Genomic DNA, 57671 nt, shown 5'->3' on the forward strand with positions numbered 1-57671 from the left:
TTTGAAGCATTTTACAGTCAGGATGAAATTGACTTGAGTCAGGCCACCAATAAACATGAGCGCATTATGACGCAAAAATACATTTCCATGTTCTTTAGAGCAGAGCCTTGGTTTGATTGGCGAAGAACAGGTTATCCGGATTTTGTACCTCCGGTAGATGCAGCTCAACCTGCCATTCCTATCAGGTATCACTATGATACACCTACTCCTCCGGATCCACAAAATGTTGAAAAATACAATGAGGCTGTGGAGAGATTAGAGAAATCTGAATTTGTACAGGTGCCTTCAAATGATGATAGCCGCTCAAAAATGTGGTTACTCCAAGGGACCAATATACCTTATTAAAATAATAAAATAGGAAGCCGTTTTATAAGTATTAATTCTTTTCTGAAGGTTTACTGAAAGCAATTTCGGTAAACCTTCTTTTATTTGGCCAGGTTGAAAAATCAATTCTTGCAAGGATGAAGGAACATAATTATTGCATTATTAAGTAATATTTGCCCCTTACCCACCCTCAATTAACCGATTTCAATGCCTTTAATCTATGCTTAGCAGATAATATTTGTCCTTTTGGTTCTGGTTATTACATCAAAATCTTCTCCAATTGCTCCTTCATTTAATATAAATATGATTTACTTCAACTACCCTAATTGCATTGTAAATTGGATTATTCTAATCCCCTGCTTAGCTAAGGCCAAATAATAAAATATTTCGAATTTCATCATTTAATATGTCCTACATTTGTATTTTGTTTAAATTTGCATAATATTTAAAACTGTTTTGTGCCCATAGCTTGAGCATGAACCAGATTTACAGACAATAAACCAACTATTTTTAGGTAGGCAATCAACCTACAAAATTACTATATCCACCTGACATCCAATAATTATTGAGATGCCGGGTGGTTAGGCAATACTATTTTGAATTGCCCTACTAAGAAAATATTTTCTACTTATTTGTTAACTAAACTACTGTTACCACTTATCTTGTTTTAGCCTACATTATCACCCAATAATGCCCGCTAATAGAAAGAAGAAGTGAAGAATAACCTGGACTATAATTCAAAGAATCAACCCCTATTTAATATTATTAGTAAAATATTACTTAATCAATTTTAACCCCATACCCAATGCCTATGAAATAAACTAAAACAAACGATCAAAAAGTAATGGCAACCGAGAATTACTAAAAACAAGCTCGGTTCAATTAAATCTTATTTAAAATCGAAAAAAAATGAAAGAAAATTTATTTAAAGGAGATTTTGTGAATCTCCCACGTAAAACAATGCAGATTTTGCAGTTAGGTCTGTTTTTGTTAGTCTTAAGTACTGCAACGCTCTTTAGTACAATTACATATTCCCAAAATACAGGCATTGGTCAATCTCAAGGTAATACAATTACCGGAGTGGTAACAGATTCGGAAGGTTTTCCACTAGTTGGAGTGGCAGTTTTAGCCAAAGGGACTACTAACGGTACCGTAACCAAGCTCGATGGAGACTTTTCCATTAATGTCCCATCGAATTCTGAAGTATTACAGTTTTCTTATATAGGCTACCAGACCCAAGAAGTGACCATAGGGTCTAGATCTATAATTAATGTTACTTTGGAAGAAGACCTTGTTGGCCTGAATGAAGTAGTCATCACAGCCTTGGGTATTTCTCGTGAAAAAGAATCCTTGGGGTATTCCGTTGGAACAGTGGATGGGGAGGAATTGAATAAAACGCCACAGGCTAGTGTACTTAGCTCCATGCAAGGAAAAATTGCCGGTGTACAGATTTCTCAAACTTACGGGGTTAAAGGTTCTTCTATGAATATGGTGATTAGAGGTGCATCCTCTTTAAACTCAGACAATCAACCATTATTCGTCATTGATGGTGTGCCCGTTTACAATACCACGGACAACTTATTTAACCAGGCTGACCTTGGCAATGCTATTTCAGACATTAACCCGGAGGATATAGAATCAATGTCCGTATTAAAAGGACCGAGTGCTGCGGCTCTTTATGGATCCCGTGCAGCCAATGGCGTAGTATTGATTACCACCAAATCAGGTGGTGGCGAGAAAAAAGGTCTAGGAGTAGATTTTAATTCTTCCTTTATTATGGATACTCCATATGCCTATCTTCCTGTTCAAAATGAATATGCTTCAGGTCAAGAAGGTGCATTTGTATTTGAAAACGATGCTTATGAATTTTGGGGACCTAAGCTAGACAATGGTTTTATTGCCCAACAAAGAAATCAGGATAGCCCGGCTGAATTGGTTTCTCATCAAAACAATATAAACCGTCAGCAGAATTTTTATCAAAACGGCTGGACACAGGTAAACAATGTGGGTGTTAGCGGAAACTACGAGAAGGCCAATTTCCGTGTTTCTTTGGGTAACTACCTTAATAAAGGTATTATGCCAAATGTAGATTTGAAAAAGAACAACATCAGTATCAATGGTACCATGAACCTGACTGATGACTTAGAGGTGACAGTAATGACCTCTTTGAATGAGTCAAGTTCAGGAAATAGGCCAAATACCAATGATGGTTTTCTTACGCCTACAAGAGCCATTTTAACTGTTGGACCACAGGTTGACATGTCTCTATATAGCAATCCGGAAACATGGTGGATGCCCAACCAAGAGGGTATTGTGCAAACCCGCTGGAAAGNGCAGAAATCTGAATTTGTTCAGGTGCCTTCAAATGATGATAGCCGCTCAAAAATGTGGTTACTCCAAGGGACCAATATACCTTATTAAAATTCTATTTTTCCACTAACAATGATATAGGGTTTACCGAAATAGCTTTCGGTAAACCCTTTTTTATTCACATATTTATTGAACAGAACGTTTTGAAATCAAATAAAAACACCCCGAAAAGAATTCCTCCCGGGGTGTTTTACGGTGATATTGTATTTTGTTATTTTATTATCGACAAAACATTAAATAAGCTTTCTCAAATGTGAGGAACCATTTATAATTCTAACACCCTTTGGGGCAATCCCCATTGATCAAAGGCTATTTATTTAATCCAGACTTATTCAATCAAATCTTCATTTCTATTACCGGGATTATCTTTGTACCAATCTTCATAAACAGCACCTCCTGATTCAGCCCAAGCACCAAAGAAATTATAGGCAGAAGTAATATCTACCTTCTCTTTTGGCACTTTAAAATCATGAATAATACTAATTGCCCAGGGATATCCGTTTTCAGATATGAAATTTCCATCAATGTCTTTGTTATCACCGGTAAAAACATAGCTTTGATTTCCTAAACTGGTTATGCTTCTATATGGTAAGTGTACTTCTTTTTCTCGCTCCTTGTTGATAATAATAAAGGGGTTGAAAGGAGCTACACCCAACTCGGAGGTACTAATCGGCTCATTAAAACTAACTGTAATAGTAGTTTCGTTTAATATATTATCAACATCATCAGCTAAAATAATTACGGCATTCTCTTGGTCTGCCTCTGTTCCATTATCATTGGTGGTAATATAGCCTTGATTAAGAGATGTTCCTGTTACACTTGCAATTTTAGAGGGATCCAAACCTTCTATTTCAAAGCCGATTCCATTGGTATACCCTGCCCCGTTGGCTTTAATATTACAAATAAATTCCAATCTAACAGCTAAATTGTCTGAATTCAAAATAGCAATGGCTTGATAACTTAATGCAGCATCATTAAAATCGTAATCACCGGAAGAAGGCCATAAATCTTCAAAAGCTATGGTTCCTTTTCCATACTTACTTGGAGTAAAGGACTCGAAGGCTGCATCTGCATCATCCGGATAGGCATCATCAGAATCTTTAATACCGTCACCATCAGAATCCGTTTCATCAACTACATCGGAATATACCCTAAATGTGGTCAGGTCATTTAACTTTCTTCCATAATCGGTACCGTTATTGGCCCTTGCTCCATATCGATATTCCCAACCACCTGTTTCAGTATCCATAATGATTAGGTCTGCACTGGATGAGGCTTCAGCCAACCATAATTCTTTGTTGGAATCAAAAGTCATTGATGTAGGGGTAAATGGTAGATTATCCGCACTGATTCTAGTACTTTCATAATCCCCGTCATCGTTTAATTCCAACTCATATAAACCGGAAAATGTACAAATAAAAAGTGTACCATCCTCTGCAAAAGCCAAATCACCTCCTGTGGTGTTGTGCAATCCTAAAATATTTTTATTATCTAAATTTTCTCCGGTGGCAGGGTCAAAAATAAATAGCTTTGCTTTGTTATCAGAGAAATACAACAAGCCATCCTCATCATTAAAATCCAACCTAGGGCCTCCCATTCCAAGGTTAGCCACCGTTTCCCAACTATTATCCACAATGGAGTATTTCATTAATGGATAGGGTTTGGATTTACCAATAGAATAAAGAACTTTATTTTCTTGGTCGATCGCACAGGTATAACTACCCATGGGCATATTTGAAAGGTCTGTTAATTTACCTGTCAAAGGATCAACTTGAAACAGCTGTCCACTCCCATTTACACAATATAAATAATCTGTAACATCACCTTCTACTAATGTTCTCTCATTGGAACCGGCATTAGAATATTTGAAGTCAACCCTTTGGTCTATGATCTCTTCAATGGAGGATGTAAAGGCTAAGTTTTCATTTCTACGAATGTAGACTTTATCATAAAACTTGGGTAAATTGATGGTTTGGATCAACACTCCTTCTTTGGGAACACCGCTAAAAATCAATTTATCCATCACATCAGATTTATAGACCGTTTCTGTCACTGTTTCACCAAATTCATCTTCGTAGGTTTCAGTTCCGGCATCGTATAAATCCTCTGTATAGGCAAAAATTTCATATTTCGCATAATTGCCATCATCTTCTATATTGATAGTAACATCATGGTATGTACTGAAATCAAATCCTGATGGAATGGATAAAGATAAGGCGTCGTTATCTGTATCTACCTTATCTTCGGGCGAGAATAGATTACATCCATTCAATAGCAATACAATCGATATTGCAAATAAATATATTTTACTTTTTTCCATAATATTAGGGCCGTTATAAATAAATAATATAAAAAATATAAATCTAAAATTCTGTATTTTTATTAATTGTTCATTATATATCAGGTAGTATAATTCAACATTAATTTCAAATAAGATATACGAAAAACAATTTCCTTTAATTGAGAAAAAAATTAATCGATTTACCTGTTTAAAAAACAGTACCTGTAGGATTTTATCACTTTAAAAAACCATTTACCTATTTATTTTACCATTCAAATGTGACCTGAAATTTCAATGAAATCCTTATTCTTTTAGGAAAATCTTCACCTTATGACTACGCAAAATTAACAAATTTGCTATATATAAAATATAAACACTGCTGATTTTTAACACTTTATTTGAGCAAATTGTTTAAAAAGCAAAAAATAATATCCAAAACGCAAAAAAGAAGTTTCCGTTTTTACAATAATAATTTTAAAATTTCACAGAACTCAAACTTTCTGGTTATTTTCACCTTTTATTACAAGATTCTTAGAAGAATAACCTTAGTAATCGCACTGTGTGAGATCCAATAAGGAAGCTATTTGAAAGTGAAAAAATCATTGTAAGTCTACCTTAATATTCTTCTTTTTCTGATTCCGTACAATGGTTAAATTTAAATAACCACGCCATAAGTTTTCCTGATATTTTATGAGAAAACTTGCGATATCTTTTATTTCTTCACCACCTACTTCCACAATTACATCTGACTCTTCTATGCCTGCCATTGCCAATTTACTTTCATTGGCCACACTTAAAACAATAACTCCAGCCAAATTATGTAAACCTGAGGCAGATTGTTCGGCAAGGGTTTCAACATTCTTTAGTTTAGCCCCCAACCAAATTTTTGAATTAATAGTGTCATTTTGGGCATATAAAGCATTCAATTCAGGAATATTGGGCTGTTTAGCTATTGCTTTTAAATTTGACTTTTGAACTCCAAAATTATCCATTGGAAAATTTTCAAAGCCTAAGGGAAGTGCCGGTGAGTTTTTTATAACCCTAAAATCACCTGATTCAGGCGAAATAAATTGTGGATTTCCATAGGTACTATGGGAATCTGTTCCATTTTCTTTAGCTAAAGCCAAGGATATTGAATCAGGAAACAGGTTATAATCTACTTCATCCCCCCATCCTTCAAGACGAATTGGGAAATGTTTGGTCATGGAAATATTCTTTTTATAAATATCCTTACTATTTTCAAACCAAACATGAGGATGAAAACCATTGTTTACCATGATATTGTTTTCCACCCGTCTATCAAACCCTTCTCGTAATTTAATCCCACCATTTAAGCACAAATTATTGTAAATATGGTAATTGGAAGAGCCATCATCCAAATCAATGTCCCAGCCATGGTCACAGCGAAAACGGTTGTTTCTAATTATGGTAGTGTGAATGGCATCCCAATAGGGCATTTGGGGATTTTCACTTACAAGACTATCCATTACCTTTCTTTGGGGATGCCAGAATCGGTCCCTGCCCCATGAGTTGAAAGCCCCATGATCCCCGGTTTCCAATACTGTATTGAACACATCATTATTTTCAATCAAGTGGCCACCCCAAGTTCCTTCACTTACATTAATTCCTGCTCTTGGTACCTCATAAATACTATTGTTTTGAATGTGAATATTCATCGCCATAGACAACTGAACCCCTGCCACTTGCTTTTCAACACGTCCTATTCTATAGATTAAATTGTTTGCAACTTTGGCTGTTGCAGGGTACAGTTCATTGGCCGGACCGGGAATAGTATCCATGTCTTCTATTGGAACAAACTCCTCATATTGAAAAGCTCCTGAACGAACAGCTGTAGGATCACCAACAAAAGCAATGGCCGTTGCGCCACAATCATAAATGTGATTGCCCACAATTTCTGTATTACGGTTGTAACCATTTACAAAAATCACATTCCCACCTAAATTGGTAAATTCACAATCCAGAATTGATACGGAATTAGTTCCGTTTAATAAAATGGCCCCGCCTCTATAAATTGTCCAGTCACTTCGCAGCAACTTATCATAATCTTCCATAAAGGTAGTTTTGGTATGGGTAAAGCGAATGCCTTCAATTTTGACATTATTAACCGGTTCTTCACTATTTCCGGTAATTTCTATCAGGTGTTTGAGCAATGAAACTTCCGTGATTGAATTGGATAAATCCGTTCCTTCTTCCACCCATAAGTATAGCCTGTTTGTTTGCTTATCAAAATACCATTCCCCTTCACTATCTAGCTCCTCAAATATATTTTCTACCATTCTGAGTTCCGGGTGCATACTTGAAGGTCGATTATTTTGGTGTCCACCGCTAAGAATCAGTTCACCTTCTGTATCAACTCCGGTAATCAAATAATGAAAACCTCCCCACCTACCACGGTGCATGGCATGGACAAATCCTCCTACAGGATTTGTCCATGTGCCAACCCTTTTCGTGGAGATGGCATCTGCAGCATGGCCCTGCCAAGCGCCACCATTTTCATTATAATTGGGATACCTTGCAAGAATTTGCTTTTGGCCATTGATAAATAATTGGTTAAAATCAATAGCTTCACTAAGCTCAGTAAAGAAAATATGCTTATCAAAAGCCTTCCAATTCGTTTGAAGCACTTTTGACCCTTTTACGCTAACTTTTTCTGTCCCTTCACCAATAATTGCTAAATCACTTAAGACATTTGGAATAACCAAAGGGGCGGATAAATGGTACTCACCTTCTTTCAAGTAAATGCTTATTTTTCCTTTTTTATCCGCTCTAATTTCCATTGCCATTTCTAAAGCTCTGTCAAGGGTCTGCAGAGGGAATTCCTCGGTACCTTCCTGCGTGTTGATGCCATTTGGACTTACATAAATCGTATGATTACTCTCTCCACAACTTAATAAGGAAAATATAACAAGCATTAAAAACAGTCTGGATCTAATTAATTTCATCTTGGGTCAGGTCTCTTTATAACAAAAAAATAAATATAAGTGATACTATCCTTTATTTGTTAAATCAGATTTAAAAATTCAAAGAACAGGAAAGTAGGTTGGCATCTATGGGGTAAAAAACACAGTCTGAAGTACTATATTGGAATAAGCTCTACCGGATTGTCCCAAATGATAAATCTTAAAATATTTTCGAAATAAGTTTTCAATTTGCTGACTTCGGTTCCGTTTAGTCGCCTATGCAAAGAAATGAAGTAGCAAATAGTCAAACCACATCCTTAATTCAAATCATAAGTTAACAAATTTCCTACCCCAATCATCCTAACAATGGTTCACCCGATCACAAAATCATCAGATCACCCAATCACTAGATCAAACAATTGCTCATCTCCCAATTTTGTATTGTTCTTTAATTTGAAAGGTGACATAATCTATAGACATGATCAATATTTTTCATATTTTGCATCGATAATGCCCCATCCACAAAATTAAAATCCGCTAGAATATGGACATAGATCACTATTTTTCAAAACACAAACTCATCGTCATTTTTTACCTGTTTATAAATCTAAGTGCCTGCACACAAAGCCAAGAGGATGGTGCCGGGGATGACTGGGCAACTTATCTTGGTCACCCTAGCAGCAATCAATACTCCAAGCTGGATCAAATAAATAAAGAAAATGTGGCTCAATTGGAATTGGCATGGACTTATCAGACAGGTGACAGCGCCAATTACCAAACAAATAACCTTATTGTAGATGGTTGGCTATACACAGCTACTCCACACAGTAGAGTTGTTGCTCTGGATGGCGCTACAGGGAAAGAACAGTGGAGATTTGATCCTTCCGAGATTCATGAATCCCTTGCAGATGGGGATCAACGGGGCTTGATGTACTGGAATGATGGCGAAGATGGTCGCATTCTTACTTCGAAAGGAAATCGGCTTTATGCCTTGAATGCAAAAGATGGAGGACTTATCACTTCTTTCGGAGAAAATGGGTCGATCCACCTTGGTGAAGGAATGGACGTTGAGGGTAAACCAAATGTATCACTTAATACGCCTGGGCAGATATATAAGGACATGCTTATCATTGGTGCTAATGTTGGGGAAGATGTACCTGGAGCTGTGCGTGCTTTGGACATCCGTACCGGAAAGCGAAAGTGGATTTTTCATACCTTGCCCCGACCCGGTGAATTTGGATCAGAAACCTGGCCTGAAAACTATTTGGAAAAAACAGGTGGAGCATCTGACTGGTCGGGCCAAGCAATTGATATAGCGCGAGGAATTGTCTATTTAACCACCGAAACGGCAGGCCCCGATTTTTTTGGAGGCAACCGCTACGGAGAAAACTTATTTGCCAATTCGCTTATTGCGCTCGATGCGAATACAGGAAACCGACTTTGGCACCACCAACTCGTGCATCACGATCTTTGGGATTTGGATATCCCTCAACCTCCTACTTTATTAACGGTAAATCATAAAGGAGAAAATGTTGATATAGTAGCAGTAGGTACTAAAATGGGCCTGCTGTTTGTGTATAATAGGGTGACAGGAGAACCATTGTGGCCGATCGAAGAACGCCAACAAGCAGTTTCCAAAGTTGATGAAATTCAAACCTGGCCCACCCAACCTTTTCCAACCGCCCCACCACCATTGATGCGTCAAAAATATACTGAAGATGACTTTTCGACTATTTCTTCCAGAGCGAAGCAAATGAGCAAAGAGGTATTCAGTCAATCTGGAAATTATGGTGCCTACCCTCCCCCCAGTACAGACCAAAGGATCATGTTTCCCGGATTTGATGGAGGCATGGAATGGGGAGGCGCTGCAGCAGATCCCGAAGGAATATTGTATGTGAATGTAAATGAGATCCCCTGGTTTTATCAACTGGTACCAACAAAAAAGTCTGATGGCAGTACATTGCCTTTTGGTGAAAAACAATACTTGATCAATTGTGCCTCCTGTCACGGGACAGATCGTAAAGGAAATCCTGCCGGCGGCTTTCCATCACTTGAAAATATTTCCAGCCGACTAAACAAGGATGTGGTGATGCAGATAATGAAAAAGGGAGGAGGCCGAATGCCAGCCTTTGACCAGGTCTCAGAAGCTCGTCGAGAAGCCATCATTAAATTTCTCTTTAATGAAGAACCGGCTGTTAATACTAAGAACGAGCGAGGTGACAATGCGCCACCTTATGTCTTCCGAGGTTTCCAACGCTGGCAGGATGATGAAGGCTATCCTGCCATAAAACCGCCCTGGGGAACACTAAATGCAGTTGATCTTAATACCGGCACCATCAAATGGAAGGTGCCGCTGGGAGAATATGAAGAGCTGACGAAACGTGGAATCCCGATTACCGGCACAGAAAATTACGGGGGACCGGTCGTAACAGCCGGAGGACTGCTGTTTATTGCAGCTACCGCTGATTCCAAAATTCGGGCTTTTGACAAAGACAACGGACAAGTACTCTGGGAGTATCAGTTGCCTGCTGAAGGTCATGCTACCCCAAGTGTATACGCCGTAAACGGCAAGCAATACCTTGCCATCTCTGTAGGCGGTTCAAAACTAAAACCCCACCCAGGAGGTTCTGTGTTTGTATTTAGTCTTCCTGATTGACGTAATTTTGATGGCATATATAGGGAAAGCAGCTAAGGCTGACCTACTTAGCACATGGAATAAAACCTAAAAAAGTTTCACAACATTCAATTGGTTCGGTCCTATTTATAAATTGGGCTTAACCTAGAGAGTGGCAGAGGGTTATATTATGAACCTATTGGATCAGTTTAATGAGGCTAGGAAAATGGTCCTGAAACTTGGTTTTTGACAGCTTTTGGTGCTATAAATTGCATAAATTCCGTGTTTAAAGGCTTTACAACTTGACATTTGTATTTTTAATAGATGACTCAAATAATAAATAGATCAGCAAAGTCCACTTCTTTTTAGAGGTTTACTTAGGTTTTGAATAGTCGATTAATTCCTCTATATATTTAAAATTATCTTGAGTTTGAGTAAGTTTAATGAAATTTTTAATTGCAGGTGCATACAACCAAACCTCTTCATCATTTGCATTATATCCTCTGGAATTCGTGGTTCTACCTGTGTATTTAATAGTGTAGGCCATGAAATTTCCAGCTTCTACCCTTTCTTCCCGGTAAGATAATATCTCAGCTTCTAGACTTTGTTTACCTGTTGTTCCATCTTGACTTGTCCAATTGCTTTCATATTTCCATTGTTTACCCACTTCCAGAGGCCAGTGGTACCTGGGTGTAGTGCTTTCTTCCGGCTTTACAATGTCAAAAACAGGAATGGTATCATTTCCTATGGTCATGCCTAAAACTCCATCAATACTGACTATTTCTCTGGTATCTTCTCCTTCTGAGCGTATTTCTCCTTCAGATGATACCCCTTTGTATTTCCAAACCCATTTTTCGCCAACTTGATAATCAGCTAAAATTGGTTGTTGGGTGATACCCGATTTCCTTGGGCTGTAGCAAGCACAAAGCATTACTAGCGCAAAAAATATTATCGTTTGACTTTTCATATTAAATCTATTTTAGATGTACTAACTTATCTTTAATGGATTTTTTAGCTGTTCCGGACATTTACACTGCAGTTATGACAATTAATGGTTTGAACTTACTAATTTAAACTACTTCAAAAACTAAGATTTATTTATAACCTGAATTCGACCCATAATCTTGAGAAAATCGTCATTCCGAGACCTAACATTTTCGAAATACAGAAATCGAAATGACGATGTTTGTTTTCAAATTACTGGACATCAATTACTTAAATAAACACGTCATTGGTAGACTTTACCGAGGCTTTTCGTAGAGGAGTTCGAAGGAATCTCAATAAATATTGAACTGCCGCACCCTTCCCCAACAGAGACCCACAAATAGAGTAGTGACGAGATAGTAATTTTTAACAGAATTGTAAACATTGGGGCGCGGTGGCCATGCCAAAACTACGAGGCGGCGTTGGGCCTTGTAATTGAAGATTTCTTTTGGCTAGATTTTTCTTTGGTTCGTTTCTTTTCATCAATGGAAAAGAAATGAACGTTTAATTGTAAGTTAAATGCAGCCTGATTAAGCAAAGTTAACCATATGCTTTTCCATTTGTGTCCCATTTGGCATTGTTGGTTGATTCATGATTTTACAATTCCCTTTTTCGATACAATATCATTTACCTTGACTATTGTTACTTTTTTGCTACAGGTCAAAAAAGTAACCAAAAAACCCCGCCGCTGAGTATCTTTTCGGCTAAAATTTAAGGCTACCCTCACACAGGCAAACTTTGGCATTTCAGGTTTGAGCTATTTAGCTTGCCTTTCCGGTACTTAATGCTCATATCTACGTCAAATATGCCTGTGTCCTTGCCAACCCCTACTTAAATTTCTAAACGCCGAAAATCTACAAGGCGGTAATTAATTTATCATATGACTTTAACCTAATTCAGTTTTATAAAAACCTGTCATCGGTAGGCTTAGGGAGGACTTTTAGTGGAGAAAGCTGTAAGTATCCAGAACAAGTTGAGACTGCCATTCCCTTTCCCTCCTCAGAAAACCCACTAAAAGGGTTCCCATTCTGGCTTCAGATAACTCACCTGACGTTATGATTAGGTATTGTTTAATCGCTATTAATGTTTAATTGATTCCTTTCCACAACGCTTACAATTCTGTTGTAGACTCTTTCTAATTTCAACCAAAAATTTTCTTTGCCGCTTGTATTTACGAATTGAACAACTACCGCATCAATATCACTGTGGTAACGAGCAATACTGGTGTATCCCGGGAGCCAACCTGTATGTTCATATGCATATACAGATGAATAAATAGCCTGTTCCTTATCGTTGAATAAGCTGCCATCAATTAATGCCCTAAGGAATGTCCCAACGTCTTCAGCTGTTGCAATCATAGAGCCTCCCGGTCTGGTATGATCCCATGATTTAAGGTCAGGTTCCCAGTCCATCAGGTAACCGCTCATTACCTTGTTGGAGTCTACCTCGCTGTAGAGGCTATAGGTCTCATCAAGTCCGAGCGGAATTAGAAGCTTATTCCGAATGAATTCGTGGTGAGAATAACCGAGCGTTCTGTCAAGAATTTCTCCAAGCAACAGGTAATTGGTATTGGAGTAAGCATATTTTTTATTGGGTTTAAAATCCGCCGCTTTATTATATATCAGTTCGGCTGTGGCCATATAACTTTCAGTAGTACCACTTTCGTATTCCGCTTCGTATATGAATTCCGGAATTCCGCTACGGTGTGAAAGCATCATCCTTAGCGTAATTTGATCTGCGTAGGCTATGCGGTTGCCTACTTCGGGAATGAGTTCAACCAATGTTTGTTCGAGATCTAATTCTCCTGCAGCGACCAGTTTGGTGGTAGCTGCAGCCATATATAGTTTGCTGATACTGGCTATTTTGAACAAATCATGTGGATCAGCTGGTATTTGCTTTTCTCTATTATTGAATCCGGCACTATAAAATGAAGATTTTCCCGATTGATTCACATATACTATCATGCCGTCAAACTTGCCTTCAACGGCTTTTTGCATTTCCTCCTCAATAGATCCCGGTATGTAAAACAGTTCCGTTATACAGCCGCTTAGAAAAGCAGCTGCTAGCGTGACGCTTAAAAGGAGATGGGCTAACGATCTTAGGGCTGGATAGTTCATAACTTACCTAATTTTAATTCTTTTTCTACAGCAATTGAATTTTCACGAAAGCTGGACTTTTCTTTCAAGCCAAAAAGTGGTCTTATCCAATTGATCCTCCTGATCAAAAACTCATAACTTATCAAACAGCCTGCAAAGGTGAGTAAGACAACTACAGCCAATTTCGCTAAAGGAGGAATGCCCATAGGAAATACAAACAAAGAGGCCAGATAAAGGAAGAACATATGTAAAATGTAAATTGGGTAAGCTGCAATACTTAAATAGGATAGTATTTTGCTAGGCCGATTTAAATATTTATGTCCAAATCCAAATACCGTATATATCCAAAAATTAGACTCTATGGGAATTAAATATAGAGATAAACCAGTCGTAATTTGCAGCAAACGCAAAAGATATAGGGTAAGTGCAAACAGCAATAAAGCCCATCTAAATTTTGTTACATTTTCCCAAAAAGGTATTCCTGCATACACACAAAGGAAGCCTGTGAGAAAGGCTATCATTCCTAGCCAAAACCCATGTGGGGTCATTGCATACAGTTCGTAGTTTTCAGGTTGAACCAATTTTGCTTCTGCTATAAAAGGAATCATAAGCACTAAGAGAGCAAATGGACTTGCCATGAACTTATTCAAGACTGAATATAGCCTACCCTCTTGTTTGTGTTTTAGGTAAAAGAACAGCGGCGTAAAAATCAACACATAAATAAAAATATTACCTAAAAACCATAGGTGTGCCGGATTTACCATAAAGGTTAAATCTTGATTGTAATAGTATTGCCACAGCCAAACATGTAAGGGCACTATCACTAACATGCCGAAAATAAATGGAAGTAAAATTCGCTTAGTTCTTTCCAACAAAAGTTCTTTCCATGAACGTCGCTGAATGGCGAAATAGACTCCCATTCCGGAAACGAAAAACAGCAAGGGAATACGCCAGACGTTTAGCATAGACATGGGTGTCCATATCCATTCCAGCGCTTCATTATTCTGGATAAACCCAATGAACACCCCCCATGGCTGAAAGCCAATTGCTATATGGTATATAAGTAATAAACCTATGGCAATTACCCTCAACCAATCGATATCATATCTTCTATTATTTATCATGGTGTAAAGATTATTGGTGGTTATTTATCAAGTCAGCAATCACTTTTCGGTCTTTTTTCAATTGATCATAGTCTAATTTTAGCCCCAGAGGACCAAGGTTCTTACTTATTTCATCATATATCGGCACTACAGCTTCAAAAGGAGCTGAAACTGATTCCAGTGCAGTAGCATCATAGGAATTTTTAACTGCTATATCTGCCTTTTTCTCCAGCAGGGCCCTTACAATTTCCACTCTGCCATAAAATGCAGCTGTATGTAAAGGGGTGGAGCCATCCGAACTTTTTGCGTTTATATCTGCCCCACTCTTGATTAGCAACTCGGCCGCCTGTGTTTTTCCAAAAGTAGCGGCAATGTGTAAGGGTGTTGAACCATAATCATCTTTTTCATTGAGATTTGTTTTGGCTGCGACATGTTCTTTGATGGCGCTTACATTTCCGAAAAATGCGGCTTCCTGAATAGGTATGCCAGGAGCTTCTACCCTTTCAGCTGTTGAGTTGGATTCTTTTGCTTCCTGACATCCTACAATGGATAATAATGTACCTATCAATACTAGCGTACTTATAACATTTGTCGTTTTTAAATGAATGGTTTTCATGATCTTAAGTTTTTTGATTGTTAATAATTTTTTGATTGAAACAAAGGTCAGAAAGAAATAGGAGCACGACTTAATAGGCATGCTTCATTAAATATAAGCCATGCATTTAGGCTAGCAACTATGACGAATGACTATAAACTATGATGCATAAGCCCCAAAAGGAGCTTTGTAAATGGTATTTTAATTTCCGATTATTTCGTATCTTCAATGCATCAAAATGATAGACTACCTGAACAACAAAAGCCCGTTTTTACAAAAAATTGTAGCCATTATTCAAGATAACTTGGACGATGAGCACTTTGGCGTAACGGAATTAGCAAAAGCAGTATTCATGAGCAGGTCCAACTTGCTTCGAAAAGTAAAACAGGAAACAGGGGAATCCGTAAGCATATTGATCAGAAATGTACGCTTACAAAATGCCTATCAATTATTGAAAGAGAATGAACTCACCGTTTCTGAAATATCATTTAAAGTAGGATTCGGCAGTACCTCCTATTTCACCAAATGCTTCCGAGAATTGTATGGGCACACCCCGGGAGATTTATCAAAGATTAGAATAGGAAATGACCCATCTGAAGAGATTAGCTCAATAGCTGATAAAAAGGCATGGTCAAAAAAACATATACTGATTGGTATAGTCGTAGCATTAACTATCACAACCGCAGTCTTTTTGATTTTATATAAAAAAGACTACAAAACAGCGGAGAGACTAAGAAAATCGGTGGCTGTATTGCCTTTTATTAATGACAGTGGCGATAGCAGCAATGTCTATTTCATGAATGGACTCATGGAAGCTATTCTGGATAATTTTCAGAAAATAGAAGACCTGAAAGTGACAAGCCGAACCACTTCTGAAAAATACCGCAACAACTTAAAGTCAATACCCGAGCTATCTAAGGAGCTAAATGTCAATTATTTTGTGGAAGGAAGTGGCCAAAAAATTGGTAATGAAATCGTACTAACCATTCAATTAATTGAAGGACCTAGCGATAAACACCTGTGGTCAAAGCGTTATAAGCGAGAATTAAAAGATGTATTTGAATTGCAAGCTGACGTTGCCAAAAGTATTGCTTCAGAAATCGATGCAGTGATTACACCAAAAGAGCAAGAGCGAATAGAAAAAATCCCGACCAACAATTTGGTAGCCTATGACTATTATTTGAAAGGGCTGACTTTAATAAATGATGAATCCGGAATTGGTCTGGAAGAAGGAGTCAGTCAGTTTAAGAAAGCGATTCAAGAAGATAGTCAATTTGCCAATGCTTATGCCTATGTCGCCATATGTTATTACTATCTGGACGTTTTTCAAGCCAAAAAACAATTTACTGAAGAACTTAAGAACTACGCTGACAAAGCGATGCTCTTGGATCCGGATATTGGCGAGAGCTTAATTGCCAGATCGCTGTATTTTATGCAAATTCAAGATTATGACCAGGCTGTGAAATCTTTTGAAGAAGTATTGGACTACTATCCCAATATCGCATGGATTCATAATTTCCTGTCGGATATCTATGCTTACATGCTTCCAAATACAGAGAAATATCTATTGCATGCATTGCAAGGCATAGAAGTAGCCGTTTCTGATAAAGATTCTGTATCCGCAAGCATTAGCTATTTGCATTTAAGTAATGCACTTACCCAATCGGGGTTTTTAACTGAAGCAGATAAATATATAAGGAAATCGAAGGCTTTAAATCCTCAAAACCATTATTCAAAGTACCTCCATGAATACATTAAGTTGGGACAGCATAAAGACTTAAAAAAAACCAAAGCTGCATTGATTAAAATCTTTGGGCAAGACACAACCAAAATTGATGTCATCCAGGAGGTAGCGAAAGTTTGCTACACTTTGAAAGCGTACAATGAAGCTTGGCTTTATTATGAAAAGCTTATTTCCATTAAGTCTGCTTTACAATTAGACATTTACCAAAGTGAAGATATCAAAATAGCCTTTGTATTGGAACAACTCGGTCGTGAAGAGGAAGCCAAGCCATATTACCAAAGTTATTTTGATTTTGCGAAAAACGATCAATCCATTTATAAAGATTTGATTTTATCTTCCTACTATGCAGCTGTAGGTGACATCGAAAAAGGAATAAAACATTTAAAAGCCTTTTCTGAACAAGAAAATTATCAATACTGGTTTGTGCTATTTTTACTAGAAGACCCTATTCTATTAAAAATGAAAGATCATCCTGATTTTAAAAGCACGACTCAGAAGATTCAATCAAAATTTTGGGAAGCACATGAAGACATGAAAACAATTCTTGTAGAAAGGGATATATTGGAACAGTAGCTATTTGAATGCAGTTACAGCCCTATTATAGTGTGCTAATTTTATTCATTGGGTAAAATGAATCTCAAATTGAGCAAGTAAATCGTTTAAGAAATCCCGATCGTTTTTTTGGCCATGCAGGCCAAGTGGAATAATTCAAAAACCTTGATTATAAATGACTTAAAAATAAATGTTTAGTATTTTGTTAATTGGTTTTCAACTGGTCTGAAGATTCATGAAATTAAATACTTGCCTTAGTAAGAACACGCTACCTCAAGTAGAAATTCGATAAACGACAACAAGGCATCGCCATCTCTGTAATCGGTTCAAAAATGATACCCACCCTGGAGGTACTGTATTGGTATTTAACCTTCCCGAATGATGCACTTCACCAATCTTATAATATTTGCAGAAAGAAGTTTTCGATTTGCTGGCTTCTGCTCCCCTCAGCCACCTTTGAGATGATAGTATGCAGTAATAACCCGAAATCAAATTGATTTCGCCCTAATCTTCATTTTTATCCCTTAAGTTAACGAAATCCCTAGCCCAACAGAACTACCACCCACTCCATCACTAGATCACCCCATCACCCAATCACCAAATCACTAGATCACCCCATCACCAAATCACTCCATCCACCTCTGACTAGCCAAAGCCTCCGAAACCATCAAAGCCCGATCAAAAAACCTCACATAACTCAATTCTCCATTTATACTTGAACCTAGCAGTAAAGTCTTTGATCCTTCAGGCGATTTGAAATATGGACTAAACCTCCCCCAGCCAAATTGTCGATCTTTCCCCCCATCATTGAAGCGCCCATCTACGACAAATGCAATGATTTTTGGTCCTCCGTCAACAATGATACTTATCTGATGTTGCTTACCTGGCATCAATAATCCGGGATCAGAGCTCCATACTGCACGTGTTTGGCCGTCATTCATTTGAAATTCCAAAGTTTTATTGTCCGAAATACTTATCCACCATCCTTTGCCTGAGCCATCTCTAGTATCGGCAAGTACCTGCCCTACTTTTATTTCATTTAGCAAAAATCCCAGTTCAATGGTAAAGCCTACATTGTTGTTTTTCCCTCTGTAATCAGCAGTATTGGTATCCCTAACACGAAAGGTGGGTACATTCGGGGCCGGAAGTTTTTGCGGCAAACTTTTACCTTTACCGGACCAGTTGACCAGCAAACCATCCCTTACTCGTACAGGTTCATTAAACTGTCCCCAAAGTCGTTCCAAAAAAGCATTGTCAATCTGATGGACACGGGCAATGTCCTTCTGTGTTTCGGTAATAAAATAATTGCCATTTTCTTCAATCAGGTCGGGATAACTCATTCGGATCAAGGGGTCATCATCATAGATTAAAATCTCTGGTTGGCTCCATTGAATCTCTTTACCATCTTTACCATCTACTTCAATCCCTCCAGCCATCCATACCGGGTTTCGGTCATTGTAGCCAATAGAGCCGGGATTAGGGTGCTCCCTAATAAACCTACCTCCATGATTGTGAAACCAATAAAGGAATTTACCATTTTCACATTTCCAGGCAAAATTGGCTGCCCTGGGGTTTTTCATCATGCGCCCATCTGCAAATGGCATGTATTGAGGTTTGTCCCAGGTTTTCCCCTGATCCCGGCTATAGCTGTACACGGGGTGTCCATCCAAAGAGCGGTAAACCACAAAGAAGGAACCGTCGCTTAGGACCGAATAACTTTGTTCGGCAGCTATAGGGCCACCATTTTCTGGGGTTCTCAGGCCAATGTCTCCCTCGGGCAGGGTATTCCAATTGGCATTAGCTGGATCAGCTAAATCAAAGAGATTGTCACTCTTGAGCAATACCCCTTCATTGGAGGTGAAAAAACCATTTCCAAACCCTCCCACCTTGATCAAAGGAACAAAGGCAGTTCCCTGATGATAAAAGGCTTTTCCAACATTCCAGAAAAAGCGGATATCTCCCTGATAAACGTTATTCCGGTCAATTTCAAATTCACGCACAGGAATGGTATACCTGTCTTCTGACCAGGATTTGCCATGATCATCAGAATACTTGAAAACGAAATAGCCCTGGCTGTCCACTCTCTTGACAACACCATTTTTATAAGGAGGATCATCTCCTTTGACTTCCCTTAGATTATCGGTATTGTGGTTGTAGAATACAAATATCCGACCTGAAGGGGCTTTTAAAAGCACTGCATAAGAAGCCTCAGGGCCGTCTGAAGGTTCTATTGCTATCATTTCTTCCCATGTAATGCCCTGGTCAAAACTTCTCTGGCTGATGATATGTTGTCCACTGGCTCCTTCATGGCCGGACCCGGTGGTCATCACGCACAACCAGGCGCCGTCATCGGTTTTTACGATATAGGGTTGGTCACTATAGCTTTTGTCAGGTATTATACGACCATTTTCTATATTTCTCCAATCGCCCGATTGGGCGATAACATGGTCTGTTTTGCCTGCAAAGGTCCAAAATAGTACGCCAAATAGAAGACAATGAATGGGCCTTAAAATAAATTTTAATCTCATGGGTCTAATATCAAAGAAAATAAAATACATCAATAAATATCTTATATTTTAAGCTAAAAACAGATGTAAGCCGAAATTAATGCGGTAAAAAATGCATAAAAACATACGGATTAAAGACAAATCCTATTTGGAAGGAGGATTTGGATACCTGCGGTTTACCGTTAACAATATTGACGAGTATTTTTTTAAGTCCGTTTAAATGGTGCCTATTCGGCTTTAATCATGCATTTTTAGCTAATCCCCCTTTAAAAAAGGGGAATTTTTTTTACGTAACTATCAATAAACCAGTATATTGAATAATGGAAACCCTCAAAAAAATGCCCACCCTTAAGAAAAAAATTATTTAGGAAAACGTTGATATTTAATGCATAATTTTTAACTTCTTCCATGCGATTTGTTCCCTACAACAAGAATTTGAAAGAATTTTCAAGAGAATTACGACCTCATTCAACGCTATCTGAGGTTTTACTTTGGCAAAAACTACGCGCGCGTCAATTTCGAGGTTACGCATTTAACAGGCAAAAGCCATTAGGAGAGTATATTGTCGATTTTTACTGCAAGAGATTACAATTGGTCATCGAAATTGATGGAGATAGCCACTTCCATGATGAATCGGTTGTTAAAGATCTTAAAAGGCAATTGGTTTTGGAAAAAATGGGCTTATGTTTTCTAAGGTTTTTGGATAAAGATGTCAAGAAATCCATGCCTTCAATTCTCCAGGAAATAGGCGGGTTTATTAATGAATGGGAGGATGAAAACGGTTTTCCCAGGACAAATTTTTGAGATAAAAAGAGAGGACTGAATTCAGACGATATTAAATCCGGGTTGTCAATGGAAAAAGAGTCCGTTCCAAACATTTTCTGAAGGAATTTTAAGGTTAATAATCGGAAAATAGTTTTAGTTCAAATTTCTCTAATCGAACTCAGTCTAATAGTTCTATTACATGGCAACATCACTTCAAAATCAGGCAATAATATCCTTCACCACATGACCAGCAACATCTGTAAGCCTGAACCTTCTGCCCAAATGTTTATAAATCAACTTTTCATGGTCCAGCCCTAATTGATGCAAAAGGGTGGCTTGAAAGTCATGTACATGGACGGGATTTTTCGTGATATTGTACCCAAATTCATCGGTTTCGCCGTAGACAATTCCCGGCTTGATACCACCGCCTGCCATCCAAATGCTAAAGCATCTAGGGTGGTGGTCTCTTCCGTAGTTATCCTTAGTTATTTCGCCCTGGCTGAAGTTTGTACGCCCAAATTCTCCTCCCCAAACCACTAAGGTTTCATCCAGTAAGCCTCTTTGCTTCAAGTCCTTTACCAGGGCCGCAGAGGCCTGATCTACATCCATTGCCTGTCCTGTGATTTCTTTGGGTAAGTTGACATGCTGGTCCCAACCCTGATGGTATAGCTGTACGAAACGAACCCCATTTTCTGATAATTTCCTTGCCAGTAAACAATTGGCAGCAAAAGTACCCGGCTTTTTACAATCTTCACCATACATGTCTATAATGCTTTGCGGTTCTTTGGAAATATCCAATGTCTCTGGTACCGTAGTTTGCATACGGTATGCCATTTCATACTGCTGAATTTTGGCGTTGATTTCAGGATCATGAATATCCTCATAAGACCATTGGTTCAATTGGGCCAGCTTGTCCAGCATGTCACGCCTGTCTGAACGATTTAACCCCTTTGGATCTTTAAGGTACAAAACAGGGTCTTCTCCACTACTGAACTGTACACCTTGATGGATAGAATCCAGAAAACCATTGGACCATAATTTGGAATAGACACCCTGACTGTTTCCTTCACCTCTGGATATCAATACCGTAAAGGATGGGAGGTTTTGGTTTTCACTTCCAAGTCCATAACTAAGCCAAGAACCCATACTAGGTCTATTACCTTGCTGTGCTCCGGTTTGAAAAAAGGTTAAGGCAGGGTCATGATTGATGGCCTCTGTATGCATGGATTTGACGATGCAAATGTCATCTACAATTTCAGCTGTTTTTGGAAAAAGATCACTTACCCAAGCTCTGGATTCTCCATACTGTTTAAAATCAACAAATGAACCTACCAATGGAAGTGAAGACTGATTGGCAGTAAAGCCGGTTAGCCTTTGATCTCCTCGGATAGAAGCTGGTAAATCCTGGCCTTGCATATCCCGAAGTATTGGTTTATAATCAAAGGATTCCAATTGGGAGGGTGCACCATTTTGAAACAGATAAATTACTCGTTTGGCTTTTGGGGCGAAGTCAGGTAATCCTGGAATGGACATTTCCAAATCATTTGTGCCTCTTGCCTTATTGAACAGGTCAGGAATAAGCAATGAACCTAAAGCCACACTTCCTATACCAAGACTCATTTTGGATAGAAACCTTCTTCTGTTTCTGTTGAGTCCATATTCTAATATTTCTTTCTCCATTTTTTAAGATCTGCTTATGGATTCTTCCATATTGTATAAAGTAGAAATTATTTGCATAAGGGCTGCCACTGATTGGCTATCTACCTTATCATTTTGCGGATATTCACCAATTGATGTCAATTCAATGGCATTCTCCTCCGAAATAGTTGCTAGCTTGTCCTTGTAATAGGCTTCCAATAAATCCAACTCTTTTGCTTTGGGTTTTCTACAAAGAATTAATCGAAATGCTTTATTGATTTTCTCCTTTTCACTTGATTTTTCCCTGATTAGCTTCGAAGCCAAAACTCTGGATGCCTCCAGTACAGTAGGGTCATTTAGCATTACAAGCGCCTGCAAAGGGGTATTGGTAAAGGACCTTTCCGTTTCACATTGATCCCGATTGCTGGCATCAAAAATTAGCATGGAAGGTGCAGGCACTGTTCTTTTTATAAAAGTATATAAACCTCTTCTATATAGATCTTCTCCATGGTCTTGTGTATATTCTGCCAAGGTTGAGCCTCCGGCAGTAGCAGCTTCCCAAAGCCCATCCGGTTGATAAGGTTTAACACTTCTTCCACCAATTTCCGGTACCAAAAGTCCACTTGAGGCCAATACCATGTTTCTTATAAATTCTGCCTTCAAATGATGGCGGGAAGCATAGGAATAGTATTTGTTTTCCGAATCGAGGTTTCTTTTTTCCTTACTGATAGAAACTGACTGCCTGTAGGTCGCAGACATCACGATTTGTTTTACAAGGCGTTTTATGTCCCAGCCATTTTCCATAAAATCAATGGCCAGCCAGTCCAACAGTTCGGGGTGACTGGGTAATTCTCCCTGCATGCCAAAATCACCGGTGGTGTTGACTATTCCTCTTCCAAAGAACTCTTTCCAAACTTTGTTCACAAAGACCCTGGAAGTTAGGGGATTCTTTTCATCAAATAACCATCTGGCTAAACCCAGTCTGGTTTTGGGATATTTTGCATCGAAGCTTAATATTGATTCGGGAGTAGAAGGAAATACGGTCTCTCCAAAAGCGTTGAAAACACCTCTTTCTAAAACATAATTGTTCCGTAAGGTATCCAATTCACCCATTACAGAAACAATTAAAGTGCTGGTATCCTTTTTATTGACAAAGGATAAAATACCGTTTACATCTTCATCTGTAATTTCTATAAAAGGCTTTTTAGCATAGGACTTGGGGGTACCAACCAGAGGATCAATTGGGCTTGTAGTAGTTCTTAGCTCATCTATATTATTAAAGAATGAAAACATTTCGTAATAATTCTTCTGTGAGATCGGGTCAAACTTATGATCATGACAGGCCGCACACTCAAAAGTGATGCCCAAAATACCTTTGCCTACAGTATTGGTCCTATCCGTCACATAGGTGATCCGATATTCTTCCTCATCCACAGCTCCTTCTTCCGTGATTTTATGGTTTCTATTGAATCCAGTAGCTAAAATTTGTTCCTTGGTAGGGTTTTCCAACAAGTCACCTGCCAGTTGCCATGTAATAAAATCTTTATAGGATAAATTATTATTAAAAGCATGGATAACCCAATCTCGCCAAGGCCATTGTGTTCTAAAATTATCCAGTTGATAGCCATAGGAATCCGCATACCTGGCGATATCCATCCAATAAACGGCCATACGTTCTCCATATCCTTGTTGGGCCAAGAGATAATCCACCATCGCCTCATAGGCCTCAGGATCCCTGCTGCTAGTAAATTGATCCATCATTTCTAGCGTTGGGGGTAATCCTGTCAAATCAAAACTTAACCGCTTTAACAAGCTTTCCTTCGAGGCAGCTTCATTAGGATGCAATCCTAGTTCTTCTTGTCTTTTTAGGATGAAATAATCAATCCCGTTAATTGGCCAATTCTTTTCATCTATCTCAGGAGGATCATTGTATTTAGGTGGTTCAAATGCCCAATGTTTCTCATATTCAGCCCCTTCTTGGATCCAGATTTTAATTAATTCAATCTCTCTGTCGGTCAGTTTAAGATTGGAATCCGCTGGGGGCATCATTTGATTTTCATCCTCAGAATTGATACGCAAGTAAACTTCGGATTGATGAGGTTTTCCCGGAACAAGGGCATAGCCACTAGGATTTTCTTTTAAGGCCTTAAATGCCTCACTTTCCAAATCTAATCTTAATCCGGCTTCTCTGGAATTGGCATCAGGGCCATGACAGGCATAACAATTGTCAGAAAGAATGGGGCGAATATGAAAATTATAACTGACTACTTCAGGAAATGGCTCCAAATTAGCTTCCCTCTCCTCTTTGTTAGCGCAGCCTATAACTGTAAGGAATAATAATCCTAACAGTGGCCTAATATAAGAGATGCTTTTTCTTTTTTTATTCATTTTGATAAACATTTCTCTTCCTTAACAATGGTATTAAGGAAAGGAGTCAAGTTGAATATAGTAAGAACAGCAAGTACATCAAAATTTACTTTTTTAAAAAAATGATTTTATAACATTCCCAAACATATAATTTCCGTAACACGGAATAAATAATTACTCTGACAAGTGCATTCCGATTATTTCTTCTCAAGATTAAAACAAACTGGCACGTTTAAAAGAAATAAAAAAGCAGTATTAAAAACCTGTTTTTGATTTTTAATACTGCTTCTAAAGTAATTATAATATAGGAATTCTAACTTAAAACTGCTTTCATAAAAGTAACCTCTCCGGTGTCTACATCATAATATCCTCCGGTCATCCCAATTTCTCCATTTTCATACAACTCTTTCAAAACAGGGCTTTCTTGTAAAATCAAATCCATGGTGGTGATCACATTTCTTTTCTCTACGGCTTTGATAAATTCAGGATCCGTATGTTCTTTGCCCGGCATTTCTGAAGTTACATCATTTATTGCAGGGTCTATTTTTTCTAATAAACCGGATAAATTACCGATTTTCACCCCAGCACAAGCCCCTTTAATGGCCCCACATTTACTGTGACCCAAAACAACAATCTGCTTTGATCCGGCAAGCTTGCAAGCAAATTCCATACTGCCAAGAATATCCTTATTTAACACATTCCCTGCAATCCTAACACTAAAAATATCTCCCAAACCCTGATCAAAAATCAATTCTGCTGAAGTTCTGCTGTCTATACAGCTTAAAACAATAGCAAAAGGAAACTGACCATCTTTGGTAGCATTGACTTGCTCAAGCAGGTTTCTATTTACTTTTAAATTACTTACAAATCTTTGGTTTCCTTCCTGTAATATTTCCAAGGCCTTAGCCGGGGTCATGGTGGCTTGAGTCTCTGCAGTATGTGCTTTCATTCTATTTTTTCTGTTTTTATATTTAAATAATGGTTGTTTTGCTCCAATTATGACAAGTATGGTTCCAAAAGCTGCTTTTCAATCCAAAATTACCAATTACCACTCATTTTTTATCTTCCTTTCAAAAGTTTAAAATATGGAATAAATTAACAATATTTTGAACCCAAAGCGCTACTTTAAGAATGACCTAAATGTCAATTAATGGGTTTAATTAATTATTAAATAGTTGACTGATTTTCTCTTCAGATAAAAGATTTTTATCGATGTATACATGATTATTGGCTTCAATGTCATTGTCTAATTGATATGCATCCTTGAAACCCACTAACACCACTTTAATACCTCGTTCCTTGGCATTAACCATTTTGAATTCGTGGATCAAATCTAACACATCCTGAGTAATATATATGGTATCAGAAGCATTGATGATCACTTTAGAATTATCGGGAAGCTTATTGAGGGTTAGTTTTATAGCCGCTTTATTTAGGAAAGATACTTCTTGAGCCAAATCCACATGAATAACATCCCCACTACGGTATTCTTCCTTTCTAAAGAAATAGGCTTTTTTGATGTTTCCTCTCAAAATAAAAATCACACTTATGATCATTCCGAGGGCTACCCCATTCAATAAACCTAAGAAAACTACTGCCAACATGGTGGCAATAAATGGAACGAACTGGTATTTTCCACGGTCCCAGAAATGTTTAATAGTTGCTGGATTGGCCAATTTATATCCGATTGTTAATAATATAGCTGCAAGCGTAGCCATCGGAATTAAATTGAGAATCATCGGTATGCTTAATACACAAATAAGTAGTAAAAAACCATGGATTATTGCAGACATCTTCGTTTTGGCACCTGAATTAGCATTTGCAGTGGATCTAACAACTACTGAAGTCATTGGTAGACCGCCTAGAATACCACTTATCATGTTCCCAACTCCTTGCGCCTTCAACTCCACATTGGTATTAACAAACCTCTTTAAAGGATCTATCCTTTCCGTTGCTTCTATACATAACAATGTTTCTATTGAAGCTACAATAGTAATGGTAACAGCCACAATCCATACTCCCGGATTAAACACGGCTTGATACGAAGGTGTGACAAATATTCCTTTTAATTCTTCTATACTTTTTGGAACCGGCAAATTAACCAAGTAGTCAGCACCTACCGCAAAAGAACTGTTTGTTGCAATAAATAAACCATTAATAAAAATTCCCAATAATACTGCTACCAAAGCACCGGGCACCAATTTCAATTTCTTTAATGCCGGTGTTTTTTGCCAGGTGATTAATACAGCCAATGAGGCAACAGTAATAATGAGAATTCCCGGCTGAATATCCGAAAACGCAGCAAAAATATCAGTAAAAATGGCTAATCCAGAGCCAATTTCAACGTCAGACCCTAATGCCAGAGGTATCTGCTGAATAAAGATAATTACACCAATACCAGCAAGCATTCCTTCAATTACATTTGAAGGAAAATAGTTTGAAATTGTACCAGCCTTTACAAAGCCAAGTATCAACTGCATGGCACCAGCCAAAATAACAGCAACCAAAAATGATTCGTATCCCAAGTCAGCAATGGCTACAAAAACAATGGCTGTAAGTCCGGCAGCAGGTCCTGAAACACTAATGTGAGACTGGCTTAAGGCACCTACGACTAATCCTCCAACTATACCGGCAATAATTCCTGCAAACAATGGGGCTCCAGAAGCCAAGGCTATTCCTAAACATAAGGGCAAGGCAACTAGAAATACCACCAAACCTGATGCAACATCTGATTTCAGATGAGCAAATAGATTGTTACTTTTCATGTAATTTAATTATGAGTTTAAAATTTCTTTCCCTTAGATAAATGAAATGCTTGAAATCTAAGGGGTACTAAAAAACCAAAGACAACTAAACGTCGCCATGGACCAAATAAGAAATTACTCAAACTCCGGAGGTGGAACTATTATGCCAGGATCAAAAAGGCTGTTAATAACATTATCTATATTAAATCTACGAGAAAAAATATCATCAGAAGATTTGGCCAACAATAAATGATTGGTAGGAAATAAATCGTCTATGTCCAACTCACATTTTACTTCGTGCTCCTTGGTTTCTTCCTCAGTGAAAGAAAAAAACATGGAGATGTTGACCTCATCATCAATCGCTGCTACCACTAAGCTGGGCATAAACAATAGAGATAAAAAGAGGGTCAAAAACCCAAATGCTATACTTCGATATGTCGACTTTTTAAAATTCAATCTAAAATATTTGCTTCTGCAATATAACGATTAACTCAAAAATTTACATTACAACTTAAAAAATGTTTCGTTATTTTGTCAAATTGACACTTCTTAAGAAGAAATCCACCTTAAAATTATATAATTATTAACGGGTGTTTGTCATTATCAAGTCAATATTAAATTCAAACTAATTTTTTTAACTCAAAGCAACCTATCTTCTTTTAAATCAAGCTTTTTCCATTCTCCCATCTAATAAATGAATTATTTTTTTTCCATAGGCTGCATTTTTTTCCGAATGGGTTACCTGTATTATGGTGACTCCTTCCTCGTTCAGTTGCTTAAAGAGATCCATAATTTCTTCTCCTTGTTTTGAATTCAAATTTCCAGTAGGTTCATCGGCCAATATCAATTTAGGTTTACCAATTAAAGCACGGGCTATCCCAACCAATTGTTGTTGTCCGCCGCTCAGTTGTGCCGGAAATAAATCTTTCTTACCTACAATATGAAATCGATCCAACATATCGGCAACTAGGGCCTTTCTTTCAGGACCTGAGTATTTTTTATAAAGCAATGGCATCTCCAGATTTTCATAGACAGTTAACTCATCTATCAGATGGTAAGCCTGAAAAACAAAACCTATGTATTGTTTGAAAAGCGATGCTCTTTTCTTTTCCTTTAATTGATGAATCGGTTCATTAAAAAAGTTGTACTCCCCTTCATCAAATCCATCCAGCATACCAATTACATTGAGCAAGGTAGATTTTCCTGAACCGGAAGGGCCCATAATGGATATAAAATCTCCCTCTTCTACAACCAGATTAATGTCCTTAAGTAAAAAAACCCTTCTTCCACCTTGTTGAACCCATTTGAAAATATTGCTTAATTTTATTAACATCGAATTATTCAATTATTTTTAAAATCTATTTTGTAATTAACTACTCATCCTTTAAAGCTTGTATTGGATTGGCAGTGGCGGCTTTTAAACTTTGCCAGCTGACCGTCAATATGGCAATGCCAATGGCGACAATTCCTGCAAGCAAAAAAATAGTCCAATTGATTTCAGTTTTAAAGGCAAAACCTTCCAGCCAACTTTTCATGGCATACCATGATATTGGAATGGCTATGAAAAAAGCCAACACTACCCATTTTAGAAAATCCTTGTTAAGCAAAAGAAGAATTTCAGAAATTGTGGCGCCATTTACCTTTCGGATACCAATTTCTTTGGTTCGCTTGGCCATTGAGTTGGATGCCAGGGCAAATAGACCCATGCAAGAAAGTAGCACTGCCAGAATAGAAAACCATGCAACCAGGGTATTGATTTGGACATATTCTTTGTATTGCTCATTTAATTTTTCATCAGCAAAATAGAACTTAGGTTCAATTCCTGAAAATGCACTCTTCCATTTTTGTTTCAATTGTTCGAGCATTTGCAAGCTGGCTCCTTCCTTGGCCTTTATGGATAAAAAGCCCCAATTGGTAAAGTCTTCCTGCTCTGAAAAAATATGAATCAAAGGTTGAGCTTGATGCTGAACACCCTGATAACTGAAATTATCTACAATTCCTACTACCTTTCGAATAGCTCCTTGTTTGGAACTTTCATTTAAAATTTGTCCATTTGCCTCATTAAAGCCAAGCTTTTGCGCAGCAGCTTTATTAAGTACTATGGCATTTTCATAATTTATATTGCCTTTTTCAAAACCATTTCCTGACAATTGTTGAATGCCAAAAGTTTTGAAATAATTGGCTCCGACATAAGCTTTTCTCAGGTGTATAGATTCCGCTGAGGTTTTTCCCTGAGGGAAAAACACATTGTAGTTTTCACTATAATACCCGGGTATGCATTGTGAAAAACTGACCGATTCTACCAAAGGGCTCTCTTCCAATTCTTTGGCTATTCGCTCATAATTATTGCCGGTATTCTCTATATTGGGAAACTGCCAGGGTTGTAATTCTGTAATGATTACATTTTCTGTATCGAATAGTGGATCTTTTTCCAGCATGCCTTCCACCTGCTTCCTTACCAATAATGTTCCTGAAATTAAAATTATCGCTATGGCAAACTGAATTACAATTAAAGAATGACTCCCTGAAGAAGACCTGATACCAGAAAAAACATTCCCTTTAAGGCTTTCAGTCAATTTTCCTTTGGTCCAAAAAAGAGAAGGAATTAACCCTGATAAACCACCTACAACGGCCCATATTATTAATGGGATCCAAATAAAAACAGGCTTTTCAAAAGGTGTGAATTGCAAACTTGTATCATTGAGTGTATTAAATGTTGGCAAAAATAAGCCCATCAACATAAGCCCTAACAGCAAAGCTATAAAGCTAACCACAAAAGACTCTGTCAATATTTGTCCGATAATGTCACTTCCCGAAGCTCCATGTACTTTTTTAATTCCAATTTCCTTTACTCGGGACTGTACACTATTAATGGTTAAATTTATAAAATTAACTATGGCTATACTTATGATGCCCAATGCAATTATACATAGGATAACAATCAAAGTTTGGTTAGATTCTTCAGTGGAATGATAGGCTTGGAGCGGTAACAAATTGAGGTCTGTTTCATTTTGACCAACAGGTAAATAATTTTCTTTAACAATCTGCTTTAATTTTTCATCAATTGCTTCCGGTGCTATCCCATTTTTTAATTGAACATAGCTTATGGAAAAAGTATTGTACCAGTCATGAATTCCCTTTATCCAAGGAGAAATCTCTTCACCTGTTTCATAGGAAGAAACGATATCAAATTTTATGGATGAATTAGAAGGAATGTCTACTACCCCTTTTACTTCCAAAAAAACCTCTTCAAATTTTATTTGGAGTTTCTTACCTATTGCCGGTTCATTCCCAAAATACTTTTTAGCAAAGTCTGTACTTATCACCACACTGTATTTTTCTTGGATAGGATTTATATCGGACCCCTCGGTGAAAGGAAAACTAAAGATGGAAAAAAAGCCTTGGTCAACATAATGAATATTTTCCTGAAAAGCTTTGTCACCATGGCTGATCCGAAAACCCTCCCAATCGAATATCCGTGTGCCATTGACTACTTCCGGTAGCTCCTCCATCAACTTAGGCAATAAAGGTCCCTTGGTCTGTACGGTTTCACCATCCCTTATCCTATAAATATTGTCAAAATTATCATGAAACCGATTATAGGTCAGGTCATTGTGAACATAAAGGGTTAAAAGTAAAAATGAAGCGATACCAATGCCTAAACCAAAGGTATTGATCATAAAAGACCCTTTATTGTGCTTAATGTTTCTAAAGAAAAGTTTTAAGTTATGTCGTAGCATTGTATACAAATTTCTGTTAGGATTGGCCTTCTTCATTTCAATTACGATCTTCATACCATAAATTTAATTGGTTGAATTTCAGTATTTTATAACTATTAAATTATTCATTTTAAATTTATGTGTAAAATCTTTTGACAGAATTTGTACAATATATTTACACATTTTGGGCAGTAATTAATTTCTGAATTTAAATCTAGAATCTAAGGCATCTATAAGATATTTGTCAGCATTTGACCAACACTTTAGACGCTATCCCCTATTCCGTACTTAAACTTTTCACGGGGTTGGTATTGGCTGTTGTAAATATTTTAATACTGATAACTGCCAGTGCGATTATTAATAAACTTACGCCACTTAAGAGAAATACCCACCAACTCATTGTTGTTTGGTAAGCAAATTCTTGCAACCAGCTGCTTATTCCCCACCATGCTATCGGCACAGCTATAACAAAGGCAATACTTACGAGCACCATGAACTCTTTCCCCATCAATAGGTTAAGTTGCAGGATGGAGGCCCCCAGGACTTTTCTAATGCCAATTTCCTTTGTTCGCTTTTCAGTACTGTGGATAACCAAGCCAAAAAGTCCTAAGCAACTGATAAGTATGGCTAAACCTGTGGACCATTTTAAAAGTGTGGCTGTCTTTTGCTCTTGGCTGTAAAATTGTTTTACATCATCATCTACAAAATTAATTTTAAACGTTTCATCAGGAAAGAATTCCTGCCACAGCGTTTCAATTTTATTGATGGCTTTAGGCCAATGCTTTGTATCCTTGGCTTGGAAGGAAAAGTGAAGGGTATAGTTTTGATTATTCTGAACAAATGCCATAGGCTCTATTTCCTCCCTAAGGGAACTTTGATTAAAATCTTCCATTACACCGACAATAGGTATATTATCATTGCCTACCTTAAATTGCTGGCCTATAACCTCTTCCGGTTTTTGGAATCCCAAATGGCGCATTAGGGTCTCATTGATTACATATTCAGAAATAGAATCATTGAGTGGCAATCTTCCTGACAATAAGTCTATGTCATATAAATTCAGGAAATTTCTATCCCCAGAGAGCATTTGTATTTGAACATGATTCTCCTTACCCTCTGAAAAATAGCTTACTCCTCTTCCTGAATAGCTTTGGGATGCAGGAGGATCTCCAGCAATACTTAAATTTTTTACCTCAGGAATAGTTTCAAGACCCTCCTTAAACGCTTCATATTTTTCAATCGAAGCATCACTTCTCGGAGCTCTAATATAGGCGATGGACTCCGATTTAAATCCCATATCCTTATTTATCAGGTAGTTTATCTGTTTTCCTACCAACAGTGTAGCTATAATAAACACCTGAGCAATAACAAACTGGAAAACGGTTAAGAATTTTCTTAAACTCCCCTTGTCTCCATCCAAAACCGATTGGTTTTTGAGTACGGACACCGGTTTATATTTTGACAGGATAAGGGCGGGATAAAAACCTGCTAAAAAAGTAATAAGAATTAATAAACCTATTAATGAGACCATTAATACCGGGTTTTGCAATAAACCCATGCTAAGCCCCGATGGTATAAAGTCGGCAAACACGCGTAGCAGAAAAGTAGCCATGAAAAGGGACAATATGGCTGCTGAAACTGTTAAAATAAAAGTTTCGCCCAAGTATTGAATGACCAACTGTTTTTTGGAACTGCCTAATGTTTTTCGAATACCAATTTCTTTGGCTCGCTTGGCAGATTGCGCAGTATTGAGGTTAATAAAATTAATGCACCCTAAAAGCAATAGAAAGAGGGCAATAAAACCCAGGCCTATTAAAACATCAGCACTTGCACGGTAAGGGCTGCTGTCAAATACACCGTAACTATCGTTAAGGTGAAGGTTTTTCAAAGCTTGCAACCGAAAGGACCTGAAATACCCCAAGGCGGCCATTTCTTCATTTTCATTTTCTTTCCCCAAAGCATCCAATTGCGCTAGAATAGCGGTTTTATTATTAAACTCATCCGCTTTAATAAACAATTGAGTAGATGAACTGATACTTCCCCAGCTTTTATCATAGAAATACCCATAGCTCTCTGAGTTTTGAAAAGACTTTCGGGATAAAAACTCTTTGAATATAAAGTCAGAACGTTCTTCAAATTCAGCCACAATTCCTGTCACTTTTACAATTAAGGAATCCTCATAAATCAAGGTATTACCAATAATTTCTTCAAGGGATCTGCCGGGAAAATATTTTTCCGCCCTGCTTTTACTCAACACCACTTCAAATGGATTTTCAAGAGCTGCATCTGCCGATCCGGCAAGCCAATGGTACTTGAATATTTTAAAGTATTCTTCGTCAGCAACCACAATATCTCCGGGCCATTCAAATCCCTTTTGACTAGATGCTACAGTTACTTTATCAAAACCAACAAGGAAAAAAGGACTCACATGATCAATTCCAGTACTATTGTCTTTCAATGCATCTATTAGCGGTACCGGAACACCTCTAGAATGTCCTTCCTGATCAGGTCCCTGAGTGTCTACAACTACACGGTAAATCCGGTCTCTATCCTCATGAAATTTATCAAATGTAAGGTCATAATAGATCATGATTCCGATTACAAAAGACGCACTTAAACCTATCGATAAGCCGATTACATTGATCAAAGAGAAGGTCTTATTTTTCCAGATACTTCGAAAAGCAATTTTTAGATAGTTCTTATACATGATTTTCGGGATTATTCGGTCCTTAAACTCTTCACAGGATTTGCAATTGCAGCCTTAATGGCTTGAAAACTTACTGTCAACAGGGTAATAAATAATGCCCCGATTATGGCATAGCCAAAGGTCCACGCAGATATTTGCATCCTGTAATCGTATTTCTGTAACCACTGACTCATAAAGTAATAGACAATAGGAATCGCAATCAGGCAGGAAATAAGCACAAGAACCACAAAATCTTTGGAAAGCATCTGCCATAAATTTAAAACCGAAGCCCCCAAGACTTTTCGTACCCCTATTTCCTTTTTCCGTTGCTCGGCCACAAATGAAGCCAAACCAAAAAGGCCTAAACAACTAATTAGAATAGCCAAAAGGGTAAAAACTCCTGCCAAATTTCCCAGACGCTCTTCAGATTCAAACTTCTGCCCAAAAGCCTCATCTACAAATCCATAATCAAATTGAGCAGATGGAACAACTGTGGCAAATACCTCTTCAATGCGAGCAATGGCATCACTGGCGATGGCATCGGGCTTTATTTTGATATTAATATAGTCTACCCTATCGTAATCAATATAGAAAAAGGCCTGCTTTACAGGTTGATAAGGAGATTGCATCACCATGTCCTTTGTAACACCAATAATCTCTGCCCGGTCGTCATTTCCAAAGGTAATAAAGCTCCCTACTGGGTTTTCCAAGCCCATGTACTTAACGGCCGTTTCATTTAGAATTATAGCTGCAGAATCAGAGGCATAATCCCTCGAAAAATCCCTTCCTTCCACAAACTGCCAACCTACTGTATTCCCATAATCATGGGTTACCCGCAAAATACCAAAGTCAGGTGACATCTCAGGATCTTTGCCTTCCCAACTAATACTACCACCGCCATTGCTATAAACGCCCATTAATGGAGAAGAAGATTGGGTCATGTCTTCCACTACCCCTGTGTTTATCAATTCATCCCGCAAAAGGTTGTACTTGCTATTGTACGCGGGATTGTTCATTTGTATGGATATAAGATTGCTTCGGTCATAGCCAATCGGCCGATCCTTGGTAAATTCTATTTGGTTAAAAACAATTACCGTCCCCACAGCCAACATGATAGAAACAGCAAATTGAAAGACTACCAATACCTTTCTTGGAACAGCCGAATAGGGTCCAGCTTTAAATGTTCCTTTTAATACCTTGATCGGACTAAAGGAGGAAAGGTACAAGGCCGGATAACTACCAGCTAACAACCCTGTAAGCAAGGTAACGCCAAATATGGATGCCCAGAAGGTAAGGTTAGTCCAGGGTATCTGCATATTTTTGCCAGCCAGTTCATTGAACCATGGTAGCGTAAGTAGCACCAAAGCCAAGGCGAAAAATAAGGCAATACCTGAAATCAATATGGATTCACTTAGGAACTGGAAGATCAGTTGCTCTTTATTGGAGCCCACTGTTTTTCTAATGCCTACTTCTTTGGAACGCTTTTCAGAGCGCGCAGTACTGAGGTTCATAAAATTAATACAGGCCAAAACCAATACAAATAAACCTATGGCTATAAATAACCACACAAAAGTGATTCTGCCTTCTGTAGGCTTTCCCTGAGCATCAAATTGGGAATACAAATGCCATTTGTCCATGGGATAAGCAAAAGGATGTAGGCCACGTCTCTCAAAACCTTCCAATGATTCTGCGGGTCCGTATTGAAAATACAAATCCTTTAAAACAGCATTGGCTGTTTCAAAATCAATTTCCGGCCTCAATTGCACATAAAACTGAAAAGACCAATCGTCCCATACTGTTTTTATTCGTTCGAATCTTTGGGGCTCATTGGCCTCTGTCAATTTCCAATTCGCAAAGAATTTCACATTGGCAAAACTATTGTTTTTGGGAAGATCTTTATAAACGCCATTTACGACGGCATCCATCTCATTATTGATCTTTATGGATTTACCTACAGGATCTTCCTCTCCAAAAATGGCAGCAGAAGCTGTTTCAGACAAAACTACTGCATTGACCTCTTCTAAACTCGAATAAGCGCCTTGTATCATTTCCAAAGAAAGCATTTCTAAGGCTTCGCTTTCAATAAACTGACCTCTTTGGGTATAATTTTCCCCTTTATTGGTCAATACATAATTCCCCACCCATGTGGCACGTATTGCATAAGTAAAATAATCTGAATAATTGTCTTTTATAACGCTACCCATGGTGTAGACCGTAGAGGGAAAAGACTCAATTTCACTTGTATCCAGGTTTTTGCTTCTATTGTAAATCTGAGCAATCTTATCATGATTGTTATGGTAGGTATTGAAAGTAAATTCATCCAAGACCCATAACCCTATCATAATAACTACTGCCATTCCAAGTGCCAACCCTCCAATATTAATGGCAGCATAGCCCCTATTCCGTGCAAGATTTCGCCAGGCTATTTTTAGATAATTTTTGTACATGGTTGTTTGAATTATTCGTCCCTTAAACTTTTAACTGGGTTTGCAACTGCTGCTTTTAATGCCTGAAAGCTTACTGTTGTCATTGCGATAGCGAAAGCAATACTTCCGGAAAGCAAAAACATCCACCATTTAATTTCGATATGATAAGCAAAGTCCTGTAACCATCTATTCATGCCAAACCAAGCAATGGGAAGGGCAATTAAAGAGGCAATCCCAACCAATTTTCCGAAATCCTTACTCAGCATAAGGGCAACAGAGGTAACGGAAGCCCCAAGCACTTTTCTTAAACCAATTTCCTTTCTACGTTGAGCAGTGACAAAGACCACCAGCCCCAACAAACCAAGACTAGAGATAATAAAAGCCAGCGTAGTAAAGATCAGTGATAATTTCTCCTCCTTCTGTTGAGCCAGGTATTGCTGGTTAAAATTTTCACTAAGAAAATACACATTTGCTTTATTCTCCCCATCAAATTGTTCCATTGTACTTTTTACAAATGCGATTCCTGCAACCGCTTTACCTTTTGATATTTTTATATAAAGATTGTCTCTATCCCTATCATTTGGCGGCATCAACAGCACCATCGGTTCTATTTTATGCTGTAGAGAAGTCGAGTGAAAATCTTTAATCACTCCGATAATTTGTCGACTGACGAGGCTGTCCTTTCCTGATTTATAATTAATTTTCTTTCCAATGGCATCGGTATAGCCAAGGGATTTCATCAAGGTTTCGTTAATGATTACGGTTCCTTCTTTATCTGTTGCCCTATCCGTTGAAAAATTCCTACCCTGTAATAACTCCATTCCATTGGTTGGTAAAAAATCCTCATCGATGTATAGAAAATTTGCCATAGTGGCAGTGCTTTGCATTTTTCCATCCACCTCAAAAAAGAAATTAAATTTACCTAGGTAATTGGTACCTAAAGGATTACCGGCAGTAGCAGCACTTTCTACTAAAGGGCTTTGCAGGAGTGTTGCTTTCAATGCTGGAATTTTGCTACGGACTTTTGGGTCATTGATATGGCTGATCAACACTTGGTTTTTGTCAAATCCAAGGTCTTTTTCAGAGACAAATTGCATCTGCTTATGAATGATATAGGAACCACTAATCAGGCAGACTGTAATTACAAACTGGACTACCACAAGTGTTTTCCGTAAGAAAATACTAGTACCCAAATTGACTATCTGCCCTTTGAGTGAAGGAATCATCTTAAGCCTTGACAAAAACAAGGCAGGATAACTCCCACACAAAACCCCAATCAAAACAGTAAAAAGGACAATTATCCCAATGGTTTTAAAGGATCCAAAATACAATAGAGTCAAATCTTTTTCTGCCAATTGATTGAATACAGGAAGGCTTAATTGAACAATAAAACAGGCTAAAAGAGAAGCAATAAAAGTGACCAAAACTGCTTCGCTTAGAAACAGCCCTACGAGGTGTTTTATTTCAGACCCAACCACTTTTCGTATTCCGATTTCCTTCACCCGCATGACAGCGCGTGCTGTAGATAGGTTCATATAATTGATAACCGCAATCAACAATACAAGGAATCCAATTACAATAAACAAGTAGACCAACTCAGCCTTCCCATTGGCACTGAACTCATAATCAAGATGAGAATACAGATGAATAGCTGTCAGTGGCTGTAATTCTATTTTAAAATCAGAAAAATTCATTCGTTTGGCCAGATCCTTTTCAAAAGGAACAAGCTTGTTTGCAAATGATTCTGGTTCAGTACCTTTCTGTATAAGGAGGTAAGTATAAAGATACGCTGCATTCCAATTGTCACTTCTCAGGTCTTCCCTTGCAAAGGACCGGATTGCACTGAATTGCATATGGGAGTTTTTTGGAATATCATTTATTACCCCTGTTATTTTGATCGGATGTTTTTGATTGCCCAGGGCAATTGTTTCATCGATTGCTTTTGAGGCATCCCCAAATATTTTAATGGCAAGGCTTTCCGTAATGACCATGGTTTCCGGATTTTCCAAGGCAGTTGCGCCATTTCCATAAAGAAACGGATAATCAAAAAGCGCAAAGAAAGTATTTTCAGCAAACCAAATATCTTCCTGGCTAAAACTTTTATTACCGTAATTGATTAGGTCCCCTCCTTCAATATTGATTCTTACTGCCTCTTCCACTTCAGGGAATTCATTTTTTAAAGCAACTGCAAATGGTGGAGAAGTAAGGGCAATGTCCATTTTTCCATTGTCCCAATTCGAATGCTGAACAACCCTAAAGATTTGCTCCGAATTGGTAAAGAATTTATCATAGCTAAGCTCATCTGCTACATACAATGCAATCAACCAAAAAGCAGCGAGACCTATGGCAATACCACTGATATTCAGAAAGCTGTAGCCCTTGTTCCGCTTTATATTTCGCCAGGCAATTTTCAGATAATGTCTCCCCATGGTTTTCGAATTTATTCGGTTCTTAAACTTTTTACGGGATCAGTTATCGCCGCCTTTATACTTTGGTAACTTACCGTAAGAATGGCAATACCTACAGCTAATATGGCAGCATAAGCAAAAATACCCCAACCAATTTCGATCCTGTAGGTAAAATCCTCAAGCCATTTGGACATGGTATACCAACCGATGGGTAAGGATATCAAAATGGATAGGCCGACCATTTTCAGAAAGTCGGTTGTCAGCCGGAAAGTAATTTGCCCCACACTTGCTCCTAATACTTTTCGAATACCAATTTCCTTCATACGCTTTTGGGCGTTGAAAGCAGCCAGACCGAAAAGGCCTAAACAAGCAATCATTATGGATAAAACAGTAAATACCATGAAGATCTGTCCTAATTTTTGTTCGGATTCGTAAACCCTATTGAATGAATCCTCCATAAATCTGTAGTTGAAAGGTTGGCCGGGGGCCATTTTGGCCCATATTGACGCTATTCCTGTAATGGCATTGGAAAAATCACCGGATTTTATCCTAACAGCCATTGTACTTGATGAACTTCCTAAAGAAAGGCTCAATGCACCAATATCTTCCCTTAAAGATTCAAAATGGAAATTTTTTACTACCCCGATAACTTTATAAAAAACCGGGTTTTCTTCACCTAAATCCCGGGACAGTCTCAAGCCCAAAGCTTCCTTGGGTTTTAGCCCTAAAATTGCCAATGCGGATTCATTTAAGATTATCCCAGTAGAATCTGTAGGGTAGCGTTTGTCAAAATCACGGCCCGCAATTAATTCCATATTCAAGGTGGATATATAATCATGGTCTACCATCCACCTTTGCATTTGCAAGGCATTTTCTTGCGCTGTGGATCCTTCTTTAAAGAAAGAGTGATCTTGTCGATAAGAAGGCGTAGGCAAATACCCACTTAAAGAAACACTGGCCACCTGACCTAATTGTTGAACTTCCTTTTTAAAGGCTTCAATTTGGTTTCCAGTTGCATAAACATCATCTACGATCAGAATTTGATCTTTAGTGTAACCAAGGTCTTTACCCTGAATAAAATTCAATTGCTGAAATACAACCAAGGTAGCCACGATCAGTAAAATAGAAATGGCAAACTGGAAAACGACAAGGGAGTTTCGAACCCCTGCTCCCCCAATGCTATTTTGTCCACTTCCTTTAAGGACTTTTGCAGCCACAAATTTCGACATGAAGAACGCAGGATAGCTACCTGAAAAGAGGCTTAATAGTATGGTAGCCGAAAACAAAATGATCCAGAAATAAGGAGCTGTATAAGGTAGACTCATTGATTTCCCCGAAAGCGTATTAAAAAAGGGAAGTGCCAAAGTTGAAATCATAATGGCCAGCAGCAAAGAAATAAAAGAGATCAATACGGCTTCGGTCAGGAATTGCCCAATCAGTTGAGACCGGTTAGACCCCAGGGTTTTTCGGATGCCAACTTCTTTGGCTCTTTTAAGTGAGTAGGCCGTTGACAAATTCATAAAATTAACGCTTGCCAAAACAATTAAAAACAATCCTATGAATGAAAGTATATAAACATTTTGAATACTACTATTGGCACTGAGCTCATGGTGACGATTGGAATGCAAGTGAATATCGGTTAAAGGAATGGTACTGTACCTTAAATAATTACCGGATGCGGCAAAGGATTCTACTGTTATTCCGGGATAAAATTGCTGAACATAGGGAAAGATGTATTTCTCCATGATGGAATGTAAAGGCGCTTTAAAATCTTCAATACTAGCCCCCGGTATCAACTTGATGAAGGTAAAATAATTGTGGCTGGTCCATAACATTTGCTGAGCATCTTCGTATCCGGCCAATGCCATAAATAGAGAATGATCTCTTAATAAACTATTCTTGGGCAGGTCGTCCATTACCCCTGTTACCGTATAAGTATCCTCATTGTTCACCAATAGCCTTTGTCCCAATGCATTCTTAACTCCGAAGTGTTTTTCCGCAGCTGTTTTGGTCAGCACCATGGTATTTGGCTCAGTAAGTGCAGTTCTTGAATCCCCTACCAACAGGTTTATTCCAAAAAACTCAAAAAGCGTTGAATCTGCAAAAGCTACTTGCTCTTCTTTGGTGTTTTCTTCAGTACCGGTTTTCCTGAGAAGTAAACTTCCTTGATTCCTGATCCGGGTAACCTCTTCAACTTGGGGAAAATCATTGCGTAATGTTCCGGCCATTGGAGCACCGGTTTCGGCTAGTTGCATGACCTCTCCACCAAATTTTATATCCGAATTGATTCTGTAAATACGGTCAGAATCAACAAACATTTTATCAAAGCTCAATTCATCGTATACATATAGAGCTATTAGCATGCCCCCCGCAATACCTATGGTAAGGCTGAAGGTATTGAGAAAGGTAAAGAAAGGTTGTTTCTTCAAGCTTCTCCAGGCAATTTTAAGATAATTTCTAAACATGATTTCAACCTTTAATTTTTATTGCGTTCTGGAAAGTTCAAGAAGCAATTCACTATTATTTAAACCTACTCAGTCCTTAGCCATGCTTTCTAATCCTCTTTAATTGCTTTAATAGGATTGAGATTGGCAGCCCTATAGCTCTTATAACCAATGGTGGTAAATGCTATAAAAAGCGTGATTAATGCTGCCAAAGCATAAATCCACCAATGTATGGCTATCCGGTAGGAAAAACCTTGTAGCCAATTTTCCATCAGGTAATAACCCACGGGAAAAGCAAACAGAAAGGAGATAGCTACCAATAGGAGAAAATCCTTGGTCAACATGGCAATCACCTGCAAGACAGATGCTCCCAGTACTTTCCTTATCCCAATTTCTTTGTATCGCTGTTCTGAGGTATAAGTAACCAAACCAAAAAGACCTAAACAGGCAACTACTATGGTTAGCAGCGCAAAACCATTTAAAACCTTTCCCATATTTTGTTCCGTTTGATAAGCCCTTTGATAGGATTCATCCATAAGGGAAAAGCCAAAAGGTTCTGCAGTACCGAAAGAATTCCACAACGATTGGGTCTCCGCGATTAAAGCCTTCATGTTCAATGGTTTGGCTTTCACGATCAAGCCACCATACGGCCTGTAGTACATCAACAAAGGTTCTATGGGTTGATGCAAAGATTTAAAGTGAAAGTCTTTTACCACGCCTATTACTGTACTTGTATGGGTCCCATCTGAGATGGTTTTTCCTATTGGATCTTCTCCAAATCCAAACACCTCAACTGCCGTTTGGTTAATGATTACATTAGATGAATCAGCGCCGAAATCTCTTGAAAAATTTCTTCCTGCAACCATTTCCATTTCCATTGTAGGAATATAGTTTTCGTCAATATTGAACACTGGCATCCGCCGATTAAATTGACCATTAATGTAAATCTGTGTCACATTATTGTCCGAAGGGCCTGCTGGCACAAAGGAAGACTGGGTGACAGCGCTTACTTTGGGATTTTTCATCAACTCATTTTTGAATGCCTCTTGGTTATTTTCCAACAGATAGGCATCCCTAATGACCAGAATTTGGTCTCTATCATAGCCCAGGTCTTTGTTTTGAATATAGTTCATTTGCTGATTGACCACCAAGGTCGCCAATATCAGCCCTGCCGAAATCACAAATTGAAACACCACCAATGCACTTCGAAAGCTTTTATTTGATCCCCCTGACACACTATTGGTTAAACCCTGAATGGCCCGAAAGGAAGACAAATAAATGGCCGGATAGCTTCCTGCTAACAGACTTATCAGTAAAGTAAATACGGGCAAAGCCAATAGCAGCTGTGGCTGCAAAAAGTAGGACAATTCAAGTGCTTTCCCAGAAAACTCCACATAAAATGGACATATTAGAATTATGAAAACCACTGCAAGGAGCATGGCTACAGTACTTGCGATAAAAGCTTCGGATATAAATTGGAAAAAGAGTAATTGTTTATCAGCGCCCAATACCTTTCGAATTCCCACCTCTTTCGCTCTTTTAGTGGCTGTAGCGGTAGAGAGGTTGATAAAATTAACGCAAGCTATCAAAAGCATAAACAGGGCTATCGCACTGAAAATATATACATATTTTATGTCCCCACCTTCTTCTAATTCGCTGTAGGAGGCATTGTCGGAGTGCAAATGAATGTCACTCAGGGCTTGTAAAGCAAAACCAAGTTGGTTGTCTTTGGTAAATTCTTCAAAGGACACGCCCATTTCTTCCTGCATGGAAGGCCCCATATTTTTCGCAATTAAAGCCTGTAATTTTTCTTCCAAAGATTTGGAGTCAATGTCTGCTTCTAAAAGAAGGTAGGTAAAAAAGTCTCCTTTAAACCATGATGTGCTTTTTGCCTCAGGGAATCCTTTCATTGAAGCAAAGAGGTCAAAATGAAAATGAGCATTTTCAGGCATCTCCTCAATTACACCTGTAATGGTATAGGGTTGTTCCTGACTTTCCAGGTAAAACAATTTCCCTATTGCATCTTTGGTTCCAAAATACTTTACAGCCAATGTTGTTGTTATAACGACAGTATTCGGTTGCTCCAATGGGTTACCAGCATCCCCGGCTATAATAGGCAGGCTAAAGATTTCGAAGAAATTTGGATCTACGTAGGCAAATCTTCCATCTCTATAAGACTGGTTGTCAATGGTGATTTTCGGGGTTCCAACCCTACGTATCCTTGTTGCATCCAGCACTTCCGGATATTCCTCCTTAAGTGTCTGTGCCACCGGGGCCATCACCACCCCTTCTTTTATTTCCTCACCATTTACCTTGGCTCTAAAAACAATCCTTGCAAGCTGGTCTACCTTTTCATTGTACCGATCATAGCTCAATTCATCCAGCACAAAATGAGAGATAATGACACAGGAAGCGATGCCTAAAGCCAATCCAACAGTATTGATGGAAAAAATGGCTTTATTTTTCAGAAGACTTCGCCAAGCTATTTTAAGGTAGTTTTTAAACATTTTTGAAGGATTATTTGGGATCCATTAAACTTGGTATTTGAATAATAATCACAATGCAGCACCAATGGCCCTATTTTGGCTTTCGGTGACAATTTGACCATCAAATAGATTCACCACCCGATGTGCAAAGTGGGAGTCATGGGCAGAGTGTGTCACCATTACAATGGTCGTTCCTTCCTGATTTAGCTCCGTAAGCAAGTTCATTACTTGCAAACCATTTTTAGAGTCCAGGTTTCCTGTTGGCTCATCGGCTAATATCAACTTTGGCTTGGTAACCACAGCCCTTGCAATGGCCACCCGCTGCTGTTGTCCCCCGGATAATTGGTGTGGAAAATGCTTTTCCCTATGAGCAATTTTCATTCGCTCCAATACTTGTATTACCTTCTCTCTGCGTTCGGCCTTACCCTTTTTTAAGTAAATTAGTGGCAGCTCCACATTTTCAAAAACGGTCAACTCATCAATCAAATTAAAGCTTTGGAACACAAAACCCAGGTTCCCTTTTCTTAACTGTGTCCTTTGATTTTCACGGAGTCCTGCCACTTCATTTGAAGCAAAAACATAGCTGCCCTCCGTTGGATTGTCTAACATGCCTATGATGTTAAGCAAGGTGGATTTCCCACAACCTGAAGGGCCCATTATGGCTACAAATTCTCCCGACTCTACTTTGAGGTTCACTTTATTAAGGGCTAAAGTTTCAACCTCTTCTGTACGGAAACTTTTCACTAAATCTGTAATATTTATCATCGTTGATTAATTTTTTCAAATACCTATTTTAATAAAATGTCCTTTCAGATTATTTATTTCAACACAATTCTATCTGCTTCACCAAAATTGTCATAGTTGCTGGTAATTACTTGCTCTCCCGGCTCTAAACCTTCGAGGACCTCATAATACCTTGCATTTTGCTTGCCTATTCGTATGTTTCTTTTAATTGCTTCATCACCATCTGTATTCACTACAAAGACCCATTGGCCACCTGTGCTTTGGAAAAAACTACCTTTGGGCAATAAAATGGCATCCGATGACTCTCCTAATTGCAATTTAATATTATAGCTTTGTCCTGTTCTTATGTTTTCTGGTTTGTCTGATGTGAATACCAGATCCACTTTAAATTTCCCACTTCTCACCTCCGGGTAAACTTTCCTAAGCCGCAAGTTGAAATCATTATTGTTCCTTTCTAATTCTGCCCTTAAATCTCTCTGAACCCGGTCAATATAATGCTCATCAATATCCGCTTCAATCTTATAATCAGTCAATACATTGATCTGACCTATGCGTTCTCCCTGAGCGATGCTCTGACCAATTTCTGCATCAAGGAAACCTAACTGCCCATCTGCAGGTGCACGCACATTCAAGTGATCCAGCCTTTCATACACCATTGATAAGGTTTTTTTCATGCGTTCCAGATCAGTATCAAGGCCGGTTAGAGAGGTTTCACGCAACTCTTTGTCTTGTTCAGTTTGGAGTTTCACAATTTCATATTGCTCTTCAGAAAGTTCATAATCTTCTTTAGCAATCAGGTATTCTTCTCTGGAAATAAGTTCCTCTTCATACAAGGCTTTGTTCTGCTCATAATTCCTTTTAAATCTTTGTAAGTTGGTGCTGGCTGTTGCAAGGGATTTTTTGCCTTCTACCTGCCTGGAATCGAAGGCCAATTTAGTAGACCTTAAATCATTTTGTTTGAGGGCAAGGTTACTTTCGCTGGCAAGAATTTGCTCATAAAGGCTTCTGTTTTCCAAAACCAGTATAATGTCGCCCTTTTTAACAATAGCCCCTTCTTCAATTAATTTCTCTGTAACCCGACCCCCTTCATAGGCATCCATATAAATGGTGGCAATGGGGGCAACGCTACCATTGATGGTGATATAGTCATCAAATTTACCCTCTACCACCTCAGCTATAGATAATTTACCCTTTTCAGTACGAAAAGTAGCAACAGAACTAGTAAACCATAGCTGATAAGCAGCATAGATCAACAGTGCTGCCAGAGCAATGTATCCGTAATGTTTTGGCCTTAGGCCTTTTTTCTTTTCAAGTATAATATCCATAAATTATTGAATGTTAAAAAGGGATACTCCCCTATAAAAATCGATGGTACTGTTGTTCACTTCCAGGCTTAAACCTACCTCCAAGTTTTCATTTTGCGCTGCAGTAAACAAATTTTTAGCGCTGGTCAATTCTAAAATACTAACCAAGCCTTTTTCATACTTTCTTTGAGCGATAAGGAAAGCAAGTTCTTGTGCTTTTAGCTTCTGAAGACTTTGGGCATACTCTTTTTGCAAAGCCCTATTTTCTACGACCAACTCCTGAATATCATTATAAACCTGCTGTTTCTGAATTTTAAAATTGTTTTCAGTCCGCCTAAGTGCTATTTTACTTTGCTTGACCCCAGATCTACCGGCCCAGCCCCTACTGATCGGTATGTTTAAACTCAATCCTATAGACCTATAGGTATTGTCACGAATTTGATTCCTAAATTCTATGGTATTTCCCATGCTGTCTCTGGTAGTTTGGAAATACCCTGTGCCAATATTGGCATACATAGAGAGGGAGGGATATAGTGCAGAACGGGAAACAGCCACCTGCTTTCGGGCGGCGTCTACCCTATACCCTTGTGCCTTAAGCATAGGCAAAAAACTTTCTGCTTGCCTGTAAATTGAATCTGTATGTATGGTATGAAAAACCCAATCTAAATCCTGATTCTCGCTTTTCTTTGCAATGGAAAAATTTTCCCTTTCTTCTAAATTCATGGCTTGCATCAATTGAAGCTTAGCCAGTTCCAGTTTATTTTGGCTTTGGGTAAGTACCAGTTTGTCCGACAATAATAGGGACTCTGACTCATAAAGATCAGCACCTGCTTTTAATCCCAATTCAATTTGTCTTTTAACCAAATCATAATTGGCTTGTGATACACCTACCTGTCCCTTGCTAACAACCATCAACTCCTCAAAATACCTGACATCATAAAATGCCCGCATCACCCTAAAGGCCAGCAAATACTTTTGCTGCAATGACTCCTGCAAACTTGCCTCATAAATGAATCTTGACGTTTTGATGGCGTTCATCTTTAAGAATCCCTGAAACAAATCAATTGAAGAATTTAAAGAATAGCCATTGGAGAAGAACTCATTGGTAACCACGTCATTGGTAAAAGGATCTGTACTTCTACCATAATTGATAGTATATCCTGTTGAAGCATCTAATCTAGGTAGAAGATTTCGGATGGATTGCCTGTAATTTTCATTTTCCGCCTGGGAAATGTATTCGAAATCCTTTATTTCAAGATTATTCTCCAAGGCATAAGCCACACATTCCTCCAAAGTCCAGGAAGCCTGTGCCTGCAACTTAAAGTTGATTATGCTTAACAGAAGTAAAAATGTCATTAATTTTAGTGCCATAGGTTAATCATTCTGAGAAACTCATATACCAGCAGCATGCCACAATTTTAAATACCTTATATACAGTTACTTATATCATTTTAATGTTCAAAAAATGGTTTATCTGTAAAATTTTTGTACGTGAATTGTAAAATTTTTTTACAGTTTATGGCAGCTTGATAATTTGAATAGTAGATTTAGCACTTCGCATATTAAAAGGAAATAGATATGATTGATGCTAAAATCCTGGTAATTGATGACAATAAAAGCATGCTCAGTGCTTTGGAGATATTGTTGCAGTTTGAATACAAGCATGTAGCAACCCTTTCCAACCCAAATCAAATTAGTTCTTATCCTGGATTTGCAGATTTGGACATTGTTTTATTGGACATGAATTTTTCGGCAGGAATAAACTCCGGAAATGAAGGGCTCTATTGGTTAAAGCAGATCAAAGAAAAGGCGCCATATATCTCTGTAATCATGATGACGGCTTATGGCTCCATAGATTTAGCTGTGAAGGCCATCAAAAATGGAGCTGTAGATTTTATTTTAAAACCCTGGAGTAATGAAAGAATGTTGGCAACAGTCAGATCTGCATACCAGCTAAGAAAATCCCAAAAACAAGTCATCCAACTTCAAAAAAAAGAGAACAACCTGAAACAGGTCATCAATCAAAATAAACATTCAATAATCGGTCAATCTGAAAGCATAAAATCTGCCTTAAAACTAACCAGAAAGGTGGCACAAACAGATGTGAATGTATTGGTAACAGGAGAAAATGGTACGGGAAAAGAGCTTATTGCCAGAGAAATTCATCAGTGTTCAAAAAGGAGAAATGAAATATTTATCGGTGTAGACATGGGCTCCATTTCAGAAACACTTTTTGAAAGTGAGCTTTTTGGTCACCTTAAAGGGGCTTTTACGGATGCTAAGGAGGATCGTGTCGGTAAGTTTGAGGCAGCCGATGGAGGTACTTTATTTTTAGATGAAATCGGCAACCTCTCTTTGAAAATGCAAACCAAGTTACTCTCTGTCATTCAAAATAGAACGGTAATAAAAGTGGGATCCAATCAACCCATCTCTGTAGATATCCGATTGATATGCGCCACCAATTGCGATTTGGAAAAGATGGTCAGTGATGGACTGTTCAGGGAAGATTTGATGTATCGAATCAATACGATACATGTAGATGTACCCCCCTTACGAAATCGAGGAGAAGATATCTTGGTCTTAAGTCGGTATTTTTTGGAAAAATTTATGCACAAATACGCTAAGCCGGATTTGCGTATTAATCAAGCTGCAAAAGACAAGCTATTGAATTACAAATGGCCCGGAAATGTACGTGAACTGCAACATACCATAGAGAGGGCTGTTATTTTAAGTGAAGGCAATGTATTGAAGCCTTCTGATTTTTTCCTAAATTCAGCAGCCATCTCTTCATTTGACAGCTTCCCAAATTCACTAGAAGAAATGGAAGCATTGATGATTGAAAAGGCCTTGAAAGATTGTGATGGAAATTATACAATGGCCGCAGATCGACTAGGTATAACCCGACAAACACTCTACAACAAAATAAAAAAACACAAAGATTGATGGCCAGTAGGAATTTTTATTTTCAAATGATCTTTAGGGTTGTACTGATTTGTGTTACAGCCTTGCTGATGGCCTTTTCCTTTACAAGAGAATGGTATAGTTTTGGGGTTATTTTTCTTTTATTGATTGGCTTTCAAACATCCTTCCTTATCCGCTATGTAAACAAAACCAACCGCCAAATAGCCTATTTTTTTGATGCCATCAAAAATGAGGACTTTACATTACGATTTCCTGAAAAAGTTCAAATTAAATCTTTTAAAGAACTAAACCAGAGTCTAAATAGAATCAATCAATTGATTTTAGATGTGCAAATTGAGCTTCAAACGAGAGAAAGGTATTATCAAGAAATATTGAAACAAATCGATATTGGCATCATGACAATTGATGAAAAGGGGCATATTTTATATACCAACCCATTTTTAGAGCAATTACTCCATTTCAGCCCCTTACTCCATGTAAAGCAATTGCTTCAAATTGATCAAAACTTATTTGACTTGGTTGACAAGCTTAAGCCCTTTGATCAGAAGTACTTACAAATGGTAAATGAACGAGAACAAAACCAGTTGCTTTTCAAGACAGTACCAATAATAAAAGAAGATAAGAAGCTACTACTTGTAACCGTCCAGGATCTACAAAAAGAACTAGATGAGAAAGAAACAGATTCTTGGGTAAGATTGATCAGGGTGCTTACCCATGAAATTATGAATACGATTACGCCGATCACCTCCATATCAGAATCCTTGTCTAACTACTATAATGAGGATGAGAATGGAGCCTTAAAATGGGGGGATTTAAGCGAAGACCAAATAAAAAATACGGTTAAAGGATTGAATGTGATTCGAATTCAAGGGGAAGGTCTCATGGATTTTGTCAAATCATACCGAAGTTTCTTGGATGTACCCGCTCCCGACAAATCTATCGTAGCAATTAAACCATTATTGGATAGGGTTAAAGTATTGATGCGGATGGAAAATATTGAGCCAAACCTACAATTTAATTTATTGGTAACACCTGAAGATCTAGCGTTTTACATAGACGAAAAACAAATCGCACAAATATTGATCAACCTTTCAAAAAATGCCATTCAATCCATGGCGGGTCAAAAAGAGGCTATTCTAAACATTAAAGCAGGCATCAATGATGAAGATAAAAAATATATTGAAGTAAAAGACAATGGACCGGGAATACCGGCAGATCAATTGGACGAAATATTTGTTCCTTTTTTCACAACCAAAAGAGGTGGAACAGGAATAGGTTTGAGTTTATCCAAACAAATCATGCATTTACATGGAGGCAGCATTAGGGTGCACTCAGAAATTGACAAAGGAACAAGGTTTGTTTTAATATTTTAATCCGGCATCGAAATAAAGAAGATTTAACCCAAGAAACCGGCCTTATTTTATGAATTTTCAACGTCCTGTGAGCTATATACGTGGATATGTTTTTTCACCTATTCTAGCTAATGAAGAAGAATAAATACTATATTTTTACTTTGATTACTCCAAGTCTCAATAGTTTTAGCTGGAATATTTAGGGATAAAATAGAGAAAATCGAAGAAAGATTTTACCAATATTATTTGCTGAATTCACCAATGTATGTTAATTTGTACAGAATAAAAGTTGGCAAATAATGGATATTATTGACATAAATAATCCCAAAAATAACGAAATCCCTTATTCTCATAAAAAAAGGATGTTTCAGGTTTGCTATGAAGAACTTTCATTAAAGGCAAGTAATAAATTAAAATACGAGTTTAATGCTTTAACCCTTGACACCAGTGCTTTGGTGCATGAGGTTTATATGAAAATGGACAAATACCAGGGAGAAATCAAAAATAAAAATCATTTTTTAGCCATTGCTGCAATCGCCATGCGTAGATTTTTAGTGGATTACGCAAGACAAAAGAACCGAGTAAAGAGAGGTGGACATCAGATCCAATTAACCTATGGTGATGGAAGTGAACAGATAGTTACCACCACACCAGAAGGTGTTATTAATCTTAATGATGCCCTGAATGGCTTAAAAAGGATAAACAAGCGTTATTCTCGCGTGGTTGAATTTCATTTTTTTGGCGGGTATAAATACCAAGAAATAGCCAATATGCTTGGGGTTTCAGTGGAAACCGTTAAAAGAGATTGGAGATTGGCAAGGGCATGGTTGAGCAATGAACTTAAATAATTGCTAGATGACATCAAAACATGTTGAATGGGAAAAAGTAGAAAATTTATTCCATGAAATTGCTGACAAAAGCGAAGTGGAAAAAAAGCAATTGTTGGACAGGCTTGAGTACACAGCACCTGAAACTTGTTTCACTTTAAAGTCACTGCTATTAGCAGATAATTCACCAAATTCAATATTTAAAATCTCTCCTAACCTTTTGCTGAAAACCTGGGAAAATGACCAACTCCTTATCGGTCAAAAAATTGGCGCATTTAAATTAGCTGAAATAATTGGCTCAGGTGCCATGGGAACAGTATTTAAAGGCTTTAGGGTAGATGGCCAATTTGAACAAGTAGTGGCCATAAAATTGATGAACTCACAGCTAACAAATTCTTTTCTCAAAAATCGTTTTTACAAGGAAAGGCAGATACTTGCAAAACTTAATCACCATGGAATTGCAAGGTTGTATGATGGGGAGATCAATGAAGAGGGAAGACCATATTTTACCATGGAATACGTCCCTGGACATACCTTAATTGAATATTGTAAGCTTAATATTTGTACCATCACCCAACGATTGAATTTATTTATTCAAATAAGTGAGGCAATACAATACGCTCATCAGCTGTTGATTGTTCATCTTGATCTAAAACCTCAAAATATTTTGGTCGATTCATCAGGAACAGTCAAATTATTGGATTTCGGTGTAGCACGGTTACTGCTAGACACGAATGAATTAAAAGGAAGCTATACTTTGGCTTATGCAGCACCCGAACAAATCAATAATTTAGCACCATCTATCTTCACAGATATTTATGCCTTAGGAATCATTTTATTCGAACTCTGTACTCAAACCCATCCTTTTCAATTAGCCCTTAATGACCCAAAATTACTAACACCTCAAAAATTGAGGGGAGATTCATTGGCATTTTCCATGGAAGGAATCGAGGTATCCAAATTGATGCTTAGTGACCTAAAATTTATTTGTAAAAAGGCCATGGCTTTAAAACCAGAAGGTAGGTATGTATCAATTAGCGATTTATTGCATGATATCAAAGCCAGCCAAAACAATCAGCCAATTTCCCTTCGAAATAAGGAATGGAAATACAAGGTAGAAAAGTATATTAAAAGAAACAGCAAAATTCTGACTTCAATTGTTGTTGGTGTATTACTATTTTTTAGTGCGGTTATTTTTTATACCTATCAGTTGAAAATGGAACGAAATTTATCGATCAGGGAAGCAAAGAGAGCCAATCAAATAACGGATCTAATGACTGATGTTTTTATGGCTGCAGATCCTAATATTGGCGGGGCCGATACGATTACTGCTGTTAATTTATTGAATCAAGGTCTTGAATCTTTGGAAAAGAACCTAAGTGAGGATAATTATTTATACGCTGACATGTTAGGACGGCTATCACCCATATTTTATAACCTGGGAAAATATGAAAAAGCCCAAGAACTAGCTTTTTCAGCCTACAATATCAACAAAAAATTACCTTTGATTACCCAAAATGTTTTGGCTCAAAATGAAATAGAAATTGGCAAATCATTTTTTTACTTTGGAAAACTGGACAGTGCAGTCCGCTATTTAAATATGGCCATTCTAAGACTAAAGAATAACGATCTAAGTCATAGTAAAACCATGGCTCTCGCATTGACGGAGCTAGGAAATTCATATTATGATAATAGAAAATACCAGAAAGCTGACTCAGCAATCAATGAAGCCTACAATTTATATAACGCTTTGACTACCCCGCCAAATACCGATCTGGCTTTTTCATTGCATATGCTGGGTGCGATAGCCAGAAAAACGGGAGATTTAGAAAAAAGTGAAAGTTATCTTTTAGAAGCTTTGGCAATGAAAGAAGAATTATTTACGCCACCCCATTTGGAGATTGCCTATACGTATAACTTTTTGGGTAGTCTCTATCAATCTCAAGGAGAATTCAATAAAGCCATGCAATTTATTAGGGCATCTTTGGATCAACGAAAATCAATACTGGGAGAATCTCATGTTGAAACAATTGCCAGTATGTCCAATTTAGCGAGAACTTATGGTTTTCTTGAGCAACCAAATGAAGCAATCCCATTGTATGAAAAAGCATTGACGAAAATTGATTCCTTGTTTGGTAAAACGCATCCTTACTATGCGGGAATATTAGAAAGTCTGGCGAAAGTTTATTTAAAAACAGGGGCCATAGAGAAGGCAAAGGCTAGTTTAATAACCACAATTTCAATAAATCAAGAGTTGTTTCCCCAAGAAGATCCTCGACATGCCTCACCGGTAATTTTTCTGGGTAAAATTGCCATGCAAGAAAATGATTTTCCAAAAGCAAAAGAATATTTAATGAAGGGGCTGATGTTAAGACTGGCTTCCTTGCCGGAGGGAGACCAGTTAATCGCTCAAAGCCAAAGGGATCTTGCTTTATGCCTGATGGCTTCAGGCGATTTTGCAGAAGCGATTCATTATTACAAAGCAGCTTTACAAACCTATACTTCAGCTTCAAACCCATCTAAAGAAACTATAGACAGTATTAAATCAGAATTATTGAGTGCCGGACAAAAATAATATTAAATGATTTTTACGATAGGATTGGAAAATCAGCAATGCCACCGCAAAAATCATTTAATGTAAAGTCACTTAAACAAAGACTTACTCCAAGGCTTCAAAATCTACCCAAGCAGGTCTTAAATATATTAATGGAATATTCCCTAACAGGAAACAACATTAACATCAACTTTAGTAGGAAAACCTTTTTGTGTGGATTCCAAACAGATTTTGGTTGGCTTACTAAAATTTTCATCCGCCCTAAACTTCCATATTAAACCGTCTTTATATTCAACTGCTATCCTAATACTATAAGCTCCGGCTGGCACCGTTTTTACTTTTTTTGTACTGGTAGGAATATTCCCACTTGGAATACTTTTACTCTTTACACTTCCATCCTCAAGAATTTTATACGTTATGGTAAATCGCATGGTCATCCCTAAAAATCCATTTCTATTATTTAGTGAAACAGTTTGAGAAGGGTATGCACTTTCAGTACAGGTTTCTATTTCATATTCAGTGGTATACCCCAATTTTGCATTGGTATTGTCTTTAAGGTATTTCAGGCTATATGCAATGGGTACACCTGGATTTTCCCGGCTATAGACGGCATTTTCTCCCTGCAGTACATCCTCTAAATCCCCGAAATTTTTGGCAGATATTGCCGATGAAGTTGCTTGGGCTCCCCCTCCCATGGTAACAACTGTTATGGAAGCCTTATTCAGGATCGTTTTGTATTTTGTTTCAATATCTCCCGAAGCAGAAGATAATCCTGTCACATAATTAAATGCTCCTTTCAATTCTCCATCTGTGGCCTCCTCGCTCGTTACCATCCTAAACATAATTATTCGACCATAGGATACCGAATGCACGTAGGCCGGTGGTCCATCTTGACTAAATTTAGCTTTAACATCAGCAATGGTAGCATTCCTTCCAAAAAAATCCCCCGGATTTTCAGGCGCATTCATGGCTATGGTATAGAACCGCTGTTTGAATACCATCATGGCCACTCTTTCGGTTTTGCTTGAAGTATAGTTAAATTGCGCCTGTGCATCTCCCCTGGCCCACTCTACATTCAAACTGACATCCAAGCTTAACTGTTTGGATGAATAGGAAGTAGCTGCCGTATAAGATGAATTAGACGCTATGGTATAGCCATCTGGTTTGGCATTTGCATTCCACCACTCAAGGGCCTCATCAATTTTGGCCTGAACGCTGGTATTGCTTGCATTTTCTATTTCTATATTGCCTTTCTCCCCAATTCCTGGTAAATCAAGTCTGAGATCAATGGGTGAGCGATCAATGGTCACCGGAGTTGGCAAACCTCCTAAGGTGGCTTTATCAGCAATAACAAGTGCTCCCGGATATATTATCCCATCCGTAGGACGGAGAATGGCTATTTCCTCAAAATTATTTTTCAAACTTATTTTCTGAGTCAAACAGGTGGTTACAAAACCTTTCCCTGATGTCACACGCCTGACAGGTGCTCCTACTTCCTCTCTACTTTGGTTGCCGGCAATACTTTGTTCATTGAAAAGTTCCTTTTTATCAAATTCAAGGTCCTTAACAAATTCACTTATGGTCGCCGCATCCGGCGAAATCTTTATGGGTACATCTTTGACAATTAACTCACAAGAAGTAAGTACAAACCAAAAGCAAATACAAATAGACGAAGTTGTTCTGATTGATATCGCATTTTTCATAGTTTCTAGAAATTAGTTGAGTTATATTTCTAAAAGCGATAAAAAATAATGAAAAGGTTAATCAGGATTGAAAAAAATATTTCTCTAAGTTTAAATTCGAATTTTATGAACTAGACAAACTAACCTTTTCAATCTAACACTGCAGGATGTTTCTTTATATCATGAGATAAAACAAAGCCTATCGATGAGGTTCTTTTTCCAAGTAGGAATTAGAAAAAACTTCAAAAAAGTGCAACAGATAAAATAATATTAATTGCCAAATTATCAAATTTGAATTATCATTGTAATTAGAAATAGGTCGTTAGCTCAGTTGGTTCAGAGCGCTGCCTTGACAGGGCAGAGGTCACCAGTTCGAGCCTGGTACGACCTACAATTTTTATTATTAGCTATTGAGTTTTCTTGTTAAATAATTAACTTCTTCTTTTAGGCTTTCAATTTTCCCTTGTAGATGAGCGATGGCATATAATCCTTCCATATTGATTTCCAACTCATAATGCAAACGCGATAGTCGCTCTAGAAGTGACAAATCATCCTGTAAGACATACTGTTTTTCTTCCACTACAATAATTTCACAAAGGTCTTGCTCTGCAAGAGAATAGACAAAAGTCAGGTCAATATTACAGGATTTGCAAAACTTATCCAATGAAACTAGGTCTTCCTTTAAATTATCCATGATTTCTAAGCTTAGCCAATTGTTCAAATAGTTTTTTCTCTTCTGCTGTTAAGTTTTTGGGGATATCGACTGTATATTGTAAATACAAATCTCCAAAAACACCTTCCTTATTATAAACAGGGAAACCTTTCCCTTTAAGTTTTACTTTGGTTCCACTTTCTGTACCCTCAGGCACTTTTAATTTAACCTTACCGCTAAGTGTGGAAACAATTATTTCACCACCTAAAATGGCAGTGTACAAATCTATTTTAACCTCTTTATGCAAATCGCTTCCCTCCCTTTTATATTCGGGATCCGATTGGATTTTAAAAGTAATGTATAAATCTCCATTCGGCCCACCATTGATTCCTTCACCTCCATGATTTTTAATTTTAATGGTTTGCCCATCTTCAACTCCTGCTTTTATGGTCAACCTTATTTTTTTACCATTGATTTCCAAAGTACGCTTGTGGGATTCAAGCACATCTCTTAATTGGAGTTCTAAAGCAGCATGCAGGTCTTGCCCCTTAAATTTAATGCTTGAGCCGGAGGAACTTCTTCCCCCTCCTCCAAACATCGAATCAAAAAAATCAGAAAATCCTCCATCCCTAAAAGCCTGTTCAAAATCAGCATTACTGTATTGATTTTGACTTCCCCCTCTCCTACCATTCTCGGCATTTTGATCAGTTTCTTGGTGTTTCCAATTCTCCCCATACCGATCATACTTTTTGCGTTTTCCAGGATCACTCAACACCTCATTGGCTTCATTAATGGCTTGAAACTTCTTCTCTGCTTCTTTGTCGTTAGGATTGAGATCCGGATGGTATTTTCTGGCCATCTTCCTGTACGCTTTTTTAATTTCATCAGAAGTAGCCGTTTTATTTATTCCCAAAAGTTTATAATAATCAATAAATTTCATGGTATATAAATAGCGTTAATTTTGTTAAAAGGAACGGGATACAATAATTCATGAATATACAAAAATTGTGATTTATTAGTATATTTGACAAGCCTTAACTTCAATTGAAATCATAATGAAAAAATTTATTGGTCCTGCGATCATTCTGCTGCTTATTGTAATTGCCGGTGTCTTTTGGTGGAGGTATTATTTTGTATTTGCTGAAGGGGTCAAAGCCGGGAATTTGAATTATTTTGAGAAGAAAGGCTTTATTTTTAAAACATGGGAAGGAAGATTGGTGCAGGACGGTTTCCAAAGCCCTAATCCCGGTGCACTTCAAAGCAATGAATTTAGATTTAGTGCTGAAGGGGATTCCGTGGCTTTAATTTTAGAACGCTCCGGAGGTAAATTTGTAGAACTTCGCTATAAAGAATATTTAAATCCAATCCCTTGGAGGGGAGCAAGTGAATATGTAGTTACAGAGATCATCCAAGTGGGTGATTCAAGGACTGATAATTTCCCCATAAAATAAACCCTAAAATATTGCGAGTTTTTTCTGCCAAATTCATTAAAATCAGGCCTTAACCACCATTTAAACCCTGATTTAATAAAGAATCCTAGTAGCATATTAATTTTTTTTACCACCCAAAATAATAATTATTGGAAACTTCTCTATAAGGTTAATTTAACCTTATAATAGTTTTTTATTGCCCATTATAATTTCCCTGATAAACCCATTCGTATTATTTATACAGCCAGCTTAATATCTATTTAAACTATTTTAAAAAATGTAAAGCTTGTTTAAAGCTGATATAAGATCAGCTTATTTTCATTTTAACATAAATTATTCATTTTTTTAATGTAATTTATGTTACAGGAAATACCCTCCCGGATCAATTATAACTCAAAAAACCAATAGGTACTCTATTCTATAAATTCAT

General features: G+C 37.8%; 35 protein-coding genes and 1 tRNA gene. 11 read left to right on the top strand and 25 right to left on the bottom strand.

The window, feature by feature from the left end; translation table 11 throughout:
• Together ACYVHJ_RS08395 and ACYVHJ_RS08400 are read left to right on the top strand one after the other, a co-directional pair.
• The coding region (locus ACYVHJ_RS08395; RefSeq protein WP_460514032.1) for a SusD/RagB family nutrient-binding outer membrane lipoprotein at window positions 1-345 on the top strand (345 nt) is incomplete at its 5' end.
• A 939-nt stretch (window positions 346-1284) separates the two neighbouring features.
• Complete coding sequence (locus tag ACYVHJ_RS08400) at window positions 1285-2745, top strand: SusC/RagA family TonB-linked outer membrane protein (RefSeq protein WP_460514103.1); 1461 nt, start codon at window positions 1285-1287, stop codon at window positions 2743-2745.
• A gap of 277 nt (window positions 2746-3022) precedes the next feature.
• Here ACYVHJ_RS08400 and ACYVHJ_RS08405 read toward each other — a convergent pair whose 3' ends face one another.
• Together ACYVHJ_RS08405 and ACYVHJ_RS08410 are read right to left on the bottom strand one after the other, a co-directional pair.
• Entirely contained in the window at window positions 3023-5014 is a 1992-nt protein-coding gene (locus ACYVHJ_RS08405) for an LruC domain-containing protein (protein WP_460514035.1), read from the bottom strand.
• Window positions 5015-5574: 560 nt separating this feature from the next.
• Window positions 5575-7938 carry a PDZ domain-containing protein gene (locus ACYVHJ_RS08410; RefSeq protein ID WP_460514037.1) on the bottom strand — a complete coding sequence of 788 codons (2364 nt, stop codon included), beginning with the start codon at window positions 7936-7938 and terminating at the stop codon, window positions 5575-5577.
• A gap of 502 nt (window positions 7939-8440) precedes the next feature.
• On the opposite strand from ACYVHJ_RS08410, the gene ACYVHJ_RS08415 reads away from it, so the two are divergent.
• Window positions 8441-10552, top strand: coding sequence for an outer membrane protein assembly factor BamB family protein (locus tag ACYVHJ_RS08415; protein ID WP_460514039.1), 2112 nt, complete (start codon window positions 8441-8443; stop codon window positions 10550-10552).
• A gap of 331 nt (window positions 10553-10883) precedes the next feature.
• Here the strand turns inward: ACYVHJ_RS08415 and ACYVHJ_RS08420 are convergent, their stop codons facing one another.
• From ACYVHJ_RS08420 to ACYVHJ_RS08435, 4 genes are all read right to left on the bottom strand, one after another.
• Window positions 10884-11477 (bottom strand): hypothetical protein, encoded by a 594-nt coding sequence (locus ACYVHJ_RS08420; RefSeq protein WP_460514041.1) that lies wholly within the window; start codon window positions 11475-11477, stop codon window positions 10884-10886.
• A gap of 1087 nt (window positions 11478-12564) precedes the next feature.
• The gene (locus tag ACYVHJ_RS08425; RefSeq protein ID WP_460514043.1) at window positions 12565-13611 is read right to left on the bottom strand and encodes a serine hydrolase domain-containing protein; all 1047 of its coding nucleotides are present in this window, start codon (window positions 13609-13611) and stop codon (window positions 12565-12567) included.
• On the bottom strand, window positions 13608-14714 hold the full coding sequence (locus ACYVHJ_RS08430) for an acyltransferase family protein (RefSeq protein WP_460514045.1): 1107 nt from the start codon (window positions 14712-14714) through the stop codon (window positions 13608-13610). The genes ACYVHJ_RS08425 and ACYVHJ_RS08430 overlap by 4 nt, the downstream gene beginning before the upstream one ends.
• A gap of 10 nt (window positions 14715-14724) precedes the next feature.
• On the bottom strand, window positions 14725-15309 hold the full coding sequence (locus ACYVHJ_RS08435; RefSeq protein WP_460514047.1) for an ankyrin repeat domain-containing protein: 585 nt from the start codon (window positions 15307-15309) through the stop codon (window positions 14725-14727).
• Window positions 15310-15526: 217 nt separating this feature from the next.
• Here ACYVHJ_RS08435 and ACYVHJ_RS08440 point away from each other — a divergent pair, with 217 nt between their 5' ends.
• Entirely contained in the window at window positions 15527-17605 is a 2079-nt protein-coding gene (locus tag ACYVHJ_RS08440) for a helix-turn-helix domain-containing protein (protein ID WP_460514049.1), read from the top strand.
• Window positions 17606-18210: 605 nt separating this feature from the next.
• On the opposite strand, the gene ACYVHJ_RS08445 is transcribed toward ACYVHJ_RS08440, so the two are convergent.
• Complete coding sequence (locus ACYVHJ_RS08445) at window positions 18211-20112, bottom strand: exo-alpha-sialidase (RefSeq protein ID WP_460514051.1); 1902 nt, start codon at window positions 20110-20112, stop codon at window positions 18211-18213.
• A gap of 387 nt (window positions 20113-20499) precedes the next feature.
• Between ACYVHJ_RS08445 and ACYVHJ_RS08450 the strand changes: the two genes are divergently transcribed.
• Complete coding sequence (locus tag ACYVHJ_RS08450) at window positions 20500-20895, top strand: endonuclease domain-containing protein (protein WP_460514053.1); 396 nt, start codon at window positions 20500-20502, stop codon at window positions 20893-20895.
• A 180-nt stretch (window positions 20896-21075) separates the two neighbouring features.
• Here ACYVHJ_RS08450 and ACYVHJ_RS08455 read toward each other — a convergent pair whose 3' ends face one another.
• From ACYVHJ_RS08455 to ACYVHJ_RS08525, 15 genes are all read right to left on the bottom strand, one after another.
• Window positions 21076-22536, bottom strand: a complete 1461-nt coding sequence (locus ACYVHJ_RS08455; RefSeq protein WP_460514055.1) for a DUF1501 domain-containing protein — start codon at window positions 22534-22536, stop codon at window positions 21076-21078.
• 3 nt (window positions 22537-22539) lie between these two features.
• Window positions 22540-24882 (bottom strand): PSD1 and planctomycete cytochrome C domain-containing protein, encoded by a 2343-nt coding sequence (locus ACYVHJ_RS08460; RefSeq protein ID WP_460514057.1) that lies wholly within the window; start codon window positions 24880-24882, stop codon window positions 22540-22542.
• Window positions 24883-25174: 292 nt separating this feature from the next.
• Window positions 25175-25810: a carbonic anhydrase gene (locus ACYVHJ_RS08465; protein WP_460514059.1), complete on the bottom strand. Its 636-nt coding sequence runs from the start codon at window positions 25808-25810 to the stop codon at window positions 25175-25177.
• Between the two features lie 211 nt (window positions 25811-26021).
• On the bottom strand, window positions 26022-27626 hold the full coding sequence (locus ACYVHJ_RS08470; protein WP_460514061.1) for a SulP family inorganic anion transporter: 1605 nt from the start codon (window positions 27624-27626) through the stop codon (window positions 26022-26024).
• A gap of 114 nt (window positions 27627-27740) precedes the next feature.
• Window positions 27741-27989 carry a hypothetical protein gene (locus ACYVHJ_RS08475; RefSeq protein ID WP_460514063.1) on the bottom strand — a complete coding sequence of 83 codons (249 nt, stop codon included), beginning with the start codon at window positions 27987-27989 and terminating at the stop codon, window positions 27741-27743.
• Between the two features lie 280 nt (window positions 27990-28269).
• Window positions 28270-28938: an ABC transporter ATP-binding protein gene (locus tag ACYVHJ_RS08480; RefSeq protein WP_460514065.1), complete on the bottom strand. Its 669-nt coding sequence runs from the start codon at window positions 28936-28938 to the stop codon at window positions 28270-28272.
• Window positions 28939-28978: 40 nt separating this feature from the next.
• A complete protein-coding gene (locus ACYVHJ_RS08485; RefSeq protein ID WP_460514067.1) occupies window positions 28979-31399 on the bottom strand; it encodes an ABC transporter permease in 2421 nt (806 codons plus the stop codon).
• Window positions 31400-31601: 202 nt separating this feature from the next.
• Window positions 31602-34031: an ABC transporter permease gene (locus ACYVHJ_RS08490; RefSeq protein ID WP_460514069.1), complete on the bottom strand. Its 2430-nt coding sequence runs from the start codon at window positions 34029-34031 to the stop codon at window positions 31602-31604.
• A gap of 11 nt (window positions 34032-34042) precedes the next feature.
• Complete coding sequence (locus tag ACYVHJ_RS08495) at window positions 34043-36457, bottom strand: ADOP family protein (protein ID WP_460514071.1); 2415 nt, start codon at window positions 36455-36457, stop codon at window positions 34043-34045.
• Window positions 36458-36468: 11 nt separating this feature from the next.
• Complete coding sequence (locus ACYVHJ_RS08500) at window positions 36469-38865, bottom strand: ABC transporter permease (protein WP_460514073.1); 2397 nt, start codon at window positions 38863-38865, stop codon at window positions 36469-36471.
• A gap of 11 nt (window positions 38866-38876) precedes the next feature.
• Complete coding sequence (locus ACYVHJ_RS08505) at window positions 38877-41309, bottom strand: ADOP family protein (RefSeq protein ID WP_460514075.1); 2433 nt, start codon at window positions 41307-41309, stop codon at window positions 38877-38879.
• A gap of 89 nt (window positions 41310-41398) precedes the next feature.
• On the bottom strand, window positions 41399-43795 hold the full coding sequence (locus tag ACYVHJ_RS08510) for an ADOP family protein (RefSeq protein WP_460514077.1): 2397 nt from the start codon (window positions 43793-43795) through the stop codon (window positions 41399-41401).
• A 48-nt stretch (window positions 43796-43843) separates the two neighbouring features.
• Window positions 43844-44539 (bottom strand): ABC transporter ATP-binding protein, encoded by a 696-nt coding sequence (locus ACYVHJ_RS08515; protein ID WP_460514079.1) that lies wholly within the window; start codon window positions 44537-44539, stop codon window positions 43844-43846.
• Window positions 44540-44592: 53 nt separating this feature from the next.
• Window positions 44593-45843 carry an efflux RND transporter periplasmic adaptor subunit gene (locus tag ACYVHJ_RS08520; RefSeq protein ID WP_460514081.1) on the bottom strand — a complete coding sequence of 417 codons (1251 nt, stop codon included), beginning with the start codon at window positions 45841-45843 and terminating at the stop codon, window positions 44593-44595.
• 3 nt (window positions 45844-45846) lie between these two features.
• The gene (locus tag ACYVHJ_RS08525; RefSeq protein ID WP_460514083.1) at window positions 45847-47193 is read right to left on the bottom strand and encodes a TolC family protein; all 1347 of its coding nucleotides are present in this window, start codon (window positions 47191-47193) and stop codon (window positions 45847-45849) included.
• Between the two features lie 207 nt (window positions 47194-47400).
• Between ACYVHJ_RS08525 and ACYVHJ_RS08530 the strand changes: the two genes are divergently transcribed.
• The 4 genes from ACYVHJ_RS08530 (at window position 47401) to ACYVHJ_RS08545 (ending at window position 53498) form a co-directional block, all read left to right on the top strand.
• On the top strand, window positions 47401-48765 hold the full coding sequence (locus tag ACYVHJ_RS08530) for a sigma-54-dependent transcriptional regulator (RefSeq protein WP_460514085.1): 1365 nt from the start codon (window positions 47401-47403) through the stop codon (window positions 48763-48765).
• On the top strand, window positions 48765-50117 hold the full coding sequence (locus tag ACYVHJ_RS08535) for a sensor histidine kinase (protein WP_460514087.1): 1353 nt from the start codon (window positions 48765-48767) through the stop codon (window positions 50115-50117). Before ACYVHJ_RS08530 ends, ACYVHJ_RS08535 begins: the two co-directional genes overlap by 1 nt.
• Before the next feature lie 278 nt (window positions 50118-50395).
• Window positions 50396-50944, top strand: coding sequence for an ECF-type sigma factor (locus ACYVHJ_RS08540; RefSeq protein ID WP_460514089.1), 549 nt, complete (start codon window positions 50396-50398; stop codon window positions 50942-50944).
• A gap of 7 nt (window positions 50945-50951) precedes the next feature.
• Complete coding sequence (locus tag ACYVHJ_RS08545) at window positions 50952-53498, top strand: protein kinase domain-containing protein (protein ID WP_460514091.1); 2547 nt, start codon at window positions 50952-50954, stop codon at window positions 53496-53498.
• 143 nt (window positions 53499-53641) lie between these two features.
• Here the strand turns inward: ACYVHJ_RS08545 and ACYVHJ_RS08550 are convergent, their stop codons facing one another.
• A complete protein-coding gene (locus ACYVHJ_RS08550; protein WP_460514093.1) occupies window positions 53642-55180 on the bottom strand; it encodes a thiol-activated cytolysin family protein in 1539 nt (512 codons plus the stop codon).
• 295 nt (window positions 55181-55475) lie between these two features.
• Here ACYVHJ_RS08550 and ACYVHJ_RS08555 point away from each other — a divergent pair.
• Window positions 55476-55550 (top strand) — tRNA-Val (locus tag ACYVHJ_RS08555).
• A gap of 12 nt (window positions 55551-55562) precedes the next feature.
• On the opposite strand, the gene ACYVHJ_RS08560 is transcribed toward ACYVHJ_RS08555, so the two are convergent.
• On the bottom strand, window positions 55563-55853 hold the full coding sequence (locus ACYVHJ_RS08560; protein ID WP_339902477.1) for a chaperone modulator CbpM: 291 nt from the start codon (window positions 55851-55853) through the stop codon (window positions 55563-55565).
• Complete coding sequence (locus ACYVHJ_RS08565) at window positions 55846-56751, bottom strand: J domain-containing protein (protein WP_460514095.1); 906 nt, start codon at window positions 56749-56751, stop codon at window positions 55846-55848. The genes ACYVHJ_RS08560 and ACYVHJ_RS08565 overlap by 8 nt, the downstream gene beginning before the upstream one ends.
• Before the next feature lie 115 nt (window positions 56752-56866).
• Between ACYVHJ_RS08565 and ACYVHJ_RS08570 the strand changes: the two genes are divergently transcribed.
• Entirely contained in the window at window positions 56867-57262 is a 396-nt protein-coding gene (locus tag ACYVHJ_RS08570; RefSeq protein WP_339902479.1) for a hypothetical protein, read from the top strand.
• Window positions 57263-57671 lie beyond the last annotated feature (409 nt).

The organism is Cyclobacterium sediminis (assembly GCF_054781075.1).

Bases quoted from the DNA above. Each gene is read 5' to 3' on its own strand.
- ACYVHJ_RS08465 (WP_460514059.1), bottom strand. From the start codon at position 25,810: ATGAAAGCACATACTGCAGAGACTCAAGCCACCATGACCCCGGCTAAG.
- ACYVHJ_RS08570 (WP_339902479.1), top strand. From the start codon at position 56,867: ATGAAAAAATTTATTGGTCCTGCGATCATTCTGCTGCTTATTGTAATT.
- ACYVHJ_RS08410 (WP_460514037.1), bottom strand. From the start codon at position 7,938: ATGAAATTAATTAGATCCAGACTGTTTTTAATGCTTGTTATATTTTCC.
- ACYVHJ_RS08490 (WP_460514069.1), bottom strand. From the start codon at position 34,031: ATGTATAAGAACTATCTAAAAATTGCTTTTCGAAGTATCTGGAAAAAT.
- ACYVHJ_RS08460 (WP_460514057.1), bottom strand. From the start codon at position 24,882: ATGAATAAAAAAAGAAAAAGCATCTCTTATATTAGGCCACTGTTAGGA.
- ACYVHJ_RS08475 (WP_460514063.1), bottom strand. From the start codon at position 27,989: ATGCCCAGCTTAGTGGTAGCAGCGATTGATGATGAGGTCAACATCTCC.
- ACYVHJ_RS08455 (WP_460514055.1), bottom strand. From the start codon at position 22,536: ATGGAGAAAGAAATATTAGAATATGGACTCAACAGAAACAGAAGAAGG.
- ACYVHJ_RS08535 (WP_460514087.1), top strand. From the start codon at position 48,765: ATGGCCAGTAGGAATTTTTATTTTCAAATGATCTTTAGGGTTGTACTG.
- ACYVHJ_RS08510 (WP_460514077.1), bottom strand. From the start codon at position 43,795: ATGTTTAAAAACTACCTTAAAATAGCTTGGCGAAGTCTTCTGAAAAAT.
- ACYVHJ_RS08430 (WP_460514045.1), bottom strand. From the start codon at position 14,714: ATGATAAATAATAGAAGATATGATATCGATTGGTTGAGGGTAATTGCC.
- ACYVHJ_RS08485 (WP_460514067.1), bottom strand. From the start codon at position 31,399: ATGAAGATCGTAATTGAAATGAAGAAGGCCAATCCTAACAGAAATTTG.
- ACYVHJ_RS08500 (WP_460514073.1), bottom strand. From the start codon at position 38,865: ATGGGGAGACATTATCTGAAAATTGCCTGGCGAAATATAAAGCGGAAC.
- ACYVHJ_RS08530 (WP_460514085.1), top strand. From the start codon at position 47,401: ATGATTGATGCTAAAATCCTGGTAATTGATGACAATAAAAGCATGCTC.
- ACYVHJ_RS08450 (WP_460514053.1), top strand. From the start codon at position 20,500: ATGCGATTTGTTCCCTACAACAAGAATTTGAAAGAATTTTCAAGAGAA.
- ACYVHJ_RS08540 (WP_460514089.1), top strand. From the start codon at position 50,396: ATGGATATTATTGACATAAATAATCCCAAAAATAACGAAATCCCTTAT.
- ACYVHJ_RS08435 (WP_460514047.1), bottom strand. From the start codon at position 15,309: ATGAAAACCATTCATTTAAAAACGACAAATGTTATAAGTACGCTAGTA.
- ACYVHJ_RS08550 (WP_460514093.1), bottom strand. From the start codon at position 55,180: ATGAAAAATGCGATATCAATCAGAACAACTTCGTCTATTTGTATTTGC.
- ACYVHJ_RS08480 (WP_460514065.1), bottom strand. From the start codon at position 28,938: ATGTTAATAAAATTAAGCAATATTTTCAAATGGGTTCAACAAGGTGGA.
- ACYVHJ_RS08420 (WP_460514041.1), bottom strand. From the start codon at position 11,477: ATGAAAAGTCAAACGATAATATTTTTTGCGCTAGTAATGCTTTGTGCT.
- ACYVHJ_RS08445 (WP_460514051.1), bottom strand. From the start codon at position 20,112: ATGAGATTAAAATTTATTTTAAGGCCCATTCATTGTCTTCTATTTGGC.
- ACYVHJ_RS08505 (WP_460514075.1), bottom strand. From the start codon at position 41,309: ATGTTTAGAAATTATCTTAAAATTGCCTGGAGAAGCTTGAAGAAACAA.
- ACYVHJ_RS08560 (WP_339902477.1), bottom strand. From the start codon at position 55,853: ATGGATAATTTAAAGGAAGACCTAGTTTCATTGGATAAGTTTTGCAAA.
- ACYVHJ_RS08495 (WP_460514071.1), bottom strand. From the start codon at position 36,457: ATGTACAAAAATTATCTAAAAATAGCCTGGCGAAATCTTGCACGGAAT.
- ACYVHJ_RS08545 (WP_460514091.1), top strand. From the start codon at position 50,952: ATGACATCAAAACATGTTGAATGGGAAAAAGTAGAAAATTTATTCCAT.
- ACYVHJ_RS08565 (WP_460514095.1), bottom strand. From the start codon at position 56,751: ATGAAATTTATTGATTATTATAAACTTTTGGGAATAAATAAAACGGCT.
- ACYVHJ_RS08415 (WP_460514039.1), top strand. From the start codon at position 8,441: ATGGACATAGATCACTATTTTTCAAAACACAAACTCATCGTCATTTTT.
- ACYVHJ_RS08405 (WP_460514035.1), bottom strand. From the start codon at position 5,014: ATGGAAAAAAGTAAAATATATTTATTTGCAATATCGATTGTATTGCTA.
- ACYVHJ_RS08520 (WP_460514081.1), bottom strand. From the start codon at position 45,843: ATGGATATTATACTTGAAAAGAAAAAAGGCCTAAGGCCAAAACATTAC.
- ACYVHJ_RS08515 (WP_460514079.1), bottom strand. From the start codon at position 44,539: ATGATAAATATTACAGATTTAGTGAAAAGTTTCCGTACAGAAGAGGTT.
- ACYVHJ_RS08440 (WP_460514049.1), top strand. From the start codon at position 15,527: ATGATAGACTACCTGAACAACAAAAGCCCGTTTTTACAAAAAATTGTA.
- ACYVHJ_RS08525 (WP_460514083.1), bottom strand. From the start codon at position 47,193: ATGGCACTAAAATTAATGACATTTTTACTTCTGTTAAGCATAATCAAC.
- ACYVHJ_RS08425 (WP_460514043.1), bottom strand. From the start codon at position 13,611: ATGAACTATCCAGCCCTAAGATCGTTAGCCCATCTCCTTTTAAGCGTC.
- ACYVHJ_RS08470 (WP_460514061.1), bottom strand. From the start codon at position 27,626: ATGAAAAGTAACAATCTATTTGCTCATCTGAAATCAGATGTTGCATCA.